This is a genomic window from Kribbella sp. NPDC051587, from assembly GCF_044453945.1.
GTDB lineage: Bacteria > Actinomycetota > Actinomycetes > Propionibacteriales > Kribbellaceae > Kribbella.
In genome coordinates this window covers 228,739-285,799 of record NZ_JBITDE010000011.1, presented here as the reverse complement: position 1 = coordinate 285,799, position 57,061 = coordinate 228,739, and the positions used below count along the sequence as shown (strand labels likewise).

Here is a 57,061-nt window from a genome sequence, read left to right as displayed (position 1 = left end):
CTGGTGGACAAGGTGCGGGACCGGCCGGACATCTTCTTCCTGCAGGTGCCCGAGGAGAAGCTGTTCAAGAACCGGTTGCACCTGGACATCAAGGTGGCACCTGGCCTGGCCGGCGACGATCGTCGTACGGCGATCGACGCCGAGGTGGATCGGCTGATCGAGCTGGGCGCTACGGTCCTGCGGCGAGCGGACGACCTGGTCGTGATGCAGGACCCCGAGTCGAACGAGTTCTGCGTGGCCTGATCAGTCGTCTTCGGTGGCAGGGTCGGTGTGCAACCGGACCTGCTTGATGCGGACCGAGCCGTCGCCGTACAGGTCGAGCTCGCGGTGCGCGGAGTCAGGGGCCCAGCCGGCGTCGGTGTAGAAGGCGCGGGTGACGTCGTCGGTGGAGTTGATCCAGACGGTGATCCGGCGGAAGCCGTCGGCACGGACAGTGTCGACGACTGCGTTCAGGAGCCGCGAGCCGTGGCCGGCGCGGGTGGCGTCGGGCTGAACGGCCAGCTCGGCGATCAGAGCGTCGTACCGGCTGTCGGCGTCCGGGTCGTCCGACGTGGTGATCGCCGCGAACCCGACCAGCGTGCGACCGGCCAGCGCGACCATGACCCGGTTGCGCGCCTCGCCCGGAGCGATCAGCGCGGCCCGCCACTGCGCGGCGAACTGATCCGGGTTCAGATCGGCCAGTACGTCGGCCGGCAGCAGACCCGCGTACGACGCGCGCCAAGCCGCGACCTGGATCTCGCCGATCGCGTTCGCCTCGGCGGGCAGCGCCAGCCGCACACTCGTCTCGGCCACCGGCGGCTCACCGGACAGGTCGGACAGGTTAGCAGGCTCGGGTACGCCGAAGTCGTCACTCACACCCCGCATCCTCCCAAACCCCGCCGCCCCGCTGCCCGCCGGGGACATACGTTGAGCACCCACCAGCCACAATCCCCCGCGGGAAGTGGCTGATGGGTGCTCAAGGTGGGGCTTAGTAGACGAGTCGGCGGAGCAGCGTTTCGGCGGGACCGCGGTAGGAGCGGCGGCTCATGGTGTAGGCGGCGACCACCGAGATCACCCAGACCCCGACGGCGACTGCGAGCGCCGTGTACGCCGTACTGCCGAAGCGGTGACCGAGGTCGAGGGTGAACGGAGCCAGCAGGGTCATCCAGGCGACGGACTGGAACAGGTAGCCCGACATCGACCGCTGGCCGAGTGACGAGATCATCCGGACCGGCAGCGACAGCGTGGTGATGCGGGAGACCAGCAGGCCGAACAGGGCGACGTACCCGGGTCCACCGAACATGCCGCTCACGTGGGACAGCATGCTCAGAGAACCGACCGCGGCCTCGTCGACGTGCAACCAGCCGGCGCCGATCAGTGCGTAGGGCAGCCCGCCGAGGACAACGACGCTCATGCAGACGGCGGCGACGCGGGTGAGCAGTGTGCGGTGTGCGGCCGGGTTCTCCAGAATCTGCTTGCGGGCAGCCCAGATACCGAGCCAGACGACCATGACGAAGCCGAGAACGGTGGCGGTGTGCAGCGGGTACTCGTGCAGCCGGTCGAGGAGACTCGCGCCGTACGACGATGCCGCCAGCGACGGGTTCGGGTCGTTCACGATTGCGTGGGCCGGGCCGCTGCTGGTGAGGGCCGCGATGAGGCCATGGATGCCGAGGTAGACGACGTACACGAGCTCGAAGGCCCAGATGGCGATGACGATCCGATGGAACTTGTCACTGCGGTTGAGCAGGAGCAGTGTGCAGAGGATGCCGACGATGCCGTACGCGCCGAGGAAGTCGCCGAAGTACAGCAGGGTCGCATGGACGGCGCCGAAGGCGATCAGCCAGGCGTTTCGCTTCATGAGGATCCGCCGTACGGCGCTGGGCGTGGCACCCGAGGACTTCTGCCGCCGGGCGAGCTGGACCAGGCCGTAGCCGAACATCACCGCGAAGACCGGGTACGCCCGGGCGTCGACGAAGGTGAGCTTGAGGAAGTTCAGGATGCGCTCGAAGCCCTGCGGCGCGGTCTCGACACCGGGCTGGCCGGCGAACGCGAAATTGGAGCTGTTGGCCAGGCCGATCAGCAGCAGCATCGCGCCGCGGATCAAGTCGGGGGCCAGTGCCCGCTCCTTGCCGGTGACCGGACCACGGTGGTCCGTCGGGAGGGTTTGCTGGATCGTCACGGGAGGGTCCTTCCGAACTGTTTAGCCCTTGAACTGTTGAGACGATCCTCCCGCCGCGGGCTGGTCCGCCCCAGAGCGCTGAGCCCCCTTCCCGGGGTAGGCCCAGCACCACCCTTGTGACACTTCTTGTCGATCTGGAGAAAAAGTGTCACATCTGGGCTATGCTCGGGCCATGGACAGCTTCCAGGCGACCATCGACGCCGACGGCCGGATCGAGCCGCGGGACGCCATGCCCGACGGCTACCGCAAGACCCTGATCCGGCAGATCGCGCAGCACGCGCACTCCGAGATCATCGGCATGCAGCCGGAGGGCAACTGGATCAGCCGGGCGCCGTCGCTGCGCCGCAAGGCGATCCTGATGGCCAAGGTGCAGGACGAGGCCGGTCACGGTCTCTACCTGTACGCCGCGGCCGAGACGCTCGGCGTGGACCGGGCCGACCTGCTGGACCTGCTGCACACCGGCCGGCAGAAGTACTCCAGCATCTTCAACTATCCGACCCTCACCTGGGCCGACATCGGCGCGATCGGCTGGCTGGTCGACGGTGCCGCGATCGTGAACCAGGTGCCGCTGTGCCGCTGCTCCTACGGGCCGTACGCACGCGCCATGGTCCGGGTCTGCAAGGAGGAGTCGTTCCACCAGCGGCAGGGTTTCGAGATCCTGCACACGCTGTCCACTGGTACTCCGGGGCAGCAGGCAATGGCGCAGGACGCGCTCGACCGCTGGTGGTGGCCGTCGCTGATGATGTTCGGCCCGCCGGACGCGTCGTCCACGCACTCCGAGCAGTCGATGGCGTGGGGGATCAAGCGGCACAGCAACGACGAGCTGCGGCAGCGCTTCGTCGACATGACCGTCCCGCAGGCCGACGTACTGGGTCTGCGCGTGCCCGACGACGGACTGGTGTACGACGAGGCCACTGGTCACTACAGCTTCACCGAGCCGGACTACACCGAGCTGTACGAGGTAGTGAAGGGCAACGGGCCGTGCAACGAGAAGCGGCTCGCCAACCGGGTCAAGGCTCATGAGGACGGCGCCTGGGTCCGTGAGGCCGCGGCGGCGTACGCAGCGAAGCAACTGGAGCGTGCCGCATGATCGAGCCACTGTGGGAGGTCTTCGTGCGCTCGCGGCGTGGCTTGTCCCACACGCACGTGGGCTCGCTGCACGCTCCCGACGCCACCATGGCGCTGCGGAACGCGCGTGACGTCTACACCCGTCGGCAGGAGGGCGTGTCGATCTGGGTGGTGCCGGCGACCGACATCACCGCGTCCAGCCCGGACGAGAAGGACGAGTTCTTCGACCCGGCGGGTGACAAGGTCTACCGGCACCCGACGTTCTACACCGTCCCGGAAGGTGTCGACCACCTGTGAGCGACGACCTCTTCGTCTACGCGTTGCGGCTCGGTGACGACGCGCTGATCGCGGCGCAGCGGACCGCCGAGTGGATCGCGAACGCGCCGCAGCTCGAGGAAGATGTTGCCCTCGGCAACATCGGCCTCGACCAGCTGGGTCAGGCCCGGACGCTGCTGCAGTACGCCGGTTCGCTGGACGGCCGCACCGAGGACGACCTGGCGTACTTCCGCGAGGAGCGCGAGTTCCGCAACGTGCAGCTGTGTGAGCTGCCGAACGGCGACTTCGCCCACGCGATGGCCCGTCTGCTGTACTTCGCGACGTACCAGCACCTCCTGTACGACGAGCTCCGCGGCAGCGCCGACGAGACGCTCGCCGGTGTCTCGGGCAAGGCCGTCAAGGAGGTCGCGTACCACGTCGACCACGCGACCCAGTGGGTCGTGCGGCTCGGTGACGGGACTCCGGAAAGCCACAGTCGGATGCAGGCGGCACTGCAGGAGCTCTGGCCGTACACAGCCGAGCTGTTCGAGTCCGACGAGCTTGTACGACGTCTGCCGGTTGCTGTGGACCCGTCGACGCTCCACGACGAGTGGGAGCGCCGGGTGTTCGCGGTGATCGACGAGTCCACGTGCAGCCGGCCGGAAGCGTCGTACCAGCACACAGGTGGCCGGAGTGGTCGGCACACGGAGCACATGGGCTACCTGCTGGCCGAGCTGCAGCATGTGGCTCGTTCACACCCGGGGGCGACATGGTGACCGACGCTGCGATCCTCGACGCGGTTGGTGAGGTCGCTGACCCAGAGGTGCCGGTGCTGACGATCGCTGACCTCGGAGTGCTGCGCGGTGTGCGGCATGAGGGTGATGAGGTCGTCGTGACGATCACCCCGACGTACTCGGGCTGTCCGGCGATGGATCTGATCCGTCACGAGGTCGAGCTCACGCTGAACCACCTCGGTGTCGACGGTCATGTCGAGACGGTGCTGTCACCTGCTTGGACGACGGACTGGATGAGCGAGGCGGGCAAGGCGAAGCTGACCGAGTACGGGATCGCACCGCCGACCGGACGCCGTGCTGTTGGCGGACCGGTGATGCTGTCGCTGACGATCCGCTGCCCGCTGTGCGGCTCACCTGACACGACGGAGCTCAGCCACTTCGGTTCCACGTCCTGCAAGTCGCTCTGGCGTTGCAACAGCTGCCGTGAGCCCTTTGATCACTTCAAGGCGATCTGATGACTACTACGACTGTGGCCCCGCGGCGCCGGGCGGCGTTCCATGCGCTGAAGGTGGCGGCGATCGAGGCCATCACCGATGACTCGGTGGCGATCACGTTCGTCGTACCGGAGGAGCTTGCGGGGGAGTACGACTTCACCGCGGGCCAGCACCTGACTGTTCGCCGTACTGGTGAGGACGTCCGGCGCAGCTACTCGATCTGCTCGCCGGCTGGTTCCGGTGTGCTGCGGATCGGGGTGAAGCGGATCCCCGGTGGCACGTTCTCGGCGTACGCCGCCAATGAGCTCAAGCCGGGTGACGAGCTCGAGGTGATGACCCCGCTCGGCCGCTTCGGTACGACGCTCGACCCGGCCAACGCCAAGCACTACGCGTTCGTGGCAGCGGGCAGCGGCATCACCCCGGTGCTCTCGCTCGTCGCCACCATCCTGTCGGTGGAACCGGACAGCCGCGTCACCCTGCTCTACGGCAACCGCACTGCCGGCTCGGTGATGTTCGCCGACGAGTTGGCCGACCTCAAGGACGTGTACGCCGAGCGCCTGCACCTCGTGCATGTGTTGTCGCGTGAGTCCACCGAGGTGGAGCTGTTCAGCGGCCGCATCGACGCGGACCGGCTGAAGCGCATGTTCGCCACCATCCTGCCGGTCGCCGGTGTGGACGAGTGGTTCCTCTGCGGCCCGTACGCCATGGTGGTCGGCGCTCAGGAGCTCCTGCTCGCCGAGGGCGTCGACCGCGCCCACGTGCACGCCGAGCTGTTCCACGTCGGTGACGAAGCTCCCAAGGCTCCCGTCGAGGAAACCACCTCCGACGCGGACGCAGCCCAGGTCACCGTCATCCTCGACGGTCGTCGCTCGACCTTCCCGCTCGGTGAGCACGCCAAGGCGATCCTCGACGCCACACTGGCCGTCCGCTCCGACGCCCCCTTCGCCTGCAAGGGCGGCGTCTGCGGCACCTGCCGCGCCAAGGTCATCGACGGCGAAGTCCGCATGGACACCAACTGGGCCCTGGAGCCCGAGGAGATCAAGGCCGGCTACGTCCTCACCTGCCAGTCCCACCCGACCACTTCGGCCGTGACCGTCGACTTCGACGCCTGACCCCCTGGCGGGGTTAGTACTGCAGGCATGCGCATCTCTTTGTCTGCAGGGGAGTTCGAGTACGTCGACAGCGGTGACCCGGCCGCTCCACCCGTGGTGCTCCTGCACGGGCTGAGCGGCAACATCACTCGGTGGGACCACATTGCACCGGAGCTCGCCAAGCACCGCCGCGTCCTGGCACTGGACCAGCGCGGCCACGGCGCCAGCGCGCGGACTCCGTCGTACTCGTTCGAGTCGATGCGCGACGACCTCCTGGAGTTCGTCGATGCCCTGGCCCTGCCGCCGTTCCTTCTGGTCGGCCACTCCATGGGCGGCACGGTCGCAGCTCTCTTCGCCGAACACCACTCCGACCGCCTCACCGGCCTGGTCCTCGTCGACGCCCCACCGCCCGACGGTGACGGCGACTGGACCGTCCCGGCGCGCCCCAGCGAGGACCCCGGCTTCGACTGGGACTGCCTGCCCGCGATCTTCGCCCAGCTGGCCGACCCCGACCCGTCGTACGTGGCCGATCTCCCGAAGATCGCCGTACCGGCTCTCATCCTCGGCGGCGGCTCCACCAGCCCTGTCCCGCAAGAGAAGCTCGCCGCAGCCGCCGATGCCATCCCCGACTGCACGCTCGTCACCGTCGAAGGCGCCGGCCACAACATCCACCAAACCCGCCCCGCCGACCTCCTCGCCGCCCTCACCACCCGCTTCGCCACCGACCCCATTTGATGGGTGCACCCACCGCTTGGGAGGTTTCCGCCCCGTAATTCGCTGGGGGAACCTCCGGCTTGAGTGGTGAACCCACCAAACGCGCGAGCTGGTACGGCGGTCAGTCGGTGCCGGACTCCATGGCGGCGCGGTCGAGGAGGAGGTCCTCCTCGGACCCCTCGCCGCGGGAGGCGATCGCCTGGGCGCCGCCGGTGGGCATCGGGCCGATGAGGTCGGTGGAGGCGGCCAGCGCCGGGTTCGACGTACCGAACAGGCCCAGGCCGGCGTACTGCTCGAGCTTGGCGCGGGAGTCGGCGATGTCGAGGTTGCGCATGGTCAGCTGACCGATCCGGTCGACCGGGCCGAAGGCGGAGTCCTCGGTGCGCTCCATCGACAGCTTGTCCGGGTGGTAGCTGAAGGATTGGCCGGTGGTGTTGATGACCGAGTAGTCCTCGCCCCGCCGCAGCCGGAGGGTGACCTCGCCGGTGATGGCCGAGCCGACCCAGCGCTGCAGGGACTCGCGGATCATCAGCGACTGCGGGTCCAGCCAGCGGCCCTCGTACATCAGCCGGCCGAGCTTGCGACCCTCGTTGTGGTACGCCGCCAGGGTGTCCTCGTTGTGGATCGCGTTCACCAGCCGCTCATAGGCGGCGTGCAGCAGCGCCATGCCGGGAGCCTCGTAGATGCCGCGGCTCTTGGCCTCGATGATCCGGTTCTCGATCTGGTCGGACATGCCCAGCCCGTGCCGGCCGCCGACCGCGTTGGCCTCCAGGACCAGGTCGACCGCGGAGCCGAACTCCTTGCCGTTGATCGTCACCGGCCGGCCCTGGACGAAGCCGATGCTGACGTCCTCGGTGGCGATCTCGACCGAGGGGTCCCAGAACTTCACGCCCATGATCGGGTCGACCGTCTCGATCCCGGTGTCCAGGTGCTCGAGCGTCTTCGCCTCGTGCGTCGCGCCCCAGATGTTCGCGTCGGTCGAGTACGCCTTCTCGGTGCTGTCGCGGTACGGCAGGTGGTGGGCGACCAGCCACTCGCTCATCTCCTTGCGGCCGCCGAGCTCGGTGACGAAGTCGGCGTCCAGCCAGGGCTTGTAGATCCGCAGGTTCGGGTTGGTCAGCAGCCCGTAGCGGTAGAACCGCTCGATGTCGTTGCCCTTGAAGGTCGAACCGTCGCCCCAGATCTGAACGTTGTCCTCGAGCATCGCCCGGACCAGCAGCGTGCCGGTCACCGCCCGGCCAATCGGAGTGGTGTTGAAGTAGGTGCGCCCGCCGGACCGGATGTGGAAGGCGCCGCACGTGAGCGCGGCCAGCCCCTCCTCGACCATCGCGGCGCGGCAGTCCACGAGCCGGGTGAGTTCGGCGCCGTACGCCGTCGCCCGCCCCGGGACCGACGCGATGTCGGGCTCGTCGGCCTGACCGAGATCGGCGGTGTACGTGCAGGGCACCGCTCCCTTGTCGCGCATCCACGCGACCGCGACGGACGTGTCGAGACCTCCCGAGAACGCGATCCCGACCCGCTCACCAACCGGCAACGACGTAAGCACCTTGGACATAGGAAGAGTATGCATGCCTCTGAATGATTATGCAAAACGTCGGTGATGGGTGTGGCTGTTGTGACTGATGAGGCTGGATTGAGAGGATGGGGGCAGCTGGAGGGGAGTGAGGCGCACCATGATGGGGCGGTCGCATGCGTTGTCGGGGTGGGTTCTGGGCCTGGCGGTGGCGCCGATGATCGGGTTGACCTCGGTGGCCGAGGTGGTGCCGTTCGCGGCCGCCACAGCGGGCTACGCGTTGGTCCCGGACCTGGATCACCCGGGCGGGAGCGCTTCGCGCGTGCTCGGACCGGTCACCGGACTGATCTCCAGCGGGATCCGGACCTTCTCCGGTGTGCTCTACAAACTCACCAAGGGACCGCGCGATGAGGACAGCACCGGCAAGCATCGCCATGCCACGCACACCCTCGCGGCCGCGATCGGGCTCGGCTTCCTGGCCGGGAGCCTGGGGGACCACGGCAAGTGGGCAGTCCTGGCCGTCGCCGTCACGGGTCTGCTGCTCGCGGCCCACGTGCTCGGCGACTGGATCCTGATCGCCACCCTCGCGGCCACGGCCTACTCGGTCTTCGGTACGGCGCTTCCCGGTACGACGCCTGCTGACTACCTCCAGGCGGGCTTGTCCGGGATCGGCGGCTGGATCGGGGTGGCGGTCGGCCTCGGCATGTTCACGCACTGTCTGGGGGACAGCCTGACCCGCTCGGGCTGTCCGTGGCTTTGGCCACTCCCGATCCGGGGTGAGACCTGGTACGAGATCCGGCTGCCCCGGCTTCTTCGGTTCAGTACGAACAGCTGGGTCGAGCGGCTGATCGTCGTACCGGCGTTGCTGGTGGCCGGCGTACTGCTGCTGCCAGGCGTCTTTCCGTTCGTTTTGTCTACATTCAGTGATGGGAGCGCTACGCAAAGTGTTCACAGAATTTTTTCCGGACTTTTTTCGTGGAACGTGTAACGACTCCCTGGGCCAGCCCGATAGGACGAGTGAGCCTGGTGGCTGCCCGGACCCCCGAGCGGACAGCCACCAGGCCTACTCATTTCTTCAGGGCGTCGGGACGGTAATCTGAGCACCATGCCCTCGCCAGAACATCTCGCCGCACCGGCGCTGCCCTTCGGCCGCCTGACGACGGCTATGGTCACGCCTTTCCGTGCGGACGGATCCCTGGATCTCGCCGCCGCCCAGAAGGTGGCCATCCATCTCGCCGACGGCGGGAACGACGCCCTGATCCTCAATGGGACGACCGGCGAATCGCCGACCACCTCGGACCAGGAGAAGACCGACCTGATCCGCGCCGTCCGCGAGGCGCTCGGCGACCGGGTCAAGCTCGTCGCCGGCGTCGGTACCAACGACACGGCGCACACCATCGAGCTCGCCCGGCAGGCCGAGGCCGCCGGTGCCGACGGGCTGCTGGTCGTCACGCCGTACTACAACAAGCCGCCGCAGGAGGGTCTGCGTCAGCACTTCGCCCAGGTCGCCGACGCGACCGGCCTGCCGAACCTGCTCTACGACATCCCCGGCCGGGCCGGGGTGGAGATCAGGACCGAGACGCTGATCGCGCTCGCCGAGCACCCGCGGATCGTCGCGGTGAAGGACGCCAAGGGTGACCTCGCCGCGACCACCAAGGTGCTGGCGAACACCGATCTGTTCTACTACTGCGGTGCCGACGAGCTGAACCTCGCCATGCTGGCGATCGGTGCCGTCGGGATCGCGAGCGTGGTCGGCCATGTCGCCAGCCCGGAGTACCGGCAGCTGATCGACGCCGTGGTGGCCGGCGACCTCGCAGGCGCACAAGAGATTGATCGACGGCTGGTGCCCGCTGTCGAAACGATTATGACCATTACCCAGGGCGCCATCATGGTGAAGGCCGCACTCAAACTGGCCGGCGTCCTCGAGCACGCGACCCTGCGGTCGCCGCTGATCGAGGCGACGCCCGCACAAGTGGACCGGCTCACCACCGACTTGAAACAGGCAGGACTGATTGCATGAGCCATCCCCATCCCGATCTCTCCGCGCCCGGACCGCTGGCTCCGGGCGCTTTGCGGGTCATCCCGCTCGGCGGCCTCGGTGAAGTAGGCCGCAACATGACCGTGTTCGAGTACGACGGCAAGCTGCTGATCGTCGACTGCGGTGTGCTGTTCCCGGACGAGAACCAGCCCGGCGTGGACCTGATCCTGCCGGACTTCCAGCCGATCCGGGACCGGCTGAACGACGTCGTGGCGGTCGTCCTGACGCACGGCCACGAGGACCACATCGGCGGGTTGCCCTACCTGCTGCGCGAGCGCGGCGACATCCCGGTCATCGGGTCGCAGCTCACGCTCGCGCTGCTCGAGGGCAAGCTGAAGGAGCACCGGCACCGCAACGTGCCGCAGCAGACCGTGGTCGAGGGCGAGAAGCTGCAGATCGGCCCGTTCGTCTGCGAGTTCGTCGCGGTCAACCACTCGATCCCGGACGCGCTCGCGGTGGCGATCCGGACGCCGGCCGGCATGGTGCTGCACACCGGTGACTTCAAGATGGACCAGCTGCCGCTGGACGGCCGGATCACCGACCTGAACGCGTTCGCGCGGCTCGGCGAGGAGGGGGTCGACCTGTTCTGCGTCGACTCCACCAACTCCGAGGTGCCCGGCTTCACCACGCACGAGCGCGACATCGCGCCGGTGCTGGACGGCGTCTTCACCAAGGCGAAGAACCAGCGCATCATCGTGGCCTGTTTCGCCTCGCACGTGCACCGCGTCCAGCAGGTCATGGACGCCGCCGTGAAGCACCGCCGCAAGGTCGCGTACGTCGGCCGCTCGATGGTGCGCAACATGGCGGTCGCCCGCGACCTGGGCTTCCTGACCGTGCCCGGTGACACCCTGATCGACATGCGCGAGCTGGAGAACTACCCGCCCGAGCAGGTCGTGCTGGTCTCCACCGGGTCCCAGGGCGAGCCGATGTCGGCGCTGTCCCGGATCGCGGCCAACGACCACCACGTCGTCCAGATCCAGCCCGGCGACACCGTCGTACTGGCGTCGTCGCTGATTCCCGGCAACGAGAACTCGGTCTACCGGGTGATCAACGGGCTGACCCGGCACGGCGCGAACGTGATCCACAAGGGCAACGCCCTGGTGCACGTCTCGGGTCACGCGAGTGCGGGCGAGCTGCTCTACTGCTACAACATCGTCAAGCCGCGCAACGTGATGCCGGTGCACGGCGAGATCCGGCACCTGCACGCGAACGCCGAGCTGGCCATCCAGACCGGCGTACCGCGCGAGAACGTGGTCGTCGTCGAGGACGGTGTGGTGGTCGACCTGATCGACCGCAAGGCCGTGGTGGCCGGCAAGGTCGAGTGCGGTTACGTCTTCGTGGACGGCTCCACGGTCGGCGACATCACCGAGACCTCGCTGAAGGACCGGCGGATTCTCGGCGACGAGGGGTTCATCTCGGTGATCGCCGTGATGGACTCCGTCACCGGGAAGCTGACCGCCGGACCGGAGATCCAGGCACGCGGGTTCGCCGAGGACGACACCGTCTTCGACACCCTCAAGCCGAAGATCGAGGCGGAGATCGAGAAGGCGATCGGTGGCGGCGTGGACGACATGTACCAGCTGCAGCAGGTGATCCGCCGGGTCGTCGGCAAGTGGGTCAGCGACACCCACCGCCGCCGCCCGATGATCATCCCGGTCGTCGTGCAGAGCTAGGACAGAGCAGAGAGTGAGCCGGCGATGAGCCTCAACGGTGTGAACGGAACGGGCCAGCGCCGGCCCACGATGAAGGAGGTCGCGGCCCGGGCCGGGGTGGCACTGAAGACGGTGTCGCGCGTGGTCAACGAGGAGCCGAACGTCAGCCCCGAGCTGACCGCCAAGGTCCAGGCCGCGATCAAGGATCTGAACTACACGCCGAACGAGTCGGCCCGGATGCTGCGCCGCGGCAAGACCGGCACGATCGCGGTCGTCATCCGCGACATCGGTGACCCGTTCTTCGCCTCGCTCGGCCGCGCGGTCGAGCTGTGGGCCCGCTCGTCGGGCTCCGTGGTGATGATCGGTCTGACCGACGAGGACCCCGAGCGCGAGCGCGACGTCTGTCTCGAGTTCGTGGCGCGCCGTCCGGACGCGCTGATCATGGCGCCGATCGGGGAGACCCAGGAGTACCTGGCGCCGCACGTCGACGCGGGGATGGCGGTCGTCACCATCGACCGCCCCGCGCACGGGATCGAGGCGGACGCCGTACTGGCCGACAACGCGGGCGGTATCGATCAGGCGATCGACCACCTGGTCCGCCAGGGCCATCGCCGGATCGCCTACCTCGGTGACGACGAGCGGATCTTCACCGCCCGCGAGCGCGTGGTCGCCTACCGGGCCGCGATGGCCCGGCACCGCATCGACGTCGACGAAGACCTCGTGCACCTGTCCGAGCCCACCACGGAGGGCATCGGCATCACACTGTCCGCCGTACTGGACCGGCCGGAGCCGGCCACGGCGTTGCTGTCGGCCAACAACATGACGACCGCCGAGGTTCTGCGCGGTCTCGCCGGTCGGCGTGATCAGGTCGCGCTCGTCTCCTTCGACGACCTGGCCCTCGGCGACCTGCTCAAGCCGGGTCTCACCGCGGTTGCTCAGTCGGCTGACGTCATGGCCCGTACGGCGATTCAGCTGATGACCGAGCGGCTTCCCGAACCGCACCGGCCGGGCCGGACCGTTCGGGTGCCCGTCAAGCTGACGATTCGTGGCTCGGGAGAGATTCCGCCGGCGTCGTAATCTCGCCGTACCGGGCCAGGACGACTGCGGCGGTGACTGCGACGAGGAAACCGCCGACCGCGACGACGCCGTACCCGGGTCGAGAGTGGTCGCCGAGCGCGATCAGTCCGACCAGTGCGGGGAACACGGTCTCGCCGACGACGAGCATGGCTGTTGCCATCGTGACGCCTCCGCGCTGTAGGGCTGAGGCGTAGAAGTACATGGCGAGTGCGCCGCTCACGACCGCGGTGTAGAGGGCGGGCTCGGCGAGCAGCTTGAGTGGGTGGAAGTCGGTGATGATCCGGCCTGAGATCGCGACCACGCCGAACGCGAGTCCTGCGACCAGGCCGAGCAGGGGAGCGCGCAGCCGCTGCGGTGCACGGCTCGTCGCGAGTCCGGCGAGGCCGAGGACGATCGTTGCCCCGATCAACGACAACCGGAACCCGTGGCTGACCGGCGTACTGCCTTCGCTGCCGGCCGACATCCCCAGCAGCGCAAGCCCAGTGCAGACGGCGGCGACCGCTGACCACTCCTTCGTGCCAAGCCGTACGCCGAGCACCCGTGCCGCCACTGCGGTCACCGCGAGGCTCGCTGCGAGCGCTGCCTGCACCACGAACAACGGCAGCGACTGCAGGGCGACCATCTGAAGTCCGAAGCCGAGCAGGTCCATCGCGATGCCGACCAGGAACCGCCACTGCCCGACTACGCGGAGGACGCCGCGCGCACTCTCATCCGGAGTACTCCGCGCGGCCGCGGCTTGCAGCACCGACGCCAGTCCATAGGCCACCGCAGCAGCAAGCGCACACAGCAACCCCATAGGGCCACTTAACCACGCAGTGAGGCCGCCAACGGGCATTGGAACGGGTCGCGGGCCCGCAGCCCGACGTTGTTCAGGTAGCCGATGACGATCCGGTACGACGAGAACAGACCGACCTCGGCGTAGTCGACGCCGTGCAGTTCGCAGTACTCGCGGACGATCGGCCGCACGCGGCGCAGGGTCGGCCGGGGCATGCTGGGGAAGAGGTGGTGCTCGATCTGGTAGTTGAGGCCGCCCATGGCGAAGTCGGTCAGGACGCCGCCGCGGATGTTGCGCGAGGTCAGCACCTGGCGGCGCAGGAAGTCGAGCTTCATCCCGGCCGGCACGAGTGGCATGCCCTTGTGGTTCGGTGCGAACGCAGCACCCAGGAACAGGCCGAAGATCGCCAGCTGCAATCCCAGGAAGGCAGTGGCCTTCTCCACCGGCAACAGCAGGTACACCGCGCCGACGTACACCGTGAGCCGGGTGAGCACCACTGCGAGGTCGATGCGCTCCATGCGGCTCGCGTCTCGCCGCATCAGGTGCCGGATGCTCGACACGTGCAGTGCGACGCCCTCCAGCATCAGCAACGGGAAGAAGAACCACCCCTGCCGCGCAGCGAGCCACTTGCCGAGCGGCTTGCGTCGTACGACGTCGTCCGGCGAGAAGGCGAGCACCTTCATCTGCACGTCCGGATCCTTGTCCACCTGGTTCGGTGCACCGTGGTGGCGGTTGTGCTTTGTCCGCCACCAGCTGACGCTCATCCCCAGCACGCCGCCGGACAGCACCCGAGCCGTCAAATCGTTGTGCGCGGGTGAGGCGAAGATCTGCCGGTGCGCGCTGTCATGGCTCAGAAACGCCACCTGCACGAGCACCAGCGCCAGAACTGCGGCCATCACCAGCTGGAACCACGAGTCACCCAGCACGAGGACGCCGGCGGCTACACCCACCAGCGCTACGCCGACGAGGCTCAGCCGCGTGTAGTAGTAGCCACGGCGCCGGCGGAGCAGCCCGAGCTCCTGCACGGTCCGGAGCAGGTCCGTGTACAGACTGGCGTACTGCTGCTGAGGGCGCACACGCCCAGGATCGAGATCGCTCATGACACTCCGTGTGCGCTCAGGTAGACCAGCGTGGTCGGGCGGGCAAAGGTTGGTGCCTACCCTCGGTAGGCCGTGGCCAGCGGGCACTGGAACGGATCGCGTGCCCGGAGCCCCACGTTGTTCAGATAGTCCACGACAATCTTGTACGACGCCACCAAGGACACCTCGGTGTAGTTCACCCCGTGCAGTGCGCAGTACTCGCGGACGATCGGCTGCACCTTGCGCAGCGTCGGCCGCGGCATGCTCGGGAACAGGTGGTGCTCGATCTGGTAGTTGAGCCCGCCCATCGCCCAGTCGGTGAACAGCCCGCCGCGGATGTTGCGCGACATCAGCACCTGGCGGCGCAGGAAGTCGACCTTCATGGACGCCGGGACCAGCGGCATGCCCTTGTGGTTCGGTGCGAACGAGCCGCCCAGGCAGACGCCGAAGACGGCGAGCTGCAAGCCGAGGAAGGCGAAGGCCTTACCCGGCGGGAGCAGGAAGAACAGCAGACCGAGGTAGATGCCGATCCGGCTCAGCACGAGGGCGCCTTCGACCCGCTCGATCTTGCTCGCGCCCCGGCGGAACACGTGTCCCACGCTCGAGACGTACAGGCTCAGGCCTTCGAGCGTCAGCAGCGGGAAGAACAGCCAGCCCTGGCGCGCGGTCAGCCAGGCCTGGAAGCCGGTGCGCTTCGCGGCCTGGTCCGGGGTGAACGCGATCACGCCGATGTCGAGGTCGGGGTCGCGGTTCAGCTGGTTCGGCGCGGCGTGGTGCCGGCTGTGCTTCGACTTCCACCAGGCGGAGCTGATCCCGATCAGGCCGCCGGCCAGCAGCCGCGCGGTCCAGTCGTTCCACTTGGCCGACTCGAAGATCTGCCGGTGCGAGCTGTCGTGGCTGAGGAACGCGACCTGGGTCAGCACGAGCGCGAAGGCGCCGGCCATCAGGAGCTGGAACCACGAGTTGCCGAGCAGTCCGACCCCCACCCAGACCCCGGCGAAGGCCACCAGGACCGCGGCGATGCGGACCCAGTAGTAGCCCTGCCGCCGGCGCAACAGGCCTAGTTCGCGGACTGTGCGAGCGAGATCGGTGTAGAGGTTCGTGAAGCGCTGTTGCGGATTACTGTCCGCGACGAGCTGTGACAAAAGGAGACACCCCGGTCCGGTAGTACATCGTGTCGATGCGCCACCAGGTCCTGGGCAGCGCCACAACTGTGGCTGTTGGCCCCAACGGAACCACGTAAGGCAACCCTTCGCAAGGCGAGTCCCGCGCCGCGCCAACCGATCACCGCCAGTTCACGCGGAGGCCATCCGGCCGGATCAGGCTTGCCGTATGAAATTGAGTCGCCGCCAACTCTTGGCTGCATCCACTGCCGCCGGTGCTTCCCTGGCTGTGCCAGGCGTCGCCGCTGCGGCCCCCAACGTCGTACGGCGGGACCGGCCCGCACTGCCGTCCGGGATCATGTCGGGCGATGTGTCAGCGAACTCTGCCGTGGTCTGGTCGCGCACCGATCGCAAGGCCCGGATGGTTGTCGACCTGACGAGCCACGGCCGCTTCGACCGCGCCGTCCGCCTGCACGGGCCGATCACCGGACCGGACCAGGATTACACCGCGCAGGTGCTGCTGCGGGGCCTGCGGCCCGGGCAGCGCTACGACTACCGGATCGCGTTCGAGGACGCCTACGGCCGCCGCGGTGAGTCGCTCGAGGGCACCTTCAGTACGCCGGGATGCAATCGCGGCCTGTCGTTCGTCTGGACCGGGGACACCGCCGGTCAGGGCTACGGCATCAACCCGGACCTCGGCGGCATGATCGCGTACAAGGCCATGCACGAGACCCGGCCGGACTTCTTCCTGCACTCCGGCGACAACATCTACGCCGACGGGCCGATCGCGGCCTCGGTGGCGATCCCGGACGGCACGGTCTGGAAGAACGTGGTGACCGAGGAGGTCTCCAAGGTCGCCGAGACGCTGGCCGAGTACCGCGGCCGCTACAAGTACAACCTGCTCGACCACAACGTGCGGGACCTGTACGCCGACGTACCGATCGTCAGCCAGTGGGACGACCACGAGACGCTGAACAACTGGTACCCGGGCGAGATCCTCGATGACGTGCGCTACACCGAGCGGCGGGTCGACGTCCTGGCGGCCCGAGCCCGGCAAGCGTTCCTCGAGTACCTGCCGATGGTGCACACCGCGGGCCGGAACCGCATCTACCGCAAGGTCAGCTACGGTCCGCTGCTCGATGTCTTCTGCCTCGACATGCGCACCTACCGTGGCGCCAACCCGACACCGGACACGGTCGGACCGGTGGCGATGCTCGGCGCCGAGCAGGCCGAGTGGCTGGTCCGCGAGGCGGCCGCGTCCAAGGCCACCTGGAAGGTGATCGCCAGCGACATGCCGCTCGGACTGCTGGTGCCGGACGGCCCGCTGATCGAGGCGGTCGCGAACGGCGTCGCCGGTGCACCCGGTGGCCGCGAGCACGAGATCGCGTGGGTGCTGAGCCAGTTCAAGAAGCGCAAGGTGCGCAACGCGGTCTGGCTGACCGCGGACGTGCACTACTGCGCTGCACACCACTACGACCCGTCGCGGGCCGCCTTCACCGACTTCGACCCCTTCTGGGAGCTCGTGGCCGGTCCGGTGAACGCAGGTACGTTCGGCCCGAACGCGCTGGACCCGACGTTCGGACCGAAGGCGGAGTTCGTCAAGGCGGCCGACTTCCCGAACCAGCCGCCGAGCGGTGGCAACCAGTTCTTCGGCCATGTCGAGATCGATCCGCACACGGGCGTGTTCACCGCGTCACTACGGGACCTGTTCGGCAAGGTCCTGTGGACCAAGGACATCAATCCGGCCCGCCACTAAGGGCCCTGTCGTACCCAGTGGCCTCCGGCGCCTGTGCGGGATGCCGCCCACCGGAGGCCCTGGGTACGACGTAGGTTTGGTGCATGACTGCTCCGGACACCCGCCGCGACGATGTGGTCGAAACGCTGCATGGGCACGCGATCGCCGACCCCTACCGTTGGCTGGAAGACCCTGACTCCGCCGAGACCCAGGACTGGGTGAACCGGCAGAACGCGTTCACTCAGGCCGAGCTGACCGGCTATCCGGAGCGAGAGTGGTTCCAGACCACGCTGTCCGCGATCCTGGCCCGGCCGCGGGCCGGAGTGCCGGCCAAGAAGAGCGGCTGGTACTTCGTCGGCCGCAACGACGGCACTCAGGCTCAGGATGTCGTGTACGTCGCAGAGTCCCTCGAGGAACTGCTGGACAGCGGCCGGGTCCTGATCGACCCGAACACCCTGTCCGAGGACGGCACCGACTCACTGGGCACGTTCACTGTGAGCCCGGACGGCAAGTACTTTGCCTACGGCATCAACGAGAGCGGTAGCGACTGGACGACGTTCCGGCTGCTCGACATCGCCACTGGGGATCCGGTGGACGACGTGGTGACCGAGGCGAAGTTCTGCGAGGCCACGTGGCTGCCCGACGGTTCGTCGTACCTGTATCTGCACTACCCGACGAGTGGGCGCAGTGAGGGCACCGAGACGAAGACGCTTTCTGGTGGGCAGCTGAAGCTGCACCGCGTCGGTACGCCGCAGTCCGACGACGAACTGGTCCTGGCGTTCCCCGAGGACGACCGGCTGTTCATCAGCCCGGAGGTGTCCGACGACGACCGGTACGTCGTTGTGCACATCAACGCCGGCACCGACCCCGCGTCGCGGCTGTGGGTCTACCCGATCACCTCTGACGGTCTCGGTGAGCCGATCAAGGTGGTGGACGAGCTCGTCGACGAGATCTTCTTCATCCGGATGTCCGGTGACCAGTTGGTGCTGCAGACCGACCGCGATGCGTCCCGTGGCCGGGTGGTGCTCGCGTCGCTGGATGGCACCTTCACGGACCTCATCCCCGAGGGGCCCGACACGCTGCAGGCTGTCCGCGGTACGGCGTCAGGGCTGGCGACCATCACGCTGGTCGACGCCCAGCCCGTGCTGACCCTCTACGCGCTCGATGGCTCCGGTGCGCAGGTGGTCGACGTACAGGGTGGTGGTGTGCTTGCTCTGAACGGCAGTACCAAGCACGACGAGCTCTTCATCGGTTTGTCGACCACTACCGACCCGACGGTCTCGTACGTCGTCTCGGCGTCGACCGGCGCAGTGCGAGCGCTGCCCGAACTCGTCCGTGGCTCTGGTGGTTACGAGTCGCCGTCGGTGATCGTCACGCGCCAGGTGGCCGGCGACGTCCCGTACTTCCTGATCACTCGCTCTGACCTCGACTTCAGCGCACCGCGCCCAGCACTCCTCTACGGGTACGGCGGCTTCCGCATCTCGATCCTGGCCGACTACAAGCCCGGCTGGCCGGCGTGGCTCGCGGCCGGGGGAGTGCTGGCGATCGCCAACCTCCGCGGCGGCGGTGAGTACGGGAGCGCCTGGCACGACGCCGGGCGGCTCAAGAACAAGCAGCAGGTATTCGACGACTTCATCGCGGTCGCGGAGCACCTGCGGGACACCGGCGTGACCACTCCGGCGCAGCTGGCCATCCACGGTCGCAGCAACGGCGGACTGCTCGTCGGCGCGGCCATGACGCAGCGGCCGGACCTGTTCAAGGTCGCGCTGCCGGGAGTCGGCGTACTGGACATGCTGCGGTTCCACCTCTTCACGGTGGGTGCCGCGTGGGCCTCCGACTTCGGGCATCCGGACAACCCGGAGCAGTTCGAGGACCTGCTGGCCTACTCGCCACTGCATCGAGTGCAGGACGGTACGGCGTACCCGGCCACGCTGGTGGTCACCGGTGACCACGATGACCGGGTCGTCCCGTTGCACAGTCACAAGTTCATCGCTGCGTTGCAGCATGCCCAGTCCGCGGCCGAACCCGTCTTGACCCGAGTGGAGGTCAACACCGGTCACGGCTTCGGCAAACCCGCCGCGATGATCGCAGCGGAGTGGGCGGACCTACTGGCGTTCGCTGCTCACCATGTAGGACTCAAGACTCCTGAGCAGTAGGAGCTCTAGGACTGCTGTGTCACCAGATGCGGGGTGCGTGGAGGTCACGGGGGTCATCGGCCGGCTGACAGCCGTGGTCGGTGTCCTCGTACTCCGCGCGCAGCCCGTTGGTGGCCAGGGTGCGCACTGCGCCGACGAGCCGGTCGACGTGCTCGCGGGTCGTGCCGAGACCAAGGCTGGCGCGGACCGCCGTACCGTGCTCGGGTGCGTCGGCGAGCAGGTGGCCGACCAGCGGGTGCGCGCAGAACTTGCCGTCGCGGACTCCGATGCCGTACTCCGCGCTGAGAGCGGCGGAGACGAGCGTGGAGCTCAGACCCTTGATCGTGAAGCAGACCGTGCCGACACGGTCGGCCTCGGCGCCGAAGATCGAGTACGTCGTGACGTCGGCGATCTGCGCCAGTCCGGTGCGGAGCCGGGCGAGCAGGCTGCGCTCGTGCTGCTCGATCGCGTCGCGGTTGCGGCTGATCGTCGCGCAGGCCGAGGCCAGGGCGATCGCGCCGATCACGTTGGGGGAGCCGCCCTCGTGGCGGGACGGACCGGTCGCCCAGACCACGCCGTCGCCGGTGACCGAGGTGGTCGCGCCGCCGCCGTACAGGTAGGGGTCGGCGGCGTCGAGCCAGTCAGCGCGGCCGATCAGCGCACCGGCGCCGTACGGCGCGTAGAGCTTGTGACCGGAGAGCGCGACCCAGTCGACGTCCAGGTCGGCGATGTCGACGATGCGGTGCGGCGCGAGTTGCGCGGCGTCCAGGCAGATCCGGGCGCCGTGTGCCTTGGCGACGGCGGCGAGCTCGGCGATCGGGAAGATCTCACCGGTCACGTTCGAGGCGCCGGTGACGACGACCAGGCGCGGTCCCTCCGGAGCGGTCCGCAGTGCGTTGGCGACGGCCGTCACAGCCTCACCGGCCGAGGCCGGGGCAGCCAGCCGGACGGTACGCTCCTCGCCCCAGGGCAGCAGCGCGGCGTGGTGCTCGGACTCGAAGACGATCACGGTCGCGTCGGCCGGTACGGCGTGCGCGAGCAGGTTGAGCGCATCGGTGGTCTGGCGGGTGAAGATCACCTGGTCGTCCGCACGGGCGCCGACGAAGCTGTGCACCTCGGCGCGCGCCCGCTCGTACCACTGGGTGGTGATGCGGGAGGCGTAGCCGTTGCCACGGTGGACCGACGCGTACGACGGCAGGGCCGCCTCGACGCTGGCCCGCACCGACTCCAGACACGGCGCGCTCGCACCGTGGTCGAAGTTGGCGTAGTCCGTCACGCGGCCGTCGGCCAGCGGGACCAGCAGGTCCGAGCCGACGGTGGCGGGGATGGTGCCGGTGCTGAGCCGGGTGACCGCCGCACGGGGGGTGGTGCTGCTGGCCGGCTCGAGGATGGAGAGGATCGACATGGCTTCGCTCCCGGGAAGTCCGCACTTGCCGAACGGCGTATCCGCACGGCCTGGTCTTCACCCGGGGCACCCCACCGCGGAGGAGGGTTGCCGGCCAGCGAGCCGGGGCTTGACGCTGGCGCTCATGACCTGCCGAGAACGGTAACGAACGGGCCACGAACGCGCCAGCCCCAATCTCGATCAGTGAGATCGACAAACACATCGTGGGACGACACGGAGGGATGAGGCGTGATCGGACGACTGCACCACCTCGCTATTGACTGCCCGGATCCATTGCGGCTGGCCGAGTTCTACGCCGCGGTGCTCGGCAAACCGATCACCTACCGCAGTGACGACTGGGTGGTCGTGGCGGACAACGACCGGACCTCCGGGCTCGCCTTCCAGCGTGCGGCGGATCACAGCCCGCCGCGCTGGCCCGATCCTGCCCAGCCACAGCAGATGCACCTCGACGTCATGGTGGACGACGTCGACGCGGCCGGGGCGGCCGTCATTGCCCTGGGGGCTCGGCATCTGAGCGGCGCGGTCTACGCGGATCCGGCCGGTCATCCGTTCTGTCTGATCCCTCGGCCGGGCTGGGCGCCGCCGGTCAACCCGTAATCGATTCGCGGTCGTCCGGTACGACGTGTTGGATGGCGGGATGAACGACATCGCGGCGTGGACCGCACCCGTGGTTGAGCGGCCCGAAGGCTCGTTGACGGCACCGGAAACCGAGCTGCTGCGCGGTTATCTGGACTTCTACCGGACCACGCTGCTGCACAAGTGCGCCGGTCTGACCGCCGAGCAGCTCGCCAGCCGGCCGTCGCCGCCGTCGAACCTGTCGCTGCTCGGCCTGATCCGGCACCTGACCAAGGTCGAGCGGATCTGGTTCCGGATCCACTTCGCGGCCGGTGAGAAGGCCGAGCCGCTGTTCGCGCCCGAGTTCGGCAAGGACGCCGACTTCGAGATCATCGATCCGGCGGACGCGGAATCGGCGTACCAGAGTCTGATCGCGGAGTGGAAGCTGTCCGACGAAGCGGCGGCCGGCCGATCGTTCGACGAGCGCTTCGAGTTCGGCGGCACGGAGTCGACGCTCCGGATGATCTACATCCACCTGGTCGGCGAGTACGCCCGCCACTGCGGCCACGCCGACCTGCTCCGCGAACAACTCGACGGCACCACCGGAGCCTGATCGATCTGGTAACAACCCTTCCGATGGCCCGGGCGCTGTGGTCAACTTCCTGCCATGAAGCGTCCGGCCGCCCTCGTCGCGCTTGTCTTCGCGGTGCTCACCGCGTTGCTTGTCGCGCCGGCGAGTGCTGCGTACGGCGTTCGGATCGAGGTGCTGTCGACGCCGCGGCCCGACTTCGTCAGCGACGGTAATGCGCTGATCGGCATCACCGGTCGTAACCTCGAGAACGTCACCGTCGAGCTCAACGGTCGTGACGTCACCGACGCCTTCACCCGGACCGCTGGCCGACTGGTCGGTCTGGTCCGGGGTCTGGTCATCGGAAGGAACACGGTGACCGCGGGCGAGGCTCGGCTCGGCCTGACGAACTACCCGCGCTCCGGCCCGATGCTGGCCGGGCCGCACGAGACGCCGTACATCTGCGGGACGGCCGGCTTCGTCACGCTCGCGAAGGTCAAGCTCGGTCCGGCGACCGGGCCGGACTGCTCGGTGCCGACCCGCGTCGACTACCTGTACCGCTCGACGGTCGACCGGTCGTTAAAGGTGCTTCCGGCAACGAAACCCGCCGACCTGGCCACGACGACCACGTCGGACGGGCGGCGGGTGCCGTACATCGTCCGCGTCGAGACCGGGGTGATCAACCGGTCGATCTACGAGTACGCCGTCCTGCACGATCGCGCGGAGGGTGCGCCGAGCGCGCTGCGGCCGCCGTCGGGCTGGAACGGCCGACTCATCTACACCTTCGGTGGTGGCTGCCCCGGCGGTTGGTACCAGCAGGGGAGTGCCACCGGCGGCATCAACGACGACGTCCTGCTGGGTCGCGGGTACGCCGTTGCCTCGTCGACCCTGAACGTGTTCGGGGTGAACTGCAACGGGGTGCTCGCCGCCGAGACGATGGCGATGACGCGCGAGCACATCGTCGAGACGATCGGCGTACCGCGGCAGACCATCGGCTGGGGCTGCTCGGGCGGTTCGTACCAGGTGTTCCAGATCGCCGACAACTACCCGGGCCTGCTCGACGGGATCGTCGCCTCGTGTGTGTTCCCCGAGGTCGGGTTCGCGACGCTGCACACGATCACCGACGCCTTGCTGCTCGATCACTACTTCCGGTCGGCCGACGGCTGGAGCGATGCCGAGAAGCAGGCCGCGGCGGGGTTCGGCAAGGTCGGGACGATCGCGAACCTGGCCGCCGCCGGCCGCCGGATCGATCCGCGGGTTTATTGCCCTGAGCAACTTCCTGTGCAGCAGCGGTACGACCCGGTGGCGAACCCGTCAGGTGCTCGGTGCGACGTCTACGACCATCAGGTCAACATCTGGGGCAAGAACGCGGCGGGAGTGCTGCGGCGGCCGCTCGACAACGTCGGGATCCAGTACGGTCTGGCCGCGCTCAACGCGGGCAGGATCACCGCTGCCCAGTTCGTCGACCTGAACCGCGCGATCGGCGGATTCGACGCCGACGCCAACTTCGTCCCCGGTCGCACGGTCGCCGATCCGTCGGCGATCAGAACGGCGTACCGGACCGGACAGTTGCTCAACGGCGGCGGGGGACTGGCGAACACGCCGATCATCGACTACCGGCAGTACCTGGACGAACTGCCGAACGGCGACATCCACCTGATGTTCCACTCGTTCTCACTGCGGCAGCGGCTGATCAAGGCCAACGGCGACGCGGACAACCAGGTGATGCTGGTGCAGTCCGGTGAGTCGACCGCCGGCTTCAACAGCAGCAATCCGGTCGTTCTGTCCGCTCTGAAGGCGCTGGACCAGTGGATGGACGCCATGGACGCCGACAACGGCCCGGGCTCGGCGCATGCGCGGCTGGTTCGCAACAAGCCGTCGTCCCTCGTCGAAGCCTGCTGGACTCCGCAGGGCACCAAGATCGCCGAGAAGCAGGTCAACGGCATCGGTACGACGCGCTGCAACACCCTGTACCCCGTCTGGCCGGCACCGCGCCAGGTAGCCGGTGCATCCGTCGCCAACGACGTCATCAAGTGCCGACTGCGCCCACTGTCACCGTCCGACTACAAGGCCAAGTTCACCGCGACCCAGTGGGGTGCCCTCCGAAGGGCCTTCCCGCAGGGTGTTTGCGACTGGAAGGCACCAGGCCTCGGTCAGCAGCGTCCCAGTGGGACGTGGCCATCCTTCTGAGCCGTGACGCTACGGATGGGGCAGCGTGATCGGCGTGTGACACGTGAGACTCGAGTGGTATTGGAGGTAGCCTGCTGGATATGGCGACCCGCACGTCTTCCCCGGCGCGGGCGCAGAAGTCGGCAGCCAAACGGCCGAGTACGGCCCGAACGGCTTCCGGTGGACGCTCCCGTACGTCAGCCGCCCAGAAGCGTGGGCAGAGTTCCAAACGCGGTGGTAGTACCGCTGCGCGGACCAGCACACCCAAAAACAGTGGACCGGGGCCCTTCGCGGCCGCCATGCTGGCGATCGGCCGCGGCATCGTGAAGCTGTGGATCGGGATCGCCCACCTGCTCGGCAAGATGGTCCGCGGGATCGGCAACGGTGCCCGCGACCTGGACCCGGAGCACCGCCGTGACGGCGCCGGCCTGCTGCTGATCGCGCTGGCGATCGTGGTCGCCGCCTCGGTCTGGTGGCAGATGCCCAGCGCGGTCGGCAAGGGCGTCCGGACCGTCGTCGGCGAAAGCGTCGGCATGGTCGGCTGGGCTGTCCCGCTGCTCCTGCTGGCGATGGCCTACCGCACTCTGCGCAACCCGGAACGCAACGGACCCGCCGGCCGTCAGGTCATCGGCTGGACACTGCTGACGTTCGGCGTGCTCGGTCTGGTGAGCATCGCCAACGGCATCCCGCGGCCCAGCAACCCCAACGACGCCCCGCTGCACGACGCCGGTGGCGCGATCGGGTACGCCGTCTCGGCCGTGCTCTCCGATCTCCTCACCCAGTACGTCGCCGCTCCGCTGCTCGTGCTGCTGTCGATCTTCGGACTGCTGATCATCACCGGGACGGCGATCTACGCCATCCCGGTCCGGGTGCGCGCGGCGTTCGACGTACTGATGGGCCGGACCGAGCTGCCGGAGGAGGCTGCGCCCGCTCACGAGGCGCCCACCGACGACACCGTGCGGCTGACCCGTAAGGAGCGCCGCGCCAAGGCCGCGCTCGAGGACGACGGCGAGCCGCTGCTCAAGCCGTACGACTCACCGGTGCTCGAAGGCCGCGAGATCTCCAAGCGCGGCCGCAAGCCGAAGGTCGCACCGGTCCCGGACGAGGACGCGTACGACGTCGACGCATCGGAGGCCGAGGCCGCCGCGCCTGCCAAGCCGAGTTTCAAGGTGACCGACGCGCCGCCGCCGGAGCCGCCGCCGCACACCCCGATGCCGCAGCGCGTCGAGCAGCTCAGCCTGTCCGGCGATATCACCTACACGCTTCCCGACGGCCAGATCCTCAAGCCCGGTTCGGTGCACAAGGCCCGGACCAAGGCGTCCGACGCGGTCGTCGACCGGCTCACCGAGGTGTTCGAGCAGTTCGGCATCGACGCCCAGGTGACCGCCTACACCCGCGGCCCGACAGTGACGCGGTACGAGGTCGAGCTCGGCTCCGCGGTCAAGGTCGAGAAGGTCACCGCGCTGTCCAAGAACATCGCGTACGCCGTCGCCTCGGCCGACGTCCGGATCCTGTCGCCGATCCCCGGCAAGTCCGCGATCGGCATCGAGATCCCGAACACCGACAAGGAGATCGTCAGCCTCGGCGACGTGATCCGTTCGGCGACCGCCCGCAACGACCACCACCCGATGGTGGCCGGGCTGGGCAAGGACGTCGAGGGCGGCTTCGTGGTCGCCAACATGGCGAAGATGCCGCACCTGCTGGTCGCCGGTGCGACCGGATCCGGTAAGTCGGTGTTCGTGAACTCGCTGATCACCTCGGTGCTGATGCGGGCCACGCCGGACGAGGTGCGGATGATCCTGGTCGACCCCAAGCGGGTCGAGCTGAACAGCTACGAGGGCATCCCGCACCTGATCACGCCGATCATCACCAACGCCAAGAAGGCCGCCGAGGCGCTGCAGTGGGTCGTCCGCGAGATGGACATGCGGTACGACGACCTGGCGGCGTTCGGGTTCCGGCACGTGGACGACTTCAACAAGGCGGTCCGCGGCGGCAAGGTGAAGCCGCCACCTGGATCCGAGCGGGTGCTCACGCCGTACCCGTATCTGCTGGTGATCGTCGACGAGCTGGCCGACCTGATGATGGTCGCGCCTCGTGATGTCGAGGACTCGATCGTCCGCATCACGCAGCTGGCCCGGGCGGCCGGTATCCACCTGGTGCTCGCGACCCAGCGGCCGTCGGTGGATGTCGTGACCGGTCTGATCAAGGCCAACGTGCCGTCCCGGCTCGCGTTCGCGACCTCGTCGCTGGCCGACAGCCGGGTCATCCTGGACCAGCCCGGCGCGGAGAAGCTCGTCGGTCAGGGTGACGGTCTGTTCCTGCCGATGGGCGCGAGCAAGCCGATGCGTATCCAGGGCGCGTGGGTCACGGAGGCCGAGATCCACGCGGTGGTCGAGCACACCAAGACCCAGCTCGAGCCGACGTACCGCGAGGACGTCACCGTCGTCGCGGCGCCGAGCAAGGATCTCGACGACGAGATCGGCGACGACATGGACCTGGTGGTCCAGGCCGCCGAGCTGATCGTCTCGACCCAGTTCGGCTCGACGTCGATGCTGCAACGCAAGCTGCGGGTCGGCTTCGCCAAGGCCGGCCGGTTGATGGACATCCTGGAGAGCCGGGGTGTCGTCGGTCCCAGCGAGGGATCCAAGGCACGCGACGTCCTGGTGAAACCGGACGACCTGGAAGACTTCATCACCACCCTCCGAGGAGAGTGATCGTGACCGAAGCGAGCGCCGTGACGCGTCATGACGGGTTCGACCTCGACGACCGGCCCGTCCCCTTCACCATCCGCGCCTCCCAGAAGGTGCACGGGGGACTGGCCCTCGGCGCCGGCCTGGTGGCCGTCGGTTTCGCGGCATCCGCATCCGGTACGGCGACCGGCGTACTGCGGTGGTTCGCGGCGGCAGCCTTCGCCGTACTGGCAGTGATCTGTGCCCGGGCGCTGACCGTCGGGGACATGCTGGTCGCCGACGACGTCGGGATCCGGTTGCGAATCCGCAACGAATGGATCGGGACACGCTGGCAGGAGATCGAGGAAGTGACGGTTCTGAAGCGCCGGCACCCGCTCGACGACGGCCGGATCGCCGTGCACCTGCTGGATCCTGGGCCCACGCTGGCCGCGATGCCGAGCACGACGCGCAAGACCACGGACGCCAACCGTCGCCTGACCGGGTCCTCACTCGCGGTACCGTTCGGGTTGACGGCACGGCCGTCGAACGGGGAAGTGGTCCAGGCTTTGCATATGCTCGCGGACGCCAGATGTCCGGTGCGCGAGCAACTCTGACTTGTCCGTGACCCCATCGGGCGACGACCGTTGAGCAAGGTGTCGGCGGTCCGGCTGCCGGCATTGAGGAATTTCATTCGATGCTGATGGCCCGCACTTCGGATCGGGCGACGGAGAGGACGGTGACCACGTGAGCATCGGTAGCGAGCTCACGGCGGCCCGTGAACGGGCCGACATGACGATCGAGCAGCTGAGTGCCGCCACCCGGATCAGAACCGGGCTGCTCACCGCCATGGAGGCCGACGACTTCTCCCGCTGTGGCGGCAATTTCTACGCGCGCGGTCACATCCGTTCGATCGCGCGCGTGGTCAAGGCCGACCCGGACCCGCTGGTGGCGAAGTTCGACGCCGAGCACGCCGCGGAGGAGGAGAAGTCCCGCCGCGAGGAACGTGCCGCGGTCAAGGGCCCGACCCTGCACCCGGCCCGCCCACGCTGGGGCATCGTTCTCGGCGCGATCCTGGTCGGCCTGATGGGCTGGGGGATGATCCGGCTCTTCCAGCTGCCGAGTGACGTCGAGGCCAACGCGTCCAAGACGACCGCGACCGCCACCGTCACCACTCAGCCGTCGAAGCCGACGCCGAAACCGACCGTGGTTCCGACGAAGAAGAAGCCCGTCGCACCGCCGGTCGTTCCCACCAAGACCACGCTCACGCTGACCGCGAAGAACAACGGTTCCTATGTCACGCTGCGCGACAAGAAGGGCAAGCGGCTCTTCCAGGGCCTCGTCGGTCCGGGCTCGGTGCAGACGGTGACCGCGGTGGGTGACATCCGGGTCTCCGCCGGTGCTCCGGGCAATCTCGTCATCAAGGTCAACGGCAAGCCGCAGGCGACCAAGCTCTACCGCTTCGTCGCCCATCCCAACGGCACCCTCGCCAAGAAGTAGCGTGTGGCCACGCTCACGGCCTGACCGCGTGCCGGAGGCCGGTCGCGGTTAGGTGTGAGGCTGGACCGCGCGTCATACTCGGTGTGATGACTACGCCACCCGTCACTGTTGCCCTGGTCACGCTGGGCTGTGCCCGCAACGACGTCGACTCCGAGGAGCTCGCCGGCCGTCTCGAAGCGGGCGGCTTCCGCCTCGTCGACGACGCCGCCGACGCGGACACCGTGGTGGTGAACACCTGCGGTTTCGTCGAGGCCGCCAAGAAGGACTCCGTCGACACGCTGCTGGCCGCCGCCGACTACAAGGACTCCGGCCGTACCCAGGCGGTCGTCGCCGTCGGCTGCCTCGCCGAGCGGTACGGCGACCAGCTCGCCGACGCACTCCCGGAGACCGACGCGGTCCTGAGCTTCGATGACTACGCCGACATCTCGGACCGTCTCCGTTCGATCCTGGCGGGCAACAAGCACCACCCCCACACGCCGCGGGACCGCCGCAAGCTCCTCCCGCTCTCGCCGGCTGCCCGCCAGTCCGCCAGCCCGGTAGCCACGCCCGGCCACGGCGACCACGCCCACGGCGCCGTTACGGGCACGCTCGGTGACCACATCCCATCCGCGCTCAAGCCGGTCGGAGCCACAGGCGACGCGGACCAGAGCACCCCGGATTCGACCGCCGGTCAGCCGCTGAAGGGCCGCATGGTCAGCTCCTCCGGCGCCCGCGAGGAGCTGAAGATCGACGCCCCGGACCTCGCGTCGGCCCCGGCTAGCGGCCCGCGCGTCGTCCGGCGCCGCCTCGACGGCGGCCCGATGGCTCCGCTGAAGCTGGCGTCCGGCTGCGACCGTCGGTGTGCCTTCTGCGCGATCCCGATGTTCCGCGGTGCGTTCATCTCTCGCCGTCCCACCGAGGTGCTCGGCGAAGCCCAGTGGCTCGCGGAGAACGGCGTACGCGAGCTCTTCCTGGTCTCGGAGAACTCCACCTCCTACGGCAAGGACCTGGGCGACCTTCGCCTGCTCGAGACCCTCGTCGGCGAGATCGCCGAGATTCCCGGCATCACCCGCGTCCGGGTCTCCTACCTGCAGCCCGCCGAGATGCGTCCGACGCTGCTCGCCGCGATGGCCTCGACCCCTGGTGTCGTCCCGTACTTCGATCTCTCCTTCCAGCACGCCTCCGGCCCGCTCCTGCGCCGCATGCGCCGCTTCGGAGACTCCGAGCGCTTCCTCGAACTCATCGCCCAGGTCCGCGCCGCCGCGCCCGCCGCCGGTATCCGGAGCAACGTGATCGTCGGCTTCCCCGGTGAGACCGAGGAAGACGTCGACATCCTCTGCGACTTCCTGTCCCGCGCCGGCCTGGACGCCATCGGCGTCTTCGGCTACTCCGACGAGGACGGCACCGAGGCCGAGACCTACGACGGCAAACTCGACGAGGACACCATCGCCGCCCGCCTGGACCGCGTCACCCGCCTCGCCGAGGACGTGACCTCGGCCCGCGCCGAAGCCCGCATCGGCGAACTCGTCGAGGTCCTCGTCGAATCCCTCGGCAGCTCTACCGACGACACCGACACCGACAGCGCTGCGGCCGTGGCGGTGGACGGTCAGACCGGCGAAGGCCGGGCCGCCCACCAGGGCCCCGAGGTGGACGGTTCGACCACGCTGGTCGGCCTCCCCGAGGGGGTCCGGATCGGTGATCTGGTCTCCGCGAAGGTGGTCGGCAGCGACGGTGTCGACCTGATCGCGGAGTTCGCGGCGGTGGTGAATCCCCAGGACGACCGTCCGGCCGCTAACCTGACCGCGTGACCAACCCGCCGAACCCGGTTCCGAGCGCTGCCGGGCGGGTCCACGCGCCGAGCGCGTGGAACGTCCCGAACGCGCTCACCGTGCTGCGGCTCGTCCTGGTCCCGCTGTTCGTCTGGCTGCTGCTCCGCCACGACGGCACCGACACCGGGACCCGGCTGCTGGCCACGGCCGCGTTCGTCGTCGCGATCGTCACCGACCGCTTCGACGGCGACATCGCCCGGCGCTGGAACCTGGTCACGAACTTCGGCAAGATCGCCGACCCGATCGCCGACAAGGCCCTTACCGGAGCCGCCTTCATCGGACTGTCCCTCCTCCACGAACTGCCGTGGTGGGTCACGGTCGTCGTCCTGGTCCGTGAATGGGGCGTCACCGCCCTCCGGTTCTGGGTCATCCGGCACGGCGTCATGCCTGCCAGTCGTGGTGGCAAGCTCAAGACGGTCCTTCAGGCCATCGCCCTGGGCCTCTACCTGCTGCCGTGGCAGTCCTTCGCCCTCCTGCACTGGAGCGCGATCATCATCATGACCGCCGCCGTGGCCGTCACCCTGATCACCGGCGGGGACTACCTCGTCCGCGCCCTCCGCCTCCGCGCCGCCGCCAAACACCCCCTCCCGTAGCCTCCACGACCCCGGCCGATGGGGTGGAATAGGGGCATGGAGAGCACCGGTTGGGGCGGCGTCGCCAGGTTGGTCGGAGTTTTGAAGGCGCGGGGCGAGACTTTGGCTACTGCTGAGTCGTTGACCGGGGGAATGGTTGGTGCGGCTCTGACGGACGTGGCGGGGGTGTCTGCGGTGTACCGGGGTGGTGTGGTGGTCTATGCGACCGACCTGAAGGCCAAGCTTGCGGGCGTCCCTCAGGACCTTTTGGACGCTGTGGGCCCTGTGCACCCCGACACTGCGGCAGCGCTCGCCACCGGCGTCCGGGAGCGTCTGGGGGCCACTTATGGGCTCGCCACGACCGGTGTGGCCGGTCCTGACCCGCAGGCGGGGGTCGAGGCGGGCACGGTATACATCGCGGCGGCCGGACCAAACGCCGTACAGGTGCGGAAGCTGCAGTTGAGCGGTGATCGCAGCGCGGTGCGGGAGGCCACTGTGGAGGCCGCGCTGGAGCTCGTGGCGTCACTTGTGACGGAAGAACTGGACTGATCGGGGTGTTGAGACCAGCATGGCGACAGGTAGGGCAGACTGGCACGGCGCACCGAAGGTGGACATTGCGAGAAGTAGTGACCCGGCAACAGGTACCGTTGGTTCCCACGGTCGGGCTACGGTGCGAGTAGAGACGGCCGGACAGGCGGAAGGGAGAAACCTCATGGTGCTGGTTCGTGGCCTGCTGGGCGACGTCCTGCGGCGTAAGCGGCTGCGCCAGGGGCGCACTTTGCGCGAGGTGTCCGCCGACGCGCGTGTCAGTCTCGGGTACCTCTCCGAGGTCGAGCGCGGCCAGAAGGAGGCCTCCAGCGAGCTGCTGGCGGCGATCTGCATGGCCCTCGAGGTGCCGCTGTCGACAGTGTTCGCCGAGGTGAGTGAAGACCTGGCCCGCGAAGAGGCCCTGGTCCTGGCGCATCCGACGACCATCGAGGCCGAGGTCGTGGCCTCCGCGGCCTGATCGGCTTCCGCCTCAGCCGGAGTTTTCCACAGGGTCAGTCCGGGCCGGGATCGGCTTCGGGCTGACAGGCCGGGCACCAGTAGCTGATCCGCTCCTGGGGCGCTCGGCCGATCATCGCCGTACTGATCGTGGTCCGGCAGCGACGGCAGGGTTTGCCGGCCCGCTCGAAGACCCAGGTGCGTTGCCCGTTCCGGTCGACGCCGGTGCTGACCTGGGTGCCGTTGCGAAGGTTGGCCTTTAGTAGCCGGCGGCTCAGATCGACCGCGGCCGCGACATCGACCGACGAGACCGGGCGCCAGGGATGCAGACCGAGCAGGAAACAGACCTCGGTGCGGTAGAAGTTGCCGATGCCGGCGAGGTTGCGCTGATCGAGCAAGGCCTCGCTGATGGTGCGGTCCGGTTCGGCTTCCAGATTGGCGATGGCCTGCGACCGGTCGAAGTCGGGTGCCAGTAGATCGGGGCCAAGGTGCCCGACCACGGTGTCCTCCGCGTCTGTCGCGACCAGGTCGAGCACCGGCAGCCGGTAGCCCACAGCGGTCCAGGACGCTGTCTCGAGCACCGCACGGATCTGATGGGACGCTCCACCACGCCACTTCTCGCCGGGCCGGTACAAGTGCCAGCTGCCGTCCATCCGGAAATGACTGTGGATGGTCACGCCGCCGGACAGCCGCATCAGCAGATGCTTGCCGCGAGCAACGACCTCGAGCATCGTCCGGCCGCTGAGGTCGGTCGTCGCGAGCGTCGGCACCCGGAAGTCCGTCCGCGCCAGCTCCTGACCGCCGAGCGCCTGGTTGAGGCGCTTGCAGGCCCGCCAGACGGTGTCGCCCTCAGGCACGGAGCCGGAGTCCGCGAGGAGTCGCGTGGAAGCCGGCCTTGGCCAGCGCATCCCCGAAGGCCGTATGCCGAACCTGCTCGCCGTCCGCCGTCTCGACGCTCAGCTTCCCGAGCTGGCCATCCCGGATCGACAGCGCCAGTGCATCCACCGCGGGCTGCAGCAGGTCGACATCCTCGGTGAAGCTCAGCACGGTCCGCCCGCCGCGCTCGACGTAGACGATCAACCGCCCGTCGACCATGACGACCAGGGCTCCGGCCTTACGACCCGGGCGATGCCCACTCGCACCATCACGCTCCGGCCAGGGGAGCGCGGCGCCGTACGGGTTCGCAGGATCGGACGCGGCCAGTACGACGGCCCGCGTCGCCGGCTCCTCGTCACGCTTGCCGCGCCCGCTGCCGCTGACGGATCCAGGCAGCTCAGCCAGCGCACGCAACCGATCGACCGCACCCGGCAGCGCGAACTGCGCAGCGCCCAATCCGGCGACGAAGTATCCGCGTCGGCAGCGCCCGGACTCCTCGAAGGCACTCAGCACCTTGTAGACGGCCGCAAACCCACCCGGAGTCCGCTCCGTGATGACCGAACCACGGGTGACGATCCCGTACCGGTCGAGCAAGGTCTCCGCCGCTGCATGCGCCCGCCGCGTCGTGTCCTCGTTGCGGGCTGGGAGCAACGACCAGCGACCACCAGCCGTCGGCGGACCGCTGCGCGCGGGCATCGCCGGCCGGCCCGGCCGCATCGGACGCCCGGGCCGCGCCCGAGGGGTTGCCCGACGCGTGCGGTGACTGCCCCGACCGCCACCGACGAGTGACCGCACCGGGGTCAGCGTGTCGTTGGTGAGGTGGCCCGCCCAGACGAGATCCCACAGCACGGTGACCATGGTCTCGTCATCGACCACTCCGGTTGCCGCGCCCACGGCATCGCTGAGCTGACGGAAGAAGAACGCGCCGCCGGTGGACAAAGCGTCGAGCACGGCTTGGTGTGTGTCACCGATCTCGAACGCCGGGTCCGGATCAGGCAACGTCAGATCACAGTTGTCGGCCAGATGCAGCGACACCCAGCCGTCCGTTCCCGGCAACGAGCCCGACCCGGCCCACACCACCTCACCGGTCGCGGTCAGCTCGTCCAGCATCGACGGCTGATAGCCGGGGACTCGCGAGGGCAGCACGATCGACTCGAGCGCGGACGCCGGAACGGCGCATCCGGCCAGCTGTTCAACGGCTCCCAGGAGTACGTCGTATCCACGACCGCGGCTGCTGGTGATGCCCTGCCACGCCGGCAGGAACCGGGCGAGCGCCGTCGGATCGACGGGCTCGACCTCCTTGCGCAGTGCGGCCAGTGAACGCCGGCGGAGCAGGCGCAGGATCTCGCTGTCACACCACTCCATCGCGATCCCGCCGGGCAGGAACTCGCCCTCGACCACCCGCCCGGCCGCAGCCAGCCGACGCAGCGCTTCGTTGACGACCGCAACACCGATGCCGAGATGGGTCGCAAGATCGATCGCGCGGAACGGACCGTGCGTCCGCGCATACCGGGACACCAGATCGCCGAGCGGATCCGCGACCGGCTCCGCATGTGCTTCGGCGATCCCCGGCGGCAGCGGTACGCCGAGTGCGTCGCGCAATCGCGCCACGTCCTCGACGACCGCCCAGCGATGCTCACCGGCGATCCTGACCCGCACAACTCGCCGGGCGGCAGCCAGATCCGTCAACCAGGTCTCGGCATCCGCGTCGTCGACGCAACGCTGCGACGCCTCGGACACCGACAGCGGCCCGACGAGGCGCAGTACGTCGAAGAGTCCCTCGGCATCTCGCGCTCGCCGGTCCTCGGCCAGGCGTTGCAGCTCGGCCTCGGTCCGCAACACGACCTCGGCGTCGAGCAGCTCCCGCAGCTCGGTGCGTCCGAGCAGCTCGGACAGCAGGCTCTGATCCAGCGAAAGTGCGGCTGCCCGCTTCTCCGCCAGCGGCGTATCGCCCTCGTACATGAAGGCGCCCACGTAGCCGAACAGCAGCGACTTCGCGAACGGCGACGCCTCCGAGGTCTCGACCTCGACGACCGAGATCCGGCGCTCGCTGATCCCGGTCAGCAGATCCTTCAAAGCCGGCAGGTCGTAAACGTCTTGCAGCACTTCACGCAGAGTCTCGAGCACGATCGGGAACGAGCCGTACTTGCTCGCGACGCTCAACAGCTGCGCGGATCGCTGACGCTGCTGCCACAGCGGTGATCGACGCCCCGGATTCCGCCGGGGGAGTAGCAGGGCTCGCGCGGCACACTCACGGAATCGCGCGGCGAACAGCGCCGACCCACCCACCTCGGTCGTGACCAGATCCTCGATGTCGGCTGCATCGAACAGGACCAGCTCGGCACCGGGTGGCGCCTCGTCGGTCTCTGGCAACCGCAGCACGATCCCGTCGTCCCCGGACACCGACTGCGCGTCCATCCCGTAGCGCTCGCGCAACCGCGCGGCGATCGCGAGCGCCCACGGTCCGTGCACCTGGCCGCCGTACGGCGAATGGATGCAGACCCGCCAGTCACCCAGCTCATCGCGGAATCGCTCCACGAGAATCGTCACGTCGTCCGGCACCCGGCTCGTCGCTTCGCGCTGCTCAGCCAGGTAGGACACGAGGTTGTTCGCCGCATACTCGTCGAGGCCCGCGGCTCGCGCGCGCTCGATCGCCTTGGCCGCCGGCAACGCAGCCATCTTGCGCACGAAGGCGCCTGTCGCCGCGCCGAGCTCAGCCGGTCGCCCGACCGCGTCACCCTTCCAGAACGGTAACCGTCCCGGCTGACCGGGCGCGGGGGAGACCAGCACCCGGTCGTGGGTGATGTCCTCGATCCGCCAGCTCGACGCCCCGAGCGTGAACACGTCACCGACGCGCGACTCGTAGACCATCTCCTCGTCCAGCTCGCCGACGCGGTGATTGGTCGACTCGCCGACCAGGAAGACGCCGAACAGCCCGCGGTCGGGGATCGTGCCCCCGCTGGTCACCGCGAGCCGCTGGGCTCCGGGCCGGCCGGTGATCTCACCGCTGACCCGGTCGAACACGATCCGCGGCCGCAACTCCGCGAACTCGTCCGACGGATAGCGGCCGGACAGCATGTCGAGCACCCCGTCGTAAGCCGAGCGGGGCAACGTCGCGAACGGGGCACAGCGCCGTACCAGCGTGAAGAGCTCGTCGACATCGACGGCGTCGAGCGCGACGATCGACACGATCTGCTGGGCGAGCACGTCGAGCGGATTGGCCGGGATGTGCAGGCTCTCGATCAACCCGTCGCGCATCCGCTGCACGACCACCGCGGTGTCGATCAGATCGCCGCGGAACTTCGGGAACAGCACACCCCGCGACACCGCACCGACCTGGTGACCGGCGCGTCCGACCCGCTGCAGCCCGCTCGCGACCGACGGCGGCGCCTCGACCTGAATGACGAGATCGACCGCGCCCATGTCGATGCCGAGCTCGAGGCTGCTGGTGGCCACCACACAGGGCAGTCGGCCGGACTTCAGATCCGCCTCGATCAGCGCGCGTTGCTCTTTGCTGACCGAGCCGTGGTGCGACTTGGCGATCAACGGCGGCGCCGCCAGCGAGGCGCCGGACTGTGCCATCACCTGCGCGGGCGATCCCTCGTCGGCCAGCTCGAGCTCGGCGCGCTCGGCAGCGATCTCGTTGAGCCGGGCGGTCAGGCGCTCGGCGAGTCGGCGCGAGTTCGCGAAGACGATGGTCGAGCGGTGCTGCTCGATCAGGTTGAAGACCTGCTCCTCGACGTGCGGCCAGATCGACGCGTGCTGCGGCGGCCCGGCGGCCGAACCCGAGGTCTCCAGCTCTGTGCTCGCCAGCTCGGCCATGTCCTCGACCGGTACGACGACGCTCAGGTCCCACTGCTTGGTGAACTTCGGCTGTACGACCGTCACCGGCCGCTCACCGCCGAGGAACCGCGCGACCTCCTCGACCGGCCGCACCGTTGCCGACAACCCGATCCGCTGCGCGGGCTTGGGGAGCAGCGAGTCCAGCCGCTCCAGCGTCAGCGCCAGATGCGCACCGCGCTTCGTGCCGGCGACCGCGTGCACCTCGTCGACGATGACGGTCTCGACGCCTCGCAGCGACTCCCGTCCCTGTGAGGTCAGCAGCAGGAACAACGACTCCGGGGTGGTGATCAGCACGTCGGACGGCCGGGTGGCGAACCGCCGCCGGTCAGCCGCCGGGGTGTCGCCGGATCGCACTGCGACCTCGACGTCGACCGGAGCCTCGCCGAGCCGCCGCGCGGTCTCCCGGATCCCGATCAGCGGAGCCCGCAGGTTGCGCTCGACGTCGACCGCCAGCGCCTTCAGCGGAGACACGTAGAGCACCCGGCAGCGCAGCTTCGGATCCTCCGGCGGCGGGGTCGTCGCGAGCCGGTCGAGCGCCCACAGGAACGCGGCCAGCGTCTTGCCGGAGCCCGTCGGGGCGACCACCAGCGCGTCCCGGCCCGCGGTGATGGCGTCCCACGCCTCGAGCTGGGCCGGGGTGGCCGCCTCGAAGACGTCGCCGAACCACGCCCGGGTGGCGGGCGAGAACCGGCTCAACGCGCTGGACTTCTGCACGACGACCATCTTGCCGGGTGCCTCCGACAGTTTCGAGCAGCCTGGTCGCCACTCGTCCGGTGCGAAGGTTGTCGGAGCGGTCTGGAATGATCGGAGACATGATGAAACGCGTCCGTGCCGCGATCGTCGTGGCCTGTCTGTTCGCCCTCGCCGGGTGCGGGACGTTCGATGCCGACCTGAAGGTCGGATCGGACGAGACCGTGTCGGGGACGCTGCAGATCGGCATCGACAAGCAACTGCTGACGGCCAGCGGCCAGTCGGTGGAGAAGATTCAGCAGCAGATCGCCTCCAGCATCAAGCAGTTGACCACGGACGGCGTGACCTGCAGCGCTGTCGACGACGACCAGACCGTCGGCGAGAAGTGCACGCTCGAGAGCGTGCCGTTCGAGAAGATGGGCCAGTCGAGCGGTGACGGGGTCAACTTCCGCAAGGCCGACGGCAAGGTCACCGTCACGGTCCAGGCGCCCGATCTCAGCTCGCTGGTCGGCGGTGGGCAGCAGCCGCAGGTGAGCTTCAAGATCACCATGCCGGGCACGATTCTCGAGCACGACAACGGCGCGAAGATCGACGGCCGGACGGCGACCTACGACAGCATCGACAAGCTGGGCAACATCGCGCTGACCTCGAAGGCCGGCGGCGGGTTCCCGGTCTGGGCGATCGTTCTCATCGTGGTGCTGTTGCTGCTCGCGGCCGGCGCGGTCGTCTTCTTCGTGCTGCGCGGCCGCAAGGCCAAGGCGCAGCAGGGCTACGGGCAGTACCCAGGGCAGTATCCGGGCCAGCCGCAGCCGGGCCAGTGGGGACCTCAGTACGGCGGCCAGCCGGGCTACGGTCCCGGCCAGCAGTACCCGCCGCAGGGCCCGGGGCAAGGTCCGGGCCAGTACGGCCAGCCGGGTCAGTACGGCCCGCAGCCCGGTCAGGGACAGCCCGGACAGTACGGCGGTCAGCCTTCGCCCCAGCCCGGTCAGGCGCCGTACCCGGGCCCGCAGCCCGGACAGCCGCAGTACCCGGGACAGCCGCAGCCCGGTCAGTGGGGGCCGCCGCCCCCTCAGGGCCCGCCGTACGGGCAGCAGCCGCCTCAGCAGGGCGGGTGGAGCCAGCAGCCTCCGAAGGACAACGACGGACCCGCATGAGACTGACCGAATTCTGGACGCGCATGGACCATCATCTCGGTCCCGCGTACGCACGGACCTGGGCGGAGACCCAGGTGGTGGAGGAGCTGGACGGCCGCACGGTCATCGAGGCTCTGGCCGACGGTGAAGCCGCGAAGACCGTCTGGCGCGCCGTGTGGGCGCACCTGCGGCTGCCGGCCAGCGAGCGCTGAGCGGCGCTCAGACGGCCCAGCCGGTGCGGGTGGCCCACTCCTCGGCGGGAAGGTAGATCAGGTCGCAGACCGGGTCCTTGAGATCCGCGTAGTCGCCGATGTTGTCGAACGGCAAGGCGGCTGCGCGGCGCTTGAACTCGCCGTATGCCTGGGCTGTCTCCGGGTGGCTGCGTAGGTAGTCGCGGAACAGCAACGCATAGCGCTGGTTGGCCCGGCCGGCCACGCGGATGTGCAGATTCACCCGGCGGCGGTACATGGGCTCGACCACAAGTCGCTTCACCCATTGATGCTCGTCCACGGGCAGTCCGGGCACCGGATGATCGCGCTGGGCCTTCGGGCGGAAGTCCCAGTTCGCTGCGACCATCCGCTCGACGGCCTCGTCCAGGTCCGGCTCCGCGGCGACCGTCACCTGCATGTCGAGGATGTCCTTGGCCGGCAGCCCGGGGACCGACGTCGAACCGATGTGGTCGACGCGCTGGGCCAGTTCGCCGAGCACACCCCGGACCGTCTGCGCGGTCTTCTCGAACTGGGCCGGCCAGGTGTCGTCGGGGCGCACGATGGCGATCGCGTTCATGGCCTGATCATCCCAGCCGTGGAGCCCCGGGTCGATCAGAGCGGCTTGACCCGGAACGTGCCGGTGGTGAGCAGATCCGCTGCCTTGTACGCCGCTTTGCGGATGCCCTTGCGCTCGTCGAAGAACCCGCCGACCACTCCGATCCCGGGCAACTGGCCGATGAACCGCGCGCCCAGACTGCCCCGCGGACGGTCCTCGAAGACCTCGCCGAGCCCGCCGAGCAGCTTGCTGATCCGCCAGACCAGCCGGACCCCCTTACGCAGTCCGGCCTCCTCGGAGTCGTCACCGAAGCCGAGCTGTTTGGCGACGTCCTGGCCCGCGATGGTCGGGTCGTCGTACTCGAGGACGTCGTCCGGGGTGATCGGGCGGTCGGTCAGGACGCGGGCGATGACCGCGGTCCGGTCGGCATGCGCCTCGACGCCGTACTCGCGGCAGACCGCACCGATCACCATCGCCTGGACGGAGGCGCCCAGGGTGTCCTTGATCGGCAGCCGGTCGGCCGCGGCGCCACTGATCCGGGGCAGGCCCGCGATCACGGCGGCGAACCCACCGAGCCGCTCGACCCACCAGTCGCAGCGCTTGGCCAGCGGCAGCGTCGGCCACTCGGCGTGACCCGGGACCTTCATCTGCAGCAACCGGTCGATCGCCAGGATGAGGCCCCGCTCGGCCAGGTTGGGACGCTCCTGGGCGGAGTACTCGGTGAGCAGGCTGCGGATGCCGAACGGATCCTGGGTGCGGAGCGCGTCCAGGACGGAGTCGATGCCGAACTCGACCCGGCTGAGGGCGAGGACGACGGCGGAATCGGGGACGTCCGGACGGTCGGTCACGCCCGCAAGAGTAGGGAGCCGGTGGGCCAGTCCGGTTGTCCGGGCCGGCTTCGGCGTGTCAGTTTGTGATTCGAACACGTGTTCGGGATAGTTTGTGCTCCGGGAAGGGCGGCGGACGGCCGAGTTGTCCACAGATTCGTGGTGGCGGCGAAAACTGTCCGTGGCGCCGAATATCTTCTCTGGCGAGACGGAATCCTCTGGGCGGCTGGCAAGTTCGCCCCACTTACGAGATGGGTCAGGTGGCAGTCAGATGGCTGGTGCAACAGCAAGCGCGGAGCGCAAGGAAGCGGACCGCGAGAAGGCGCTTGCGACCGCGCTGACGCAGATCGAGCGGCAGTGCGGCAAGGGCTCGGTGATGCGTCTCGGTGAGCAGAACAGGCCGCCGATCGAGGTCATCCCGACCGGTTCGATCGCGCTCGACATCGCGCTCGGGATCGGCGGGCTGCCGCGCGGTCGCGTGGTGGAGATCTACGGCCCGGAATCCTCCGGTAAGACGACGGTCGCCCTGCACGCGGTGGCGAACGCCCAGCGCGCCGGCGGGATCGCGGCCTTCATCGACGCCGAGCACGCGCTCGACCCGGAGTACGCGAAGAAGCTGGGTGTCGACACCGACGCGCTGCTGGTCTCGCAGCCGGACTCCGGTGAGCAGGCGCTGGAGATCGCCGACATGCTGGTCCGCTCCGGCGCGATCGACATCGTCGTGATCGACTCGGTGGCCGCGCTGGTGCCCCGGGCCGAGATCGAGGGCGAGATGGGTGACAGCCACGTCGGTCTGCAGGCCCGGCTGATGAGCCAGGCGCTGCGGAAGATGACCGGTGCGGTCAGCGGGACCAACACGACCGCGATCTTCATCAACCAGCTGCGCGAGAAGATCGGCGTGATGTTCGGCTCCCCGGAGACCACGACCGGTGGTAAGGCGCTGAAGTTCTACGCGTCGGTGCGCCTCGACGTGCGCCGGATCGAGTCGCTCAAGGACGGCACCGACGTGGTCGGTAACCGGACCCGCGTCAAGGTCGTGAAGAACAAGGTGGCACCGCCGTTCAAGCAGGCCGAGTTCGACATCATCTACGGCCAGGGCATCAGCCGCGAGGGCAGCCTGCTCGACCTCGGTGTCGACCAGGGCTTCGTCCGCAAGGCCGGTGCGTGGTTCACCTACGAGAGCGACCAGCTCGGCCAGGGCCGGGAGAACGCGCGGAACTTCCTGCGCGACAACCCCGATCTGGCCAACGAGCTGGAGAAGAAGATCAAGGAGAAGATGGGCATCGGCCCGACGCTGGACGCGCCGGCCGACCCCAAGGCCACGGCCGAGGTCGATGTCGACTTCTGATCGACCCACCGCGGGCGGCAGCGATCCTCGGCACTCACCTGCCGAAGCTGCCCCCGCGGCGCTGTCTCTCCCGCACGAGGAACGCCTCGCCTACGCCCGCGAGCTCCTGGCCCGCGGCACCGCCGCACTCGACAGTGCAGCAAGCACGCCGACCGCTCCCGCCACCCGCGGGCGCGGTCGGGCGGAACCTTCCGGCTCGGCGGATGCTGCTGCGGGAGCCGCTCGTTCGGAGGTAGGTCCCGGAGCGGCTGATGCGACGGCGCGCAATGGTGCGGCCCGTGCTCCCGAAGCGGCTGATAGAACGGCGCGGAAGTCTGACGCGGCCGGTGGTTCCGGAGCGGTTGATGGGACGGCGCGGAGGTCTGACGCCGCCCCTGGTTCCGAAGCGGCCGATGGGACAGCGCGGAGGTCTGGTGCGGTCCGTGGTTCCGGCGGGCGTGCTGGTGGGGCGCGCGCGTCGAGCGGTCGCCGTACGGCGGCTGGCGGGTCGGCGGCGGAGGCCGGTCGGGAGCGTGGTTCGGCTCGGCGTGAGCAGGCGCCCGACGAGACGCTCGCGGATGATCCCGGGGCGGGAGCCGGTAAGAGAAGGGCTGCCCGCCAACCTGTGGGTCCGGTGGTTGATCCATGGGGTGAGCTGGACGACGACTTTGCCGGGGACGACCCGGGGAGCACACGGCGCCGGAGTACTGGGATCCGGCGGACTGTTGCCACGGACTACCTGGCCGAGGCGAAGGCGTTCGCCGGCGGCGAAGAGACCGGAGATGCCACCTCGCAAGAGGCTGGGACCTCCGAGGCGGGCGATACGGGCGAGCCCTTCGACCCGTGGGGCGACGACGCAACGATCGCCCCCAACCCAAAGACAACCAGGCCGGCCCAAAGCCCCACCGACCGCACACCCACCCGCGTGTGGAACCCCGAGCCAACCGTCGCTGAAGAATGCGATGAGAGCACAGTTGACGCTGGGCTCGCTGCGCCAGCGCCCACTACCCGGGCGGAGTCCACGCCGGCCACACCTTCACCGTCCATTCCCAAGACGACTGCGGAGTCCACGCCCGAGACGCGTGCGGGATCTGCGGCCAAGACGCGGGCGAGGTCACGGGCTGAGGCATCTGGGGCGCAGGAGGTTGTTGCGTCGGGTGAGGCCGGTGGGGGCGATGGGATTTGGGGTTCGGACGGGTCCCCTGGTGCTGGTGATGCTGGCAGGGCCGGTGAGGTTCTTGATGTGGATGGTGCTAGTGGGGCTGGTGGGTCGGATAGGACTCGTGGGTCCGGTGGAAGCGTCGAGGTTGCTAGGGCGCGTGGGGTTGGTGGGGGGCGCAAGGCGGGTGGGGCCGCGGCGCCTGGTGAGTCCTATGAGGTTGGTGGGGCTGGTAGTTCGGATGCGGCCGTGGTGTCCGGTGGGACTGGTGAGGTCACTGGGACTGACGGGACGGGTGGATCCGTAGGGGCTGGTGAAGCCGGTGAGACCAGCGAGGTCAGTAGCGCGTTCGGGGTGCGGGGGGCTGGTGGGGACAGTGAGGTTGATGGGGCTGGTGGGTCGGGTGGGGCCCGGAAGTCGGGTTCGGAGTGGGGGAGCGGGCGGGGTTTTGGTGGTTCGGGCTCGGGTTCCGGGTCGGGCTCGGGGTCGGGTGGGAGTGGGGCGGGGGAGCGCCAAGGGGTTCGGCGGGGGTTGGGGGCTCGGCGGCCGGTGGGGGGCGGGCGTCGGCGGCGGGATGAGAGGGATGAGCCGCCGGTGGATGTGGGGCTGGATGGGGAGTCGGATCCGGCGCAGGTGGCGCGGGGGATCTTGCTGGACAAGTTGTCGGGGCAGCCGCGGACTCGGGCGGAGCTGGCGGATGTGCTGGCGGAGCGCGGGATTCCGGACGAGGTGGCTGATGAGGTGCTGGATCGGTTCACCGAGGTGGGGCTGATCGACGATGCGGCGTTCGCGACGGCTTGGGTGGAGTCGCGGCACCGGGGGCGTGGGCTGGGGAAGCGGGCGCTGGCGCAGGAGTTGCGGCGGCGCGGGGTGGACGACGAGCTGTCGCGGGATGCGTTGGAGGAGCTGGCGCCTGAGCAGGAGGAAGAGAAGGCTCGGGAGCTGGTTCGGAAGAAGCTGCGATCGATGCGTTCGCTGGATCGGCAGGTGGCCATGCGACGCTTGCTGGGGATGTTGGCCCGCAAGGGCTATCCCGGCGGGATGGCGATGAGCATCATCAAGCAGGAGCTCGACGCGTCCCACGAAGAGTTTCCGTTGCTGGATTCGTCAGGAATCGAGGTCGAGTGATGGCGAGCCTGGAGGATGTCGAGCGGCTGGTCGCGGAGCTGCCCGGGACCGAGGAGACCGAGCGGCACGGACATCGCACCTGGGCGGTCGGCGGCAAGGGATTCGCCTGGGAACGCCCGTACAGCAAGGCGGATCTGAAGCGCTTCGGCGACGAGACCCCGCCGGCCGAGCCGATTCTCGCGATCCGGGTCGAGGACCTGGGCGAGAAGGAAGCGGTGCTGACGGCCCGTTCGAACGACGGCTTCTTCACGATCCCGCATTTCGACAACTACGCCGCCGTACTGGTCGAGCTGGATCAGGTCTCCGAGCCTGTCCTTCGAGAGGCACTGCTCGACGGCTGGCTGCTCTTCGCCCCAGCTGCAGAAGCGAAAGACGTACTCGCCTCGAGGAGACGCTCGGCGAAGGATTGATAGGCGGCAGCGAAGGCGGGCGGCGCGTCGACGATGCGGTAGCTGACGTCGAGAAAGGCCAGCGGCATGAGAAGCCAGTGCCAGGTGTCCAGGGCGACGGTGAGTTCGGTCGTGGCAGGACCCACTGCCTGGATCTCAGCGTCCTGGTACTTGAAAGCATCGATGACTGCCGCGGCCGGCGCGTCGATCACGAGGCGGACGGGATGCTTTGCTTTATGGAGACCCTCGCGGAGGTAGGCCGTGGCCGAGTCGGCAGGCAAGGGACGCAGGGTGTAGCGGGTTGTGCTGCGGCGTAGGTCGTTGATGCGGTCGACGCGGAAGACGCGCCAGTCGTCGCGGTCGAGGTCCCACGCGAGCAGGTACCAGCGCAGTAGATGGTGGATCTGTCGGTACGGCTCGACGCGGCGGACCGTCTCGGAACCGCGCGCACTGCGGTAGGCGAACGAGATCTGCTCCTGGTGGCCGATGGCTTCAGCGAGTTCCCCGAGCTGTTCGGCCGGCACGCTGGGTGCTTCCTGATGACTCGTCTCCACGCTCTCCCGGACGGCGACCGCCCGGGAGCGGAGCCTGGCCGGCAGGAACTGATCGACCTTCCCGTACGCCCGCGTGGCCGCGTCATCGATCCCGCCCTCCGCCGACGAGCCAACCGAACCCAGCGACGCCAGCGCGAGCAATGTCGCGACCGCCTCGTCGTCGTCCAGCACGAGCGGCGGCATCGTGCGGCCCGCCGTGAGCCGGTAGTAGCCGCCAGGACCGGGCTGGGTCTCCACCGGATACCCGTAGCCGCGCAGCCGGTCGACATCGCGGCGCAGCGTGCGGGCGCTCGTGCCGAGGCGTTGCACCAGCTCGTCGCCGCTGAACGAGCGCCCGGTCTGCAGCGTCGAGAGCAGCGCGAGCATGCGTGCGGTGACATCGGCCATCCACCCATGATGACAAAAGATGCGGCCAGAATCCGGCCACATCTGCTCATAGCGTCGTCCGCATGAACCAACGAGCCATCACCCTGCGCCGCGCCCGGACCAACAACCTCGCGGACGTCGACCTCGACGTACCGCGCAATCAGCTGGTGGTGTTCGTCGGGCGCTCAGGGTCGGGGAAGTCGTCACTGGTGTTCGACACGATCGCCGCCGAGGCGGGGTTCCAGCTGAACGAGACGTTCCCGCCGTTCGCACGGAACCGGCTGCCGAAGTGGACGCGGCCGGAGGTCGACCACATCGACGGCCTGACACCGGTGATCGTGATCGACCAGCGCCGGATCGGCGGCAACGCGCGGTCGACAGTCGGCACGGTGACGGATGCGTGGACGTACCTGCGGCTGCTGTTCTCGCGGCTCAGCGAGCCGAACGTCGGGGAGTCGAACCGGTTCTCGTTCAACGACCCGAGCGGGATGTGCCCGGAGTGCTCGGGGCTGGGCGAGGTCGTGGTGAGCGCCGCCGACCGATTCCTCGACCTCGACAAGTCGCTCAACGAGGGCGCCATCAGCCTGCCCGGCTTCGGGCCGGGCAAGTACTGGTACTCGCAGTACGCCGACATCGGCGCGTTCGACATCGACACCCCACTGCGCGAGTGGTCGAAGGGCGAGCGCGAGGCACTCCTGTACGGCGGACGCGCAGCGGCCGACCTGGGGCGCAAGCTGCCGAAGGACTACGAGGGTGTGGTCGAGCGATTCGAGCGCATCTACCTGCACACCGCCGACAACCTCTCAGAGCGTAAGCAGGAGACAATTCAGAGGTTCACGCAGTCGGGTGTCTGCCCGGAGTGTGACGGTGATCGGCTCGCGAAGGACGCACGGACGGCGACCGTGGACGGCCGGACGATCGGCGAGCTGGCTCGATGGGAGATCACCGAGCTGCTGGAGTTCGTGCGGGGGATCGACGTACCGGCCGTCGCGCCGGTGGTGGCGGCACTCACCGAACGGTTGCAGGCAATGGTCACCATCGGGCTCGGGTACCTGGCGCTCGCGCGGGCGACGACGAGTTTGTCGGGTGGTGAGTCGCAGCGGATCAAGACGGTGAAGCAGCTCGGTTCGAGCCTGACGGAGCTGACGTACGTCGTCGACGAGCCGACCGTTGGACTGCATCCGACCGATGTGGAGTCGATGATCGCGTTGCTCGAGCAGCTGCGCGACAGCGGGAACAGCGTGCTCGTGGTGGAGCACGACCCGGCGGTGATGCGGCACGCGGATCAGATCATCGAGGTCGGCCCGGAAGCCGGCGCCGCGGGTGGGCGCGTGGTGTTCCAGGGCCCGTACGACGAACTCCGGGCAGCCGACACCCCGACGGGCCGCGCCCTGAGGCGGACCGATGAGCGTGGCGGGGCGCGGGCGGATGAGCCGGCTCGGCCGGGCGTGGGGGAGTTGGTGGTAGCGAACGCCGTAAGGAACAACCTCCGGGATGTGACGGTGCGGATTCCGGCCGGTGTGATGACGGTGCTGACCGGCGTCGCGGGGTCGGGGAAGTCGAGCCTGGCGGCCGAGCTGGTGGCGCAGTGCCCGGCGGTGGTGATCGATCAGAAGGCGGTCGGGACGAGCCGGCGGTCGACACCGGTCACGTATACCGGGATCGCGCCGGCGATTCGGAAACTTTTTGCCCAGCGCAACGGCGTACCGGTGGCGATGTTCAGTGCGAATTCGGCCGGTGCTTGTCCGGAGTGCCGCGGGCTCGGTGTGCTGCGGACCGATCTCGCATTCCTGGAAGGCCAGGAGGTTGTTTGCCCGGCGTGTGGCGGGCGGCGTTTTTCGCCGGAATCCCTGACCTACTTGGTGAACGGGTATTCGATCGCGGATGTCGACGAGCTGACGATCGACCAGGCGATCACCGAGTTCTCCGATGCCGGGATCGCGCGTGGACTGCGGCAGTTGGCGGCGGTCGGGCTGGGTTATTTACGGCTGGGACAGTCGCTGGACACGCTTTCCGGTGGGGAATGCCAGCGGGTGAAAATCGCGAAGGAGCTCAGTGCGGCGGACGGGAGTACGACGTACGTGCTGGATGAGCCGACGACCGGGCTGCACCTCGACGACGTCGAGACGCTGCTGAGAGTGCTGGACCGGCTGGTCGAGCACGGGCACAGCGTGGTCGTGGTCGAGCACAATCTGGAGGTGATCCGGCGGGCCGACTGGCTGATCGACCTCGGGCCCGGACCGGGCCGGCACGGTGGAACGGTGCTGTTCGAGGGGCGGCCTGGGGACTATTTGGGCCGGGAGACGCCGACCAGCCGCGCGCTCGCCGGCTGAATCCGTGACGCTGTCGGCGGCGAGGGGCGTTGACGGGTCGGTTGCGACGGTGTGTTATCCGAAGAGGACTCAGTTGTTTGGCTGGGACCGTACGCTGGGGATTTTCCGTCGATCCGCCCCTGACACACCGCGGAGGGTGCAATGAACGAATTCCAGGAACAGGCGAAGAACTGGCTCCGGAACGTCGTCAAGCAGAACCCGGACAAGATCAAGGCCGGCGTGGCGAAAGCCGGCGATCTGATCGACCAGCAGACCGGTGGGAAGTACGCGGCCAAGGTCGACGCGGTACAGGAAAAGGTCGGCACTTTCGTCGACTCCCAAACGGGTGAAACCGCCGCGGCCGACAACGCGCCCCAAGCAACGGCCGACGACACGGCTGGAGCCTCGGAGGACGCGGCAGGCGCGGCCGAGGATGCAGTCGGCGCTCAAGAAGACGCCGCCGGCGCAGCAGAAGATACGGCCGGTGCCGAGGAGGACGCCGCTCCGGCCGATCCCGCGAGCTGGACCGTGGGTGGCGAGGTACCCGACGCAGGAGACGCGGCCTCGGCCGGCTCTTCCACCGCGGGCGCCGAGACCGGTGGAACCGCCACCGGCCTGCCGGGTCCGCGCGAGTGATCGACTGCGGACAGTAGTCGTTCCGTAGCGCTGAGGGCGGCGCCGCGACCGCGGTGCCCGCCCGGCATCGGTGGACCAGTGGGGTGGCTGGTCTGTGGATGCGAACGGGTCGCGAATGCGGTCGAGGCGTGGCCGAGTGTCCGTCTTGACCGGGTGGTGGGGCACGCCTAGCCTCGGGAATACGAAGGGATCACTCCACCTCACGGTGGCGGTTATAGCGAGCTGCAGGGATCGGCGGCGATCTGCACAGGCCGCCGGATCGACGGCGCTCCGGCGGCCGGGACAGGTACCGGACGGTGCGACCGCACAGACGTCGTCCGGAGAACCGCTGGCGACGATGCCCCCGTTGCCGGTAGGGCGAATCGCCGTACCCGGTGACACTGCGTGACCCCTTCGACCGACTGACACAGTCCCGCCCGGTGCGTGACTCGACGAGGGGAGAGGCCGATGTTGCCGATGGCGAGCTCCGCCGGCCTGACCGTAATCGGTCTGGTGATCACGGGCCTGCTGGCCTGGATCGGCTTCACACTCTCCCGCCGCAAGGCCGCCGACAACACCGCGGCGCTGGCGAACGCCCAGCTCGAGGCGAGCACGATCACCTCGGGCGCCAAGTCGCAGGCCGAGCTGATCAAGCGCCAGGCCGAGGAGGAGGCCGCCGTACTGCGGGTGCGGGCGGAGACCTCTGAGCAGCGCGCGGAGGAGATCCGCCGCGCCGCGGAGGACCGGGCTTCGGAGGTACGGCGGGATGCCGAGCAGCGGGCCGCCGACGTCCGGCGCGAGGCCGAGGCGGAGGCGCAGTCGATCCGGGACGACCTGCGGGAGCAGCGCCTGGAGATGGAGCGGCGTGATCACCGGCTGACCGAGCGCGAGGAGCGGATCGACGAGCAGCACCGCCAGGGCGAGGAGCGGCAGCTCGAGCTGACCGCGCAGCTGGCCGAGCTCGACCAGCGCAAGGCGGAGATCAAGGACCTCGAGGACGAACGCCGACGGATCCTCGAAGGCGTCGCGAACCTGACCACCGAGCAGGCGCGGGCCGAGTTGGTCGCGTCGATCGAGGCCGAGGCCAAGCGGCACGCGCACACGATCGTCCGCGACATCGAGCGGCAGGCGCTCGACGAGGGCGAGACCAAGGCGCGCAAGATCATCACCGGGGCCGTGCAGCGGCTGGCGTCGGAGCAGACGAGCGAGTCCGTGGTGTCGGTGGTGCACCTGCCCAGCGACGACATGAAGGGCCGGATCATCGGCCGCGAGGGGCGGAACATCCGCTCGTTCGAACAGACCACCGGCGTGAACCTGATCATCGACGACACCCCGGAAGCCGTCCTGCTGTCGTGCTTCGATCCGGTACGACGGGAGACCGCGCGGCTGACCCTGGACTCGCTGGTGCTGGACGGGCGGATCCACCCGAGCCGGATCGAGGAGATCTACGAGCGTAGCAAGGGCGAAGTCGCCGAGCTGTGTGAGCGCGCGGCCGAGGACGCGATGGCGGAGGTCGGGATCACCGATCTGCACCCGGAGCTGATCCGGACGATGGGGCTGCTGCGCTACCGGACGTCGTACGGGCAGAACGTGCTCAAGCACCTGATCGAGTCCGCGCACATCGCCGGGATGATGGCGGCCGAGCTCGGGCTCGATCCGAAGCTGTGCAAGCGCGGCGCGTTCCTGCACGACATCGGCAAGGCGCTCACGCACGAGTCCGAGGGCAGCCACGCGATCGTCGGTGCCGACCTGGCGCGCAAGTGGGGTGAGAACGACGACGTCGTGCACTGCATCGAGGCCCACCACAACGAGGTCGAGGTCCGGACCGTCGAGGCCGTGCTGACCCAGGCCGCGGACGCGGTCAGTGGTGGGCGACCGGGCGCGCGGCGTGAGTCGCTGGAGGCCTACGTGCAGCGCCTCGAGCGGCTCGAGGAGATCGCGATGCATCACGACGGTGTCGAGAAGGTGTTCGCGATGCAGGCCGGCCGGGAGATCCGGGTGATGGTGCTGCCGGACGCCGTCGACGACATCGCCGCGCAGGTGATGGCGCGCGACATCGCCAAGCAGGTCGAGGAAGAGCTCACCTACCCGGGCCAGATCCGGGTCACGGTCGTTCGCGAGTCCCGCGCTACCGAAGTGGCGAAGTAGCGTATTCGGCCCGCCAGGCCGGCGGTTCGAACGGCGAGCCGTAGATCCGGGTCTCGCGGGCGATCCGGCCGTCGGCGAACTCGACGACATTCGCCACGTAGTAGATCTCACCGCCGTAGTCCGACCGCCCCAGTACGACGAAGTGGTCGCCGGCGCCGGTGATCCGCAGTACCTGGATCGAGGGTGGGTTCGGGTACTCGCGCTGCATCGCGCGCATCCGGTCCCGTCCGACGATGCGCTCCCCGGACTGCGGCATCTCCAGCACGTAGTCCTCGGCCCGCATCTCGTGCTCCGCCTCCGCCGACAGCGCCAACTGCCCGTCCGACGGCCACAACCGCTCCAGCAACTCCCGATTCCGGTCCATGGCTCCAGCCTCCGCCCAGGTCTTCATCCAGCCTTAAAGGCGGCTGCGCGTGGCGGTACGGCTATTTGCTCAAGCCGTTGTGGTCTTCGCGCAGGTGGGTCGGGGTGACGTCGATGACGGTCTCGGCGACCTTCTCGTGCGGCGCGACGCTGTACTGCTGCTCGACCTCGGGCTTCAGCATGGTGGCCTCGTCGCGGCTGCGCGGATTGGCCAGCCGGTACGACAGCCAGATCCCGGCAGCGCCGGCCAGCATGATGATGATCCCCAGGGCTTGGAGGTTCAGGCTGTCCGATGTGTCGCGAACAGCGAACGCAATGATCGCCCCGACCGTGACGAGCGCGATTCCGACTCCGATACGCATGCCTGACTCCTCTCGGAACTCCTGGCCCCGTGACGTGGAGTAGTGGTCCTAACTCACTGTACCCGCCCCGTCACTCCCGCATGCGCAACACGTCACGCACTAGTTCGAGCGTTCGATCCAACGCCTCCCACTGCGCCGACCCCCACGTCACCATCCCCTCCCGCGCCTCAGCCTCGTCCGCAGCCGTCAGACCGCTCTGCTCCAGCCGCCAGGCCCGCGCCGAATAGTCGGCCACGTAGCGCCGTAGCAGGAAGAACGCGAACAGGTCGAGATGCAGCGGTACGTCGGCCGGGTAGGTCTCCAGCACGTGCTTGAGCGCGTGGGCGTCGGCAGGCTGCGCCTTCTGGAGGAGGAGGGCCAGCTCGCACTCCGGCGGAGCCCACCTAGCACCCTCCCAGTCCAGCAGACTCAGTTGTCCGGAGTCGTCCACCAACAGGTTCCCGCCGTGCAGGTCGGTGTGACAGACCACCATCTGCGCCGGCAATCGTCGTACCGCGCTCTGCAGCCGCAGGAGGCGTTCGCGTTGTGGCTGGTGCGGTACGGCGAAGTCCTCGCGAAGGAGTGTGGAGGTCGGAACGACCGAGTGGAGTCTCGCCAGCACCCTGCCGAGTTCGTGGAGCAGGGGGACGGTCCACTCCTCAGGAGACCTGCCTGGTAAGAGCGGAAACAAGGCGACGACGCCGTCGGGGGTGGTGATGGAAAGCTCACCAGTGCCGGTGGGAATCGCGTAGGGCACGCGGAAACCGGAGTCCTGCAGTTGTGCGACCAACGGAAAGCGGATGAGTGCGTTGGTCGCGTCGTCTGGCGTAGTCCAGAGCTTGACGAAGTATTTGTCGTCCAGGCGGTAGCAGACTGAGCCCCAGCCGAGGGGGATGAAGGTCAGCTCGCCGGCCACGCCGTACGACGTACTGATCGCTGTGAGCAGTGCTTCGCGGTCGACTGTGGGTTCGGCGAGCATGGGGTCAGCGGAAGGCGTTTTCGCCGGTGAGGGCTTGGCCGATGACGAGTTGGTGGATCTCGGAGGTGCCCTCGTAGGTGAGGACGGACTCCAGGTTGTTGGCGTGCCGCATGATCGGGTACTCGCCGCTGATGCCGTTGGCGGCCAGGATGGTGCGGCACTCGCGGGCGATGGCGATGGCCTCGCGGGTGTTGTTCAGCTTGCCGACGCTGACCTGCTCCGGGCGGAGCGTGCCCTTCTCCTTCAGCCGGCCGAGGTGGACTGCCAGCAGGATGCCCTTGTTGAGCTCGACCGCCATGTCGGCGATCTTGGCCTGCGTGAGCTGGTAGCCGGACAGCGGCTTGTCGAAGACGGTCCGCTCACCGGCGTACGCGATCGCCGTCTCCAGGCAGTCGCGGGCCGCGCCCATCGCGCCGAAGATGATGCCGAACCGCGCCTCGTTCAAGCAGCCCAACGGACCCGACAGCCCACGCGCCTCAGGCAGCACCGCGTCAGCCGGCAGCCGCACATCTTCTAGTACGAGCTCTGACGTGACAGAGGCGCGCAGCGACATCTTCACCTTGATCTCCGGAGCGGAGAAGCCAGGCGTCGCCGTCGGTACGACGAAACCGCGCACACCCTCGTCGGTCCGGGCCCACACCACAGCCACGTCGGCCACTGACCCGTTGGTGATCCACATCTTCGAACCGTTCAGCACCCAGTCGTCACCGTCGCGTCGCGCGTTCGTCCGCATCCCACCGGGGTTGGAGCCGAAGTCAGGCTCGGTCAGCCCGAAGCACCCGATCGCCTCACCCGCGGACATCCGGGGCAGCCACTCGTTCTTCTGCTCGTCACTGCCGTACTTCCAGATCGCGTACATCGCCAGCGACCCCTGCACCGAGACCAGCGACCGCATCCCCGAGTCGGCCGCCTCGATCTCCAGACACGCCAGCCCGTAAGCCACCGGCCCCAGTCCCGCACAGCCGTAGCCGGTCAGGTGCATGCCCAGGAACCCGAGCGCCCCCAGCTCCTTGGCCAGCTCCCGCGCCGGAATGCTCGCGCTCTCGAACCACTCCGGCAACGAAGGCCGCAACCGCTCGTCCGCGAACCGCCGAGCCGCCGTACGGACGTCGACCTCCTCCGCGGTGAGCAGCGAGTCCACGTCCACAAGATCCAGCGAAACGGTCATGCGCTCACGGTATCGGCAACCAGACCACCGCGAACGAGGTTTAGATCACTTGCGGTACCAGGGCCACCACCAGCGGCGTTTGCGCGGATGGCGGACCGTGAGGGAGCTGTAGCGGGCGCTGCCTGTCACGACGAGGTGCACGGCGTCGGGGCCCGCGGGGGTGGTCTTGTTCGAGGCGGAGCCGCCGTGGAGCTCGACGTCGTCGAGGGTGACGGACCAGCCGACGGGGACGATCATCGTGATCGAGCTGTGGGTGAGGTTCGCGGTGACGGTCACCTCGGGCCAGTGCACGGCGGCGTCGGTGAAGTCGAGGCGCGCCGAGGAGTGCACGAGCTCGGCGCCGACGCGCTCCGGGACGTGCCAGGCGCCCTCACGCTTCTGCGAGCTGTGAGTGGCGCGGATCATCACCTCGGCCGGCCTGCTGGTGTCGCGGACCGGGACCAGGTCCGCGGTCGCGTCGCGCAGCTCGAGCTGTGTCTTGGCCGAGTACACCTGCGTCAGCCGCTCGTCCAGCTCCTGGAAGTCGAGGCGACCGTCGGTGTGCGCTTCCTGAAGGACGGAGGCGGCGCGCTCCCGGTCTTTGTCAGAGGCCCGTTGACTGGGCGGCGGCTGCTCCAGACTCATGGGACAACGGTACGCCGTTTACTCCGGGGCGACGGTTACAGCTCACACCACCACCTGGGACAATGGCGGTGTGAACCCGCGCTCCGTCGTCATCCTCGGCTCGACCGGTTCGATCGGCACTCAGGCCCTTGAGCTGATCGGACGTAATCGCGACCGGTTCCGGGTGCTCGGGCTGTCGGCCGGCGGCGACAACGTCGGGCTGCTGGCCGAACAGGCGCTGGCGTTCGAGGTCGAGGTGGTCGCGGTGGCGAAGGCCACAGTGGCGCAGGATCTGCAGCTGGCGTTCTACGCCGAGGCGCAGCGGCAGGGATACGCGCAGGGCGAGTTCCGCATCCCGAAGATCATCACCGGTCCGGATGCGTCGAGCGAGCTGGCCGCGACCCCGTGCGACGTCGTACTGAATGGCATCACCGGCTCGGTCGGCCTGCGTCCGACGCTGGCCGCGCTGGACGCGGGGAACACGCTCGCGCTGGCCAACAAGGAGTCGCTCGTCATCGGCGGCCCCGTCGTCACCCGGCGGGTGAAGCCCGGCCAGATCGTGCCGGTCGACTCCGAGCACAGTGCGATCGCGCAGTGCCTCCGTGGCGGTGCTCCGGATGAGGTACGGCGGTTGCTCCTGACCGCGAGCGGTGGTCCGTTCCTCGGCCGCAAGCGGTCCGAGCTCGCGAATGTCACCGTCGAGCAGGCGCTCGCCCACCCGAACTTCGCGATGGGCCCGGTCGTGACGATCAACTCCGCGACCCTGGTCAACAAGGGGCTCGAACTGATCGAGGCGCACCTGCTGTTCGGCATCCCGATGGACCGCGTGGACGTCGTCGTGCACCCGCAGCAGGCGGTGCACTCGATGGTCGAGTTCCACGACGGCTCGACGATCGCGCAGGTCTCGCCGCCGACGATGACGCTCCCGATCGCCCTCGGGATCGGCTGGCCCGACCGGATACCGGACGCGTCGCCGCCCTGGGACTGGGCGACCGCGAGCAGTTGGCAGTTCCTGCCGCTCGACGACGAGGCATTCCCCGCCGTCGGTCTGGCCCGCGAGGCCGGGACGCTGGGCGGGACCGCCCCGGCCGTGTTCAACGCGGCCAACGAGGTCTGCGTGCAGGCCTTCCGGGACGGGAAACTGCCCTTCCTGGGCATCGTCGACACGGTCGCTCAGGTGCTGACCGATCACGACGTACCCTCGTACGAGGAGCTGTCCGTCGACGACGTCCTGGCCGCGGATGCCTGGGCGCGGACCCGGGCGCGCGAGATCACCGGAGTACAGGAGACCACCACCGCATGACCGTCTTGCTCACCATCCTCGGCATCGTGGTCTTCGCCCTCGGCATCATCGTGTCGGTGGCCCTGCACGAGCTGGGCCACATGCTCCCGGCCAAGGCCTTCGGGATGAAGGTCACCCAGTTCTTCGTCGGCTTCGGCCGCACGGTCTGGTCGGTCAAGCGCGGTGAGACCGAGTACGGCTTCAAGTCGATCCCGGCCGGTGGCTTCGTCCGGATCATCGGGATGCTCCCGCCCGCCAAGGGCGACGCCCCGAACAAGGTGCGCAAGGCCAGCACCGGCCCGATCCAGTCGATCGCCGAGAACGCCCGCAACGCGGAGTACGAGACCATCGACCCCGCCGACGACGGCCGCCTGTTCTACCAGAAGGTGTGGTGGAAGAAGCTGATCGTGATGGCGTCCGGCCCGTTGGTCAACGTCGTGATCGCGTTCCTGCTCTTCGGCGGGCTCTTCATGCTGTACGGCGCCAATGTCGCGCAGACGACCGTCTCGACCGTCACCGACTGTGTGATCCCGGCCAGTCAGGCCAGCGCGGACCGCAAGTGCACGAACACCGACACGGTGTCGCCGGCCAAGACCGCGGGATTCCAGGTCGGGGACAAGATCCTGTCGTTCAACGGCACCCAGATCTCCAGCTGGGACCAGCTCACGCCGCTGATCCGGGCCAACACCGACAAGCCGGCGACGATCGTTGTCGAGCGCAACGGTGCGCAGCAGACCCTGCAGACCAAGACGATCATCAACCAGGTGCCCAAGGAGGCCGGGTCGGACGAGATCGTCTCGGTCGGCTTCCTCGGGGTGTCGCCGGAGATGAAGCTCGAGCGGCAGGGCCCCGGCTTCGTGGTCGACAAGATGGGCGAGCTGACCGTCGCCACCGTGAAGGCGATCGGCAACTTCCCGGCCAAGCTGGTCGGTGTCGCGAAGTCGATCGTCGGCGGCGAGCGCGACCAGAACAGCCCGATGAGCGTCGTCGGCGCCAGCCGGGTGGCCGGCGAGATCGCCTCGAACCAGTCCCTGTCCGGCGGCGAGCGGATCGCCTTCCTGGTCTCGTTGCTTGCCTCGCTCAACCTCTTCCTTGCCCTGTTCAACTTCATCCCGCTGCTGCCGCTCGACGGCGGCCACATGATCGGAGCGATCTGGGAGGGCGTCCGGCGCGGCTTCGCGAAGCTGTTCGGCCGCCCCGACCCCGGGTACGTCGACGTCGCCAAACTCCTCCCGATCGCCTACGTGATGGCGAGTGTGATCACCGTGATGGGTGTGCTGCTCGTGATCGCCGACATCGTGAACCCGATCCGTCTGTTCAACGGCTGACCCTCTCACCGAACGAGTAAGGAATCATGAGCATCTCCCTGGGCATGCCCGCGCTGCCGCCGCCCGTCCTGGCCCCGCGCCGTAAGACCCGCCAGATCAAGGTGGGCAAGGTGCTGGTCGGTGGCGACGCGCCGGTCTCGGTGCAGTCGATGACGACGACCCTGACCTCCGACGTCAACACCACGCTGCAGCAGATCGCGGAGCTGACCGCGGCCGGCTGCGACATCGTCCGGGTCGCCTGCCCGTCGCAGGACGACGCCGACGCGCTGCCGGAGATCGCGCGGCACTCGCAGATCCCGGTGATCGCCGACATCCACTTCCAGCCGAAGTACGTGTTCGCCGCGATCGAGGCCGGCTGTGCGGCGGTCCGGGTGAACCCGGGCAACATCCGCAAGTTCGACGACCAGGTCAAGGAGATCGCGGCCGCCGCCAAGGACCACGGCACCTCGATCCGGATCGGCGTCAACGCCGGCTCGCTCGACCCGCGGCTGCTGAAGAAGTACGGCAAGGCCACGCCCGAGGCGCTGGTCGAGTCCGCGGTCTGGGAAGCCTCACTGTTCGAGGAGCACGACTTCCACGACTTCAAGATCTCGGTCAAGCACAACGACCCGGTCATCATGGTCCGCGCCTACGAGCTGCTGTCCGAGCGCGGCGACTGGCCGCTGCACCTCGGCGTCACCGAGGCCGGCCCGGCCTTCCAGGGCACGATCAAGTCCGCGACCGCGTTCGGCGCGCTGCTGTCCAAGGGCATCGGCGACACCATCCGCGTCTCGCTGTCGGCCCCGCCGGTCGAGGAGGTCAAGGTCGGCCTGCAGATCCTGCAGTCGCTGAACCTGCGCGAGCGCAAGCTCGAGATCGTCTCCTGCCCGTCGTGCGGCCGCGCCCAGGTGGACGTCTACACGCTGGCCGAGCAGGTCACCGCCGGCCTCGAGGGCATGGAGGTCCCGCTCCGCGTCGCCGTCATGGGCTGCGTCGTGAACGGTCCCGGCGAAGCCCGCGAGGCCGACCTCGGTGTTG

The 57,061-nt window shown here is 68.7% G+C and carries 51 protein-coding genes and 1 riboswitch (2 of these 52 running past the window's edge); of the genes, 34 read left to right on the top strand and 17 right to left on the bottom strand.

The window, feature by feature from the left end; genetic code table 11:
- On the top strand, window positions 1-243 hold the 3' portion of the coding sequence (locus ACIA49_RS32285; protein WP_396381603.1) for a VOC family protein. The gene continues 183 nt to the left of window position 1, outside the view; only the last 243 of its 426 coding nucleotides appear in the window; the start codon falls outside the window, past its left edge; the stop codon is at window positions 241-243.
- Here the strand turns inward: ACIA49_RS32285 and ACIA49_RS32280 are convergent, their stop codons facing one another.
- A complete protein-coding gene (locus ACIA49_RS32280) occupies window positions 244-855 on the bottom strand; it encodes a GNAT family N-acetyltransferase (RefSeq protein WP_396381602.1) in 612 nt (203 codons plus the stop codon).
- A gap of 112 nt (window positions 856-967) precedes the next feature.
- Window positions 968-2,158: a DUF418 domain-containing protein gene (locus ACIA49_RS32275; RefSeq protein WP_396381600.1), complete on the bottom strand. Its 1,191-nt coding sequence runs from the start codon at window positions 2,156-2,158 to the stop codon at window positions 968-970.
- Between the two features lie 172 nt (window positions 2,159-2,330).
- On the opposite strand from ACIA49_RS32275, the gene paaA reads away from it, so the two are divergent.
- From paaA to ACIA49_RS32245, 6 genes are read left to right on the top strand one after another with little or no spacing between them, the layout of a single operon-like run.
- Window positions 2,331-3,248, top strand: a complete 918-nt coding sequence (gene paaA / locus ACIA49_RS32270; protein ID WP_396381599.1) for a 1,2-phenylacetyl-CoA epoxidase subunit PaaA — start codon at window positions 2,331-2,333, stop codon at window positions 3,246-3,248.
- Entirely contained in the window at window positions 3,245-3,523 is a 279-nt protein-coding gene (paaB, locus tag ACIA49_RS32265) for a 1,2-phenylacetyl-CoA epoxidase subunit PaaB (RefSeq protein ID WP_396381598.1), read from the top strand. The genes paaA and paaB overlap by 4 nt, the downstream gene beginning before the upstream one ends.
- Window positions 3,520-4,257 carry a 1,2-phenylacetyl-CoA epoxidase subunit PaaC gene (paaC, locus tag ACIA49_RS32260; protein ID WP_396381597.1) on the top strand — a complete coding sequence of 246 codons (738 nt, stop codon included), beginning with the start codon at window positions 3,520-3,522 and terminating at the stop codon, window positions 4,255-4,257. Before paaB ends, paaC begins: the two co-directional genes overlap by 4 nt.
- On the top strand, window positions 4,251-4,730 hold the full coding sequence (gene paaD, locus ACIA49_RS32255; protein ID WP_396381595.1) for a 1,2-phenylacetyl-CoA epoxidase subunit PaaD: 480 nt from the start codon (window positions 4,251-4,253) through the stop codon (window positions 4,728-4,730). Before paaC ends, paaD begins: the two co-directional genes overlap by 7 nt.
- Window positions 4,730-5,821: a 1,2-phenylacetyl-CoA epoxidase subunit PaaE gene (paaE, locus tag ACIA49_RS32250; protein ID WP_396381594.1), complete on the top strand. Its 1,092-nt coding sequence runs from the start codon at window positions 4,730-4,732 to the stop codon at window positions 5,819-5,821. Before paaD ends, paaE begins: the two co-directional genes overlap by 1 nt.
- A 27-nt stretch (window positions 5,822-5,848) precedes the next feature.
- Window positions 5,849-6,535 carry an alpha/beta fold hydrolase gene (locus tag ACIA49_RS32245; RefSeq protein ID WP_396381592.1) on the top strand — a complete coding sequence of 229 codons (687 nt, stop codon included), beginning with the start codon at window positions 5,849-5,851 and terminating at the stop codon, window positions 6,533-6,535.
- 100 nt (window positions 6,536-6,635) lie between these two features.
- Here ACIA49_RS32245 and argG read toward each other — a convergent pair whose 3' ends face one another.
- Entirely contained in the window at window positions 6,636-8,069 is a 1,434-nt protein-coding gene (gene argG / locus ACIA49_RS32240) for an argininosuccinate synthase (protein ID WP_396381590.1), read from the bottom strand.
- 118 nt (window positions 8,070-8,187) lie between these two features.
- On the opposite strand from argG, the gene ACIA49_RS32235 reads away from it, so the two are divergent.
- From ACIA49_RS32235 to ACIA49_RS32220, 4 genes are all read left to right on the top strand, one after another.
- Window positions 8,188-9,015, top strand: coding sequence for a metal-dependent hydrolase (locus ACIA49_RS32235; protein WP_396381625.1), 828 nt, complete (start codon window positions 8,188-8,190; stop codon window positions 9,013-9,015).
- A gap of 117 nt (window positions 9,016-9,132) precedes the next feature.
- Window positions 9,133-10,047 carry a 4-hydroxy-tetrahydrodipicolinate synthase gene (gene dapA, locus ACIA49_RS32230; protein ID WP_396381589.1) on the top strand — a complete coding sequence of 305 codons (915 nt, stop codon included), beginning with the start codon at window positions 9,133-9,135 and terminating at the stop codon, window positions 10,045-10,047.
- Entirely contained in the window at window positions 10,044-11,738 is a 1,695-nt protein-coding gene (locus ACIA49_RS32225; protein ID WP_396381588.1) for a ribonuclease J, read from the top strand. Before dapA ends, ACIA49_RS32225 begins: the two co-directional genes overlap by 4 nt.
- Before the next feature lie 24 nt (window positions 11,739-11,762).
- On the top strand, window positions 11,763-12,794 hold the full coding sequence (locus tag ACIA49_RS32220; protein ID WP_396381586.1) for a LacI family DNA-binding transcriptional regulator: 1,032 nt from the start codon (window positions 11,763-11,765) through the stop codon (window positions 12,792-12,794).
- On the opposite strand, the gene ACIA49_RS32215 is transcribed toward ACIA49_RS32220, so the two are convergent.
- The 3 genes from ACIA49_RS32215 to ACIA49_RS32205 are packed head-to-tail and all read right to left on the bottom strand — an operon-like array spanning window position 12,748 to window position 15,793.
- On the bottom strand, window positions 12,748-13,590 hold the full coding sequence (locus tag ACIA49_RS32215) for a hypothetical protein (protein WP_396381585.1): 843 nt from the start codon (window positions 13,588-13,590) through the stop codon (window positions 12,748-12,750). The genes ACIA49_RS32220 and ACIA49_RS32215 overlap by 47 nt on opposite strands.
- A gap of 8 nt (window positions 13,591-13,598) precedes the next feature.
- Window positions 13,599-14,669, bottom strand: a complete 1,071-nt coding sequence (locus ACIA49_RS32210; RefSeq protein ID WP_396381583.1) for a fatty acid desaturase family protein — start codon at window positions 14,667-14,669, stop codon at window positions 13,599-13,601.
- 56 nt (window positions 14,670-14,725) lie between these two features.
- On the bottom strand, window positions 14,726-15,793 hold the full coding sequence (locus ACIA49_RS32205) for a fatty acid desaturase family protein (RefSeq protein ID WP_396381581.1): 1,068 nt from the start codon (window positions 15,791-15,793) through the stop codon (window positions 14,726-14,728).
- 187 nt (window positions 15,794-15,980) lie between these two features.
- Between ACIA49_RS32205 and ACIA49_RS32200 the strand changes: the two genes are divergently transcribed.
- Window positions 15,981-17,507 (top strand): alkaline phosphatase D family protein, encoded by a 1,527-nt coding sequence (locus tag ACIA49_RS32200; protein ID WP_396381580.1) that lies wholly within the window; start codon window positions 15,981-15,983, stop codon window positions 17,505-17,507.
- Between the two features lie 83 nt (window positions 17,508-17,590).
- The gene (locus ACIA49_RS32195) at window positions 17,591-19,642 is read left to right on the top strand and encodes a prolyl oligopeptidase family protein (RefSeq protein WP_396381579.1); all 2,052 of its coding nucleotides are present in this window, start codon (window positions 17,591-17,593) and stop codon (window positions 19,640-19,642) included.
- A 19-nt stretch (window positions 19,643-19,661) separates the two neighbouring features.
- Here the strand turns inward: ACIA49_RS32195 and ACIA49_RS32190 are convergent, their stop codons facing one another.
- Window positions 19,662-21,026, bottom strand: a complete 1,365-nt coding sequence (locus tag ACIA49_RS32190) for an aminotransferase class V-fold PLP-dependent enzyme (protein WP_396381578.1) — start codon at window positions 21,024-21,026, stop codon at window positions 19,662-19,664.
- Window positions 21,027-21,042: 16 nt separating this feature from the next.
- A riboswitch (SAM riboswitch) is annotated at window positions 21,043-21,156 on the bottom strand.
- A 98-nt stretch (window positions 21,157-21,254) separates the two neighbouring features.
- On the opposite strand from ACIA49_RS32190, the gene ACIA49_RS32185 reads away from it, so the two are divergent.
- From ACIA49_RS32185 to ACIA49_RS32140, 10 genes are all read left to right on the top strand, one after another.
- On the top strand, window positions 21,255-21,623 hold the full coding sequence (locus ACIA49_RS32185; RefSeq protein ID WP_396381576.1) for a VOC family protein: 369 nt from the start codon (window positions 21,255-21,257) through the stop codon (window positions 21,621-21,623).
- A gap of 40 nt (window positions 21,624-21,663) precedes the next feature.
- On the top strand, window positions 21,664-22,194 hold the full coding sequence (locus tag ACIA49_RS32180; RefSeq protein ID WP_396381574.1) for a DinB family protein: 531 nt from the start codon (window positions 21,664-21,666) through the stop codon (window positions 22,192-22,194).
- A gap of 54 nt (window positions 22,195-22,248) precedes the next feature.
- Window positions 22,249-24,339 (top strand): DUF6351 family protein, encoded by a 2,091-nt coding sequence (locus ACIA49_RS32175; protein WP_396381573.1) that lies wholly within the window; start codon window positions 22,249-22,251, stop codon window positions 24,337-24,339.
- Between the two features lie 80 nt (window positions 24,340-24,419).
- Complete coding sequence (locus tag ACIA49_RS32170) at window positions 24,420-27,032, top strand: DNA translocase FtsK 4TM domain-containing protein (protein ID WP_396381571.1); 2,613 nt, start codon at window positions 24,420-24,422, stop codon at window positions 27,030-27,032.
- A gap of 2 nt (window positions 27,033-27,034) precedes the next feature.
- Entirely contained in the window at window positions 27,035-27,601 is a 567-nt protein-coding gene (locus tag ACIA49_RS32165) for a hypothetical protein (RefSeq protein ID WP_396381569.1), read from the top strand.
- 130 nt (window positions 27,602-27,731) lie between these two features.
- Window positions 27,732-28,484 (top strand): helix-turn-helix domain-containing protein, encoded by a 753-nt coding sequence (locus ACIA49_RS32160; RefSeq protein WP_396381567.1) that lies wholly within the window; start codon window positions 27,732-27,734, stop codon window positions 28,482-28,484.
- An 86-nt stretch (window positions 28,485-28,570) separates the two neighbouring features.
- Complete coding sequence (locus ACIA49_RS32155; protein WP_396381566.1) at window positions 28,571-30,271, top strand: MiaB/RimO family radical SAM methylthiotransferase; 1,701 nt, start codon at window positions 28,571-28,573, stop codon at window positions 30,269-30,271.
- Complete coding sequence (gene pgsA, locus ACIA49_RS32150) at window positions 30,268-30,885, top strand: CDP-diacylglycerol--glycerol-3-phosphate 3-phosphatidyltransferase (protein ID WP_396381565.1); 618 nt, start codon at window positions 30,268-30,270, stop codon at window positions 30,883-30,885. Before ACIA49_RS32155 ends, pgsA begins: the two co-directional genes overlap by 4 nt.
- A gap of 36 nt (window positions 30,886-30,921) precedes the next feature.
- Window positions 30,922-31,413 (top strand): CinA family protein, encoded by a 492-nt coding sequence (locus ACIA49_RS32145; protein ID WP_396381563.1) that lies wholly within the window; start codon window positions 30,922-30,924, stop codon window positions 31,411-31,413.
- Between the two features lie 163 nt (window positions 31,414-31,576).
- On the top strand, window positions 31,577-31,870 hold the full coding sequence (locus ACIA49_RS32140; protein WP_396381561.1) for a helix-turn-helix domain-containing protein: 294 nt from the start codon (window positions 31,577-31,579) through the stop codon (window positions 31,868-31,870).
- 34 nt (window positions 31,871-31,904) lie between these two features.
- Here ACIA49_RS32140 and ACIA49_RS32135 read toward each other — a convergent pair whose 3' ends face one another.
- Both ACIA49_RS32135 and ACIA49_RS32130 read right to left on the bottom strand, forming a co-directional pair.
- On the bottom strand, window positions 31,905-32,705 hold the full coding sequence (locus tag ACIA49_RS32135; RefSeq protein WP_396381559.1) for an Fpg/Nei family DNA glycosylase: 801 nt from the start codon (window positions 32,703-32,705) through the stop codon (window positions 31,905-31,907).
- Window positions 32,698-37,290: an ATP-dependent helicase gene (locus ACIA49_RS32130; protein ID WP_396381557.1), complete on the bottom strand. Its 4,593-nt coding sequence runs from the start codon at window positions 37,288-37,290 to the stop codon at window positions 32,698-32,700. The genes ACIA49_RS32135 and ACIA49_RS32130 overlap by 8 nt, the downstream gene beginning before the upstream one ends.
- A gap of 89 nt (window positions 37,291-37,379) precedes the next feature.
- Here ACIA49_RS32130 and ACIA49_RS32125 point away from each other — a divergent pair, with 89 nt between their 5' ends.
- The gene (locus tag ACIA49_RS32125) at window positions 37,380-38,411 is read left to right on the top strand and encodes an LppM family (lipo)protein (protein WP_396381556.1); all 1,032 of its coding nucleotides are present in this window, start codon (window positions 37,380-37,382) and stop codon (window positions 38,409-38,411) included.
- Window positions 38,408-38,602: a DUF3046 domain-containing protein gene (locus ACIA49_RS32120; RefSeq protein WP_391541919.1), complete on the top strand. Its 195-nt coding sequence runs from the start codon at window positions 38,408-38,410 to the stop codon at window positions 38,600-38,602. Before ACIA49_RS32125 ends, ACIA49_RS32120 begins: the two co-directional genes overlap by 4 nt.
- Window positions 38,603-38,609: 7 nt before the next feature.
- Here ACIA49_RS32120 and ACIA49_RS32115 read toward each other — a convergent pair whose 3' ends face one another.
- Window positions 38,610-39,176, bottom strand: a complete 567-nt coding sequence (locus tag ACIA49_RS32115) for a GrpB family protein (RefSeq protein ID WP_396381555.1) — start codon at window positions 39,174-39,176, stop codon at window positions 38,610-38,612.
- A gap of 35 nt (window positions 39,177-39,211) precedes the next feature.
- Entirely contained in the window at window positions 39,212-40,003 is a 792-nt protein-coding gene (locus ACIA49_RS32110) for a hypothetical protein (protein WP_396381553.1), read from the bottom strand.
- Window positions 40,004-40,253: 250 nt separating this feature from the next.
- Here ACIA49_RS32110 and recA point away from each other — a divergent pair, with 250 nt between their 5' ends.
- The 3 genes from recA to ACIA49_RS32095 all read left to right on the top strand — a co-directional run bounded on the left by recA (window position 40,254) and on the right by ACIA49_RS32095 (window position 44,006).
- Window positions 40,254-41,330 carry a recombinase RecA gene (gene recA, locus ACIA49_RS32105; protein WP_396381552.1) on the top strand — a complete coding sequence of 359 codons (1,077 nt, stop codon included), beginning with the start codon at window positions 40,254-40,256 and terminating at the stop codon, window positions 41,328-41,330.
- 1,732 nt (window positions 41,331-43,062) lie between these two features.
- Complete coding sequence (locus ACIA49_RS32100; protein ID WP_396381551.1) at window positions 43,063-43,596, top strand: regulatory protein RecX; 534 nt, start codon at window positions 43,063-43,065, stop codon at window positions 43,594-43,596.
- The gene (locus ACIA49_RS32095) at window positions 43,596-44,006 is read left to right on the top strand and encodes an MmcQ/YjbR family DNA-binding protein (protein WP_396381549.1); all 411 of its coding nucleotides are present in this window, start codon (window positions 43,596-43,598) and stop codon (window positions 44,004-44,006) included. Before ACIA49_RS32100 ends, ACIA49_RS32095 begins: the two co-directional genes overlap by 1 nt.
- On the opposite strand, the gene ACIA49_RS32090 is transcribed toward ACIA49_RS32095, so the two are convergent.
- Window positions 43,892-44,926: a helix-turn-helix transcriptional regulator gene (locus ACIA49_RS32090; protein WP_396381547.1), complete on the bottom strand. Its 1,035-nt coding sequence runs from the start codon at window positions 44,924-44,926 to the stop codon at window positions 43,892-43,894. The genes ACIA49_RS32095 and ACIA49_RS32090 overlap by 115 nt on opposite strands.
- A 62-nt stretch (window positions 44,927-44,988) precedes the next feature.
- Here ACIA49_RS32090 and ACIA49_RS32085 point away from each other — a divergent pair, with 62 nt between their 5' ends.
- From ACIA49_RS32085 to rny, 3 genes are all read left to right on the top strand, one after another.
- Complete coding sequence (locus ACIA49_RS32085) at window positions 44,989-47,238, top strand: excinuclease ABC subunit UvrA (RefSeq protein WP_396381546.1); 2,250 nt, start codon at window positions 44,989-44,991, stop codon at window positions 47,236-47,238.
- 141 nt (window positions 47,239-47,379) lie between these two features.
- Window positions 47,380-47,853 (top strand): antitoxin, encoded by a 474-nt coding sequence (locus ACIA49_RS32080; protein WP_396381545.1) that lies wholly within the window; start codon window positions 47,380-47,382, stop codon window positions 47,851-47,853.
- A 447-nt stretch (window positions 47,854-48,300) separates the two neighbouring features.
- The gene (gene rny, locus ACIA49_RS32075) at window positions 48,301-49,980 is read left to right on the top strand and encodes a ribonuclease Y (RefSeq protein WP_396381544.1); all 1,680 of its coding nucleotides are present in this window, start codon (window positions 48,301-48,303) and stop codon (window positions 49,978-49,980) included.
- Here the strand turns inward: rny and ACIA49_RS32070 are convergent.
- From ACIA49_RS32070 to ACIA49_RS32050, 5 genes are all read right to left on the bottom strand, one after another.
- Window positions 49,961-50,344 (bottom strand): nuclear transport factor 2 family protein, encoded by a 384-nt coding sequence (locus ACIA49_RS32070; protein ID WP_396381543.1) that lies wholly within the window; start codon window positions 50,342-50,344, stop codon window positions 49,961-49,963. The two genes, rny and ACIA49_RS32070, sit on opposite strands and share 20 nt — an antisense overlap.
- Before the next feature lie 61 nt (window positions 50,345-50,405).
- On the bottom strand, window positions 50,406-50,705 hold the full coding sequence (locus ACIA49_RS32065) for a DUF6458 family protein (RefSeq protein ID WP_396381542.1): 300 nt from the start codon (window positions 50,703-50,705) through the stop codon (window positions 50,406-50,408).
- Window positions 50,706-50,775: 70 nt separating this feature from the next.
- Window positions 50,776-51,663 (bottom strand): phosphotransferase enzyme family protein, encoded by an 888-nt coding sequence (locus tag ACIA49_RS32060; protein WP_396381541.1) that lies wholly within the window; start codon window positions 51,661-51,663, stop codon window positions 50,776-50,778.
- A 4-nt stretch (window positions 51,664-51,667) separates the two neighbouring features.
- Complete coding sequence (locus tag ACIA49_RS32055; protein WP_396381540.1) at window positions 51,668-52,831, bottom strand: acyl-CoA dehydrogenase family protein; 1,164 nt, start codon at window positions 52,829-52,831, stop codon at window positions 51,668-51,670.
- 45 nt (window positions 52,832-52,876) lie between these two features.
- The gene (locus ACIA49_RS32050) at window positions 52,877-53,455 is read right to left on the bottom strand and encodes a DUF1707 domain-containing protein (protein ID WP_396381538.1); all 579 of its coding nucleotides are present in this window, start codon (window positions 53,453-53,455) and stop codon (window positions 52,877-52,879) included.
- Between the two features lie 70 nt (window positions 53,456-53,525).
- Here ACIA49_RS32050 and dxr point away from each other — a divergent pair, with 70 nt between their 5' ends.
- The 3 genes in view from dxr to ispG are tightly spaced (at most 26 nt apart) and all read left to right on the top strand, a layout consistent with a single transcriptional unit that may run on beyond the window.
- Window positions 53,526-54,737: a 1-deoxy-D-xylulose-5-phosphate reductoisomerase gene (gene dxr / locus ACIA49_RS32045; RefSeq protein WP_396381537.1), complete on the top strand. Its 1,212-nt coding sequence runs from the start codon at window positions 53,526-53,528 to the stop codon at window positions 54,735-54,737.
- Window positions 54,734-56,044, top strand: coding sequence for a M50 family metallopeptidase (locus ACIA49_RS32040; protein WP_396381536.1), 1,311 nt, complete (start codon window positions 54,734-54,736; stop codon window positions 56,042-56,044). The genes dxr and ACIA49_RS32040 overlap by 4 nt, the downstream gene beginning before the upstream one ends.
- A gap of 26 nt (window positions 56,045-56,070) precedes the next feature.
- Window positions 56,071-57,061 carry the 5' portion of a flavodoxin-dependent (E)-4-hydroxy-3-methylbut-2-enyl-diphosphate synthase gene (gene ispG / locus ACIA49_RS32035; protein ID WP_396381535.1) on the top strand. The gene runs 161 nt beyond the window's last position, so the window shows 991 of its 1,152 coding nt (coding positions 1-991); the start codon lies at window positions 56,071-56,073; its stop codon lies beyond the right edge, outside the window.

Coding starts and splice junctions, on each gene's coding strand:
- ACIA49_RS32060 (WP_396381541.1), bottom strand. CDS start 51,663: ATGCTCGCCGAACCCACAGTCGACCGCGAAGCACTGCTCACAGCGATC.
- ACIA49_RS32095 (WP_396381549.1), top strand. CDS start 43,596: ATGGCGAGCCTGGAGGATGTCGAGCGGCTGGTCGCGGAGCTGCCCGGG.
- paaE (WP_396381594.1), top strand. CDS start 4,730: ATGACTACTACGACTGTGGCCCCGCGGCGCCGGGCGGCGTTCCATGCG.
- ACIA49_RS32050 (WP_396381538.1), bottom strand. CDS start 53,455: ATGAGTCTGGAGCAGCCGCCGCCCAGTCAACGGGCCTCTGACAAAGAC.
- paaD (WP_396381595.1), top strand. CDS start 4,251: ATGGTGACCGACGCTGCGATCCTCGACGCGGTTGGTGAGGTCGCTGAC.
- ACIA49_RS32170 (WP_396381571.1), top strand. CDS start 24,420: ATGGCGACCCGCACGTCTTCCCCGGCGCGGGCGCAGAAGTCGGCAGCC.
- ACIA49_RS32200 (WP_396381580.1), top strand. CDS start 15,981: ATGAAATTGAGTCGCCGCCAACTCTTGGCTGCATCCACTGCCGCCGGT.
- ACIA49_RS32125 (WP_396381556.1), top strand. CDS start 37,380: ATGATGAAACGCGTCCGTGCCGCGATCGTCGTGGCCTGTCTGTTCGCC.
- argG (WP_396381590.1), bottom strand. CDS start 8,069: ATGTCCAAGGTGCTTACGTCGTTGCCGGTTGGTGAGCGGGTCGGGATC.
- dapA (WP_396381589.1), top strand. CDS start 9,133: ATGCCCTCGCCAGAACATCTCGCCGCACCGGCGCTGCCCTTCGGCCGC.
- ACIA49_RS32235 (WP_396381625.1), top strand. CDS start 8,188: ATGATGGGGCGGTCGCATGCGTTGTCGGGGTGGGTTCTGGGCCTGGCG.
- ACIA49_RS32040 (WP_396381536.1), top strand. CDS start 54,734: ATGACCGTCTTGCTCACCATCCTCGGCATCGTGGTCTTCGCCCTCGGC.
- paaA (WP_396381599.1), top strand. CDS start 2,331: ATGGACAGCTTCCAGGCGACCATCGACGCCGACGGCCGGATCGAGCCG.
- ACIA49_RS32065 (WP_396381542.1), bottom strand. CDS start 50,705: ATGCGTATCGGAGTCGGAATCGCGCTCGTCACGGTCGGGGCGATCATT.
- ACIA49_RS32215 (WP_396381585.1), bottom strand. CDS start 13,590: ATGGGGTTGCTGTGTGCGCTTGCTGCTGCGGTGGCCTATGGACTGGCG.
- ACIA49_RS32220 (WP_396381586.1), top strand. CDS start 11,763: ATGAGCCTCAACGGTGTGAACGGAACGGGCCAGCGCCGGCCCACGATG.
- ACIA49_RS32055 (WP_396381540.1), bottom strand. CDS start 52,831: ATGACCGTTTCGCTGGATCTTGTGGACGTGGACTCGCTGCTCACCGCG.
- ACIA49_RS32180 (WP_396381574.1), top strand. CDS start 21,664: ATGAACGACATCGCGGCGTGGACCGCACCCGTGGTTGAGCGGCCCGAA.
- ACIA49_RS32190 (WP_396381578.1), bottom strand. CDS start 21,026: ATGTCGATCCTCTCCATCCTCGAGCCGGCCAGCAGCACCACCCCCCGT.
- ACIA49_RS32210 (WP_396381583.1), bottom strand. CDS start 14,669: ATGAGCGATCTCGATCCTGGGCGTGTGCGCCCTCAGCAGCAGTACGCC.
- ACIA49_RS32115 (WP_396381555.1), bottom strand. CDS start 39,176: ATGAACGCGATCGCCATCGTGCGCCCCGACGACACCTGGCCGGCCCAG.
- ACIA49_RS32195 (WP_396381579.1), top strand. CDS start 17,591: ATGACTGCTCCGGACACCCGCCGCGACGATGTGGTCGAAACGCTGCAT.
- ACIA49_RS32145 (WP_396381563.1), top strand. CDS start 30,922: ATGGAGAGCACCGGTTGGGGCGGCGTCGCCAGGTTGGTCGGAGTTTTG.
- ACIA49_RS32070 (WP_396381543.1), bottom strand. CDS start 50,344: ATGGACCGGAATCGGGAGTTGCTGGAGCGGTTGTGGCCGTCGGACGGG.
- ACIA49_RS32090 (WP_396381547.1), bottom strand. CDS start 44,926: ATGGCCGATGTCACCGCACGCATGCTCGCGCTGCTCTCGACGCTGCAG.
- ACIA49_RS32245 (WP_396381592.1), top strand. CDS start 5,849: ATGCGCATCTCTTTGTCTGCAGGGGAGTTCGAGTACGTCGACAGCGGT.
- ACIA49_RS32225 (WP_396381588.1), top strand. CDS start 10,044: ATGAGCCATCCCCATCCCGATCTCTCCGCGCCCGGACCGCTGGCTCCG.
- recA (WP_396381552.1), top strand. CDS start 40,254: ATGGCTGGTGCAACAGCAAGCGCGGAGCGCAAGGAAGCGGACCGCGAG.
- ACIA49_RS32080 (WP_396381545.1), top strand. CDS start 47,380: ATGAACGAATTCCAGGAACAGGCGAAGAACTGGCTCCGGAACGTCGTC.
- paaB (WP_396381598.1), top strand. CDS start 3,245: ATGATCGAGCCACTGTGGGAGGTCTTCGTGCGCTCGCGGCGTGGCTTG.
- rny (WP_396381544.1), top strand. CDS start 48,301: ATGTTGCCGATGGCGAGCTCCGCCGGCCTGACCGTAATCGGTCTGGTG.
- ACIA49_RS32140 (WP_396381561.1), top strand. CDS start 31,577: ATGGTGCTGGTTCGTGGCCTGCTGGGCGACGTCCTGCGGCGTAAGCGG.
- ACIA49_RS32130 (WP_396381557.1), bottom strand. CDS start 37,290: ATGGTCGTCGTGCAGAAGTCCAGCGCGTTGAGCCGGTTCTCGCCCGCC.
- ACIA49_RS32120 (WP_391541919.1), top strand. CDS start 38,408: ATGAGACTGACCGAATTCTGGACGCGCATGGACCATCATCTCGGTCCC.
- ACIA49_RS32175 (WP_396381573.1), top strand. CDS start 22,249: ATGAAGCGTCCGGCCGCCCTCGTCGCGCTTGTCTTCGCGGTGCTCACC.
- ACIA49_RS32155 (WP_396381566.1), top strand. CDS start 28,571: ATGACTACGCCACCCGTCACTGTTGCCCTGGTCACGCTGGGCTGTGCC.
- ACIA49_RS32085 (WP_396381546.1), top strand. CDS start 44,989: ATGAACCAACGAGCCATCACCCTGCGCCGCGCCCGGACCAACAACCTC.